Annotated in this window: 48 protein-coding genes and 1 pseudogene (1 of these 49 cut by a window edge); 18 read left to right on the forward strand and 31 right to left on the reverse strand. The window is 51.9% G+C overall.

The window, feature by feature from the left end; translation table 11 throughout:
• The 4 genes from TJ79_RS13650 to TJ79_RS13660 form a co-directional block, all read right to left on the reverse strand.
• Positions 1–634, reverse strand: the 5' portion of a protein-coding gene (locus tag TJ79_RS13650) for an ABC transporter ATP-binding protein (RefSeq protein WP_040950866.1). The gene continues 1166 nt to the left of window position 1, outside the view; the window shows 634 of its 1800 coding nt (coding positions 1–634); the start codon lies at positions 632–634; its stop codon lies beyond the left edge, outside the window.
• A gap of 4 nt (positions 635–638) precedes the next feature.
• Complete coding sequence (locus TJ79_RS13655; protein WP_040950867.1) at positions 639–1562, reverse strand: phosphoenolpyruvate carboxykinase (ATP); 924 nt, start codon at positions 1560–1562, stop codon at positions 639–641.
• 105 nt (positions 1563–1667) lie between these two features.
• Entirely contained in the window at positions 1668–1811 is a 144-nt protein-coding gene (locus tag TJ79_RS27235) for a paeninodin family lasso peptide (RefSeq protein WP_155987879.1), read from the reverse strand.
• 28 nt (positions 1812–1839) lie between these two features.
• The gene (locus TJ79_RS13660) at positions 1840–3771 is read right to left on the reverse strand and encodes an asparagine synthase-related protein (protein WP_040950868.1); all 1932 of its coding nucleotides are present in this window, start codon (positions 3769–3771) and stop codon (positions 1840–1842) included.
• 285 nt (positions 3772–4056) lie between these two features.
• On the opposite strand from TJ79_RS13660, the gene TJ79_RS13665 reads away from it, so the two are divergent.
• Both TJ79_RS13665 and cysI read left to right on the forward strand, forming a co-directional pair.
• Complete coding sequence (locus TJ79_RS13665) at positions 4057–5925, forward strand: assimilatory sulfite reductase (NADPH) flavoprotein subunit (RefSeq protein ID WP_040950869.1); 1869 nt, start codon at positions 4057–4059, stop codon at positions 5923–5925.
• Positions 5926–5973: 48 nt separating this feature from the next.
• Positions 5974–7700: pseudogene (cysI, locus tag TJ79_RS13670) on the forward strand (assimilatory sulfite reductase (NADPH) hemoprotein subunit).
• Between the two features lie 61 nt (positions 7701–7761).
• Here the strand turns inward: cysI and TJ79_RS13675 are convergent.
• Both TJ79_RS13675 and TJ79_RS26725 read right to left on the reverse strand, forming a co-directional pair.
• Positions 7762–9699, reverse strand: coding sequence for an ABC transporter ATP-binding protein (locus TJ79_RS13675; RefSeq protein ID WP_238323008.1), 1938 nt, complete (start codon positions 9697–9699; stop codon positions 7762–7764).
• Positions 9699–9899 carry a hypothetical protein gene (locus tag TJ79_RS26725; RefSeq protein ID WP_202903326.1) on the reverse strand — a complete coding sequence of 67 codons (201 nt, stop codon included), beginning with the start codon at positions 9897–9899 and terminating at the stop codon, positions 9699–9701. The genes TJ79_RS13675 and TJ79_RS26725 overlap by 1 nt, the downstream gene beginning before the upstream one ends.
• Before the next feature lie 418 nt (positions 9900–10317).
• Here TJ79_RS26725 and TJ79_RS13680 point away from each other — a divergent pair, with 418 nt between their 5' ends.
• Both TJ79_RS13680 and TJ79_RS13685 read left to right on the forward strand, forming a co-directional pair.
• Positions 10318–11772 carry an esterase-like activity of phytase family protein gene (locus TJ79_RS13680; protein ID WP_040950870.1) on the forward strand — a complete coding sequence of 485 codons (1455 nt, stop codon included), beginning with the start codon at positions 10318–10320 and terminating at the stop codon, positions 11770–11772.
• 197 nt (positions 11773–11969) lie between these two features.
• Positions 11970–12728, forward strand: coding sequence for a class I SAM-dependent methyltransferase (locus TJ79_RS13685; RefSeq protein ID WP_155987880.1), 759 nt, complete (start codon positions 11970–11972; stop codon positions 12726–12728).
• Between the two features lie 55 nt (positions 12729–12783).
• On the opposite strand, the gene TJ79_RS13690 is transcribed toward TJ79_RS13685, so the two are convergent.
• The 3 genes from TJ79_RS13690 to TJ79_RS13700 are packed head-to-tail and all read right to left on the reverse strand — an operon-like array spanning position 12784 to position 16231.
• Positions 12784–14802: a carbohydrate-binding domain-containing protein gene (locus tag TJ79_RS13690; protein ID WP_238323009.1), complete on the reverse strand. Its 2019-nt coding sequence runs from the start codon at positions 14800–14802 to the stop codon at positions 12784–12786.
• A gap of 14 nt (positions 14803–14816) precedes the next feature.
• Positions 14817–15497, reverse strand: a complete 681-nt coding sequence (locus tag TJ79_RS13695; protein WP_040950872.1) for a DUF4956 domain-containing protein — start codon at positions 15495–15497, stop codon at positions 14817–14819.
• Positions 15494–16231: a polyphosphate polymerase domain-containing protein gene (locus tag TJ79_RS13700; protein ID WP_040950873.1), complete on the reverse strand. Its 738-nt coding sequence runs from the start codon at positions 16229–16231 to the stop codon at positions 15494–15496. Before TJ79_RS13700 ends, TJ79_RS13695 begins: the two co-directional genes overlap by 4 nt.
• A 282-nt stretch (positions 16232–16513) precedes the next feature.
• Between TJ79_RS13700 and TJ79_RS13705 the strand changes: the two genes are divergently transcribed.
• The 5 genes from TJ79_RS13705 (at position 16514) to TJ79_RS13725 (ending at position 21137) form a co-directional block, all read left to right on the forward strand.
• Positions 16514–17191, forward strand: a complete 678-nt coding sequence (locus TJ79_RS13705) for a response regulator transcription factor (RefSeq protein WP_040950874.1) — start codon at positions 16514–16516, stop codon at positions 17189–17191.
• A complete protein-coding gene (locus tag TJ79_RS13710) occupies positions 17191–18450 on the forward strand; it encodes a sensor histidine kinase (RefSeq protein WP_040950875.1) in 1260 nt (419 codons plus the stop codon). The genes TJ79_RS13705 and TJ79_RS13710 overlap by 1 nt, the downstream gene beginning before the upstream one ends.
• Before the next feature lie 120 nt (positions 18451–18570).
• Positions 18571–18921: a FlxA-like family protein gene (locus TJ79_RS13715; protein WP_052339583.1), complete on the forward strand. Its 351-nt coding sequence runs from the start codon at positions 18571–18573 to the stop codon at positions 18919–18921.
• Between the two features lie 132 nt (positions 18922–19053).
• The gene (locus tag TJ79_RS13720) at positions 19054–20079 is read left to right on the forward strand and encodes a phosphodiester glycosidase family protein (protein ID WP_155987881.1); all 1026 of its coding nucleotides are present in this window, start codon (positions 19054–19056) and stop codon (positions 20077–20079) included.
• Positions 20080–20120: 41 nt separating this feature from the next.
• Complete coding sequence (locus TJ79_RS13725) at positions 20121–21137, forward strand: bifunctional glycosyltransferase family 2/GtrA family protein (protein ID WP_040950876.1); 1017 nt, start codon at positions 20121–20123, stop codon at positions 21135–21137.
• Between the two features lie 510 nt (positions 21138–21647).
• Here TJ79_RS13725 and TJ79_RS13730 read toward each other — a convergent pair.
• The 3 genes from TJ79_RS13730 to TJ79_RS13740 form a co-directional block, all read right to left on the reverse strand.
• Positions 21648–23981, reverse strand: coding sequence for a beta propeller repeat protein (locus tag TJ79_RS13730; RefSeq protein WP_155987900.1), 2334 nt, complete (start codon positions 23979–23981; stop codon positions 21648–21650).
• A gap of 295 nt (positions 23982–24276) precedes the next feature.
• Positions 24277–25179: a DMT family transporter gene (locus TJ79_RS13735; protein WP_040950877.1), complete on the reverse strand. Its 903-nt coding sequence runs from the start codon at positions 25177–25179 to the stop codon at positions 24277–24279.
• Positions 25180–25276: 97 nt separating this feature from the next.
• Positions 25277–25879 carry a TetR/AcrR family transcriptional regulator gene (locus tag TJ79_RS13740; protein ID WP_040950878.1) on the reverse strand — a complete coding sequence of 201 codons (603 nt, stop codon included), beginning with the start codon at positions 25877–25879 and terminating at the stop codon, positions 25277–25279.
• Positions 25880–26020: 141 nt separating this feature from the next.
• On the opposite strand from TJ79_RS13740, the gene TJ79_RS13745 reads away from it, so the two are divergent.
• The gene (locus tag TJ79_RS13745) at positions 26021–27244 is read left to right on the forward strand and encodes an MFS transporter (RefSeq protein WP_040950879.1); all 1224 of its coding nucleotides are present in this window, start codon (positions 26021–26023) and stop codon (positions 27242–27244) included.
• A 41-nt stretch (positions 27245–27285) separates the two neighbouring features.
• Complete coding sequence (locus TJ79_RS13750; protein ID WP_040950880.1) at positions 27286–27825, forward strand: TetR/AcrR family transcriptional regulator C-terminal domain-containing protein; 540 nt, start codon at positions 27286–27288, stop codon at positions 27823–27825.
• A gap of 20 nt (positions 27826–27845) precedes the next feature.
• On the opposite strand, the gene TJ79_RS13755 is transcribed toward TJ79_RS13750, so the two are convergent.
• Both TJ79_RS13755 and TJ79_RS13760 read right to left on the reverse strand, forming a co-directional pair.
• The gene (locus TJ79_RS13755; RefSeq protein ID WP_040950881.1) at positions 27846–28745 is read right to left on the reverse strand and encodes a 3-hydroxyacyl-CoA dehydrogenase; all 900 of its coding nucleotides are present in this window, start codon (positions 28743–28745) and stop codon (positions 27846–27848) included.
• 37 nt (positions 28746–28782) lie between these two features.
• Positions 28783–29304, reverse strand: coding sequence for a GNAT family N-acetyltransferase (locus tag TJ79_RS13760; RefSeq protein ID WP_040951060.1), 522 nt, complete (start codon positions 29302–29304; stop codon positions 28783–28785).
• Positions 29305–29445: 141 nt separating this feature from the next.
• On the opposite strand from TJ79_RS13760, the gene mprF reads away from it, so the two are divergent.
• Positions 29446–32112, forward strand: a complete 2667-nt coding sequence (mprF, locus tag TJ79_RS13765; protein WP_162162959.1) for a bifunctional lysylphosphatidylglycerol flippase/synthetase MprF — start codon at positions 29446–29448, stop codon at positions 32110–32112.
• 249 nt (positions 32113–32361) lie between these two features.
• On the opposite strand, the gene TJ79_RS13770 is transcribed toward mprF, so the two are convergent.
• The 5 genes from TJ79_RS13770 to TJ79_RS13795 all read right to left on the reverse strand — a co-directional run bounded on the left by TJ79_RS13770 (position 32362) and on the right by TJ79_RS13795 (position 38846).
• Positions 32362–32739, reverse strand: a complete 378-nt coding sequence (locus TJ79_RS13770) for a hypothetical protein (protein ID WP_040950883.1) — start codon at positions 32737–32739, stop codon at positions 32362–32364.
• Between the two features lie 779 nt (positions 32740–33518).
• Positions 33519–34619, reverse strand: a complete 1101-nt coding sequence (locus TJ79_RS13780) for a threonine aldolase family protein (RefSeq protein WP_040950885.1) — start codon at positions 34617–34619, stop codon at positions 33519–33521.
• A 51-nt stretch (positions 34620–34670) separates the two neighbouring features.
• Positions 34671–36557 (reverse strand): beta-N-acetylhexosaminidase, encoded by a 1887-nt coding sequence (locus tag TJ79_RS13785; RefSeq protein WP_040950886.1) that lies wholly within the window; start codon positions 36555–36557, stop codon positions 34671–34673.
• A 29-nt stretch (positions 36558–36586) separates the two neighbouring features.
• On the reverse strand, positions 36587–37687 hold the full coding sequence (locus TJ79_RS13790; protein ID WP_040950887.1) for an SGNH/GDSL hydrolase family protein: 1101 nt from the start codon (positions 37685–37687) through the stop codon (positions 36587–36589).
• 127 nt (positions 37688–37814) lie between these two features.
• Positions 37815–38846: an aminoglycoside phosphotransferase family protein gene (locus TJ79_RS13795; protein WP_238323010.1), complete on the reverse strand. Its 1032-nt coding sequence runs from the start codon at positions 38844–38846 to the stop codon at positions 37815–37817.
• A gap of 174 nt (positions 38847–39020) precedes the next feature.
• Here TJ79_RS13795 and TJ79_RS13800 point away from each other — a divergent pair, with 174 nt between their 5' ends.
• The gene (locus TJ79_RS13800; RefSeq protein ID WP_040950888.1) at positions 39021–40304 is read left to right on the forward strand and encodes a histidine--tRNA ligase; all 1284 of its coding nucleotides are present in this window, start codon (positions 39021–39023) and stop codon (positions 40302–40304) included.
• Between the two features lie 78 nt (positions 40305–40382).
• On the opposite strand, the gene TJ79_RS13805 is transcribed toward TJ79_RS13800, so the two are convergent.
• Positions 40383–41939: a hypothetical protein gene (locus tag TJ79_RS13805; protein ID WP_040950889.1), complete on the reverse strand. Its 1557-nt coding sequence runs from the start codon at positions 41937–41939 to the stop codon at positions 40383–40385.
• Positions 41940–42079: 140 nt separating this feature from the next.
• On the opposite strand from TJ79_RS13805, the gene TJ79_RS13810 reads away from it, so the two are divergent.
• Positions 42080–43054, forward strand: a complete 975-nt coding sequence (locus TJ79_RS13810; protein ID WP_238323011.1) for an EamA family transporter — start codon at positions 42080–42082, stop codon at positions 43052–43054.
• Between the two features lie 23 nt (positions 43055–43077).
• Here TJ79_RS13810 and TJ79_RS13815 read toward each other — a convergent pair whose 3' ends face one another.
• Positions 43078–43890 (reverse strand): GNAT family N-acetyltransferase, encoded by an 813-nt coding sequence (locus TJ79_RS13815; protein WP_040950891.1) that lies wholly within the window; start codon positions 43888–43890, stop codon positions 43078–43080.
• A 282-nt stretch (positions 43891–44172) separates the two neighbouring features.
• On the opposite strand from TJ79_RS13815, the gene TJ79_RS13820 reads away from it, so the two are divergent.
• Complete coding sequence (locus TJ79_RS13820) at positions 44173–45162, forward strand: hypothetical protein (RefSeq protein ID WP_040950892.1); 990 nt, start codon at positions 44173–44175, stop codon at positions 45160–45162.
• Positions 45163–45184: 22 nt separating this feature from the next.
• Here the strand turns inward: TJ79_RS13820 and TJ79_RS13825 are convergent, their stop codons facing one another.
• Together TJ79_RS13825 and TJ79_RS13830 are read right to left on the reverse strand one after the other, a co-directional pair.
• A complete protein-coding gene (locus TJ79_RS13825; protein WP_040950893.1) occupies positions 45185–47146 on the reverse strand; it encodes an elongation factor G in 1962 nt (653 codons plus the stop codon).
• Between the two features lie 113 nt (positions 47147–47259).
• The gene (locus TJ79_RS13830) at positions 47260–48759 is read right to left on the reverse strand and encodes an MDR family MFS transporter (protein ID WP_052339585.1); all 1500 of its coding nucleotides are present in this window, start codon (positions 48757–48759) and stop codon (positions 47260–47262) included.
• Between the two features lie 172 nt (positions 48760–48931).
• Here TJ79_RS13830 and TJ79_RS13835 point away from each other — a divergent pair, with 172 nt between their 5' ends.
• Together TJ79_RS13835 and TJ79_RS13840 are read left to right on the forward strand one after the other, a co-directional pair.
• Complete coding sequence (locus tag TJ79_RS13835; protein WP_040950895.1) at positions 48932–49381, forward strand: MarR family winged helix-turn-helix transcriptional regulator; 450 nt, start codon at positions 48932–48934, stop codon at positions 49379–49381.
• A complete protein-coding gene (locus TJ79_RS13840) occupies positions 49378–49641 on the forward strand; it encodes a DUF2316 family protein (RefSeq protein WP_040950896.1) in 264 nt (87 codons plus the stop codon). Before TJ79_RS13835 ends, TJ79_RS13840 begins: the two co-directional genes overlap by 4 nt.
• 7 nt (positions 49642–49648) lie before the next feature.
• Here the strand turns inward: TJ79_RS13840 and TJ79_RS13845 are convergent, their stop codons facing one another.
• The gene (locus TJ79_RS13845) at positions 49649–50221 is read right to left on the reverse strand and encodes a hypothetical protein (protein WP_337588945.1); all 573 of its coding nucleotides are present in this window, start codon (positions 50219–50221) and stop codon (positions 49649–49651) included.
• A gap of 159 nt (positions 50222–50380) precedes the next feature.
• Complete coding sequence (gene ytaF, locus TJ79_RS13850; protein ID WP_040950898.1) at positions 50381–51004, reverse strand: sporulation membrane protein YtaF; 624 nt, start codon at positions 51002–51004, stop codon at positions 50381–50383.
• A 177-nt stretch (positions 51005–51181) separates the two neighbouring features.
• Between ytaF and TJ79_RS13855 the strand changes: the two genes are divergently transcribed.
• Complete coding sequence (locus tag TJ79_RS13855) at positions 51182–51841, forward strand: DUF1232 domain-containing protein (protein WP_040950899.1); 660 nt, start codon at positions 51182–51184, stop codon at positions 51839–51841.
• Positions 51842–51904: 63 nt separating this feature from the next.
• On the opposite strand, the gene TJ79_RS13860 is transcribed toward TJ79_RS13855, so the two are convergent.
• The 6 genes from TJ79_RS13860 to TJ79_RS13885 form a co-directional block, all read right to left on the reverse strand.
• Positions 51905–52711: a hypothetical protein gene (locus TJ79_RS13860; RefSeq protein ID WP_052339586.1), complete on the reverse strand. Its 807-nt coding sequence runs from the start codon at positions 52709–52711 to the stop codon at positions 51905–51907.
• A 195-nt stretch (positions 52712–52906) separates the two neighbouring features.
• On the reverse strand, positions 52907–53293 hold the full coding sequence (locus TJ79_RS13865) for a MerR family transcriptional regulator (protein ID WP_040950900.1): 387 nt from the start codon (positions 53291–53293) through the stop codon (positions 52907–52909).
• A 33-nt stretch (positions 53294–53326) separates the two neighbouring features.
• On the reverse strand, positions 53327–54307 hold the full coding sequence (locus TJ79_RS13870; RefSeq protein ID WP_040950901.1) for an aldo/keto reductase: 981 nt from the start codon (positions 54305–54307) through the stop codon (positions 53327–53329).
• Positions 54308–54463: 156 nt separating this feature from the next.
• On the reverse strand, positions 54464–55804 hold the full coding sequence (locus tag TJ79_RS13875) for an ABC transporter substrate-binding protein (RefSeq protein WP_040950902.1): 1341 nt from the start codon (positions 55802–55804) through the stop codon (positions 54464–54466).
• Between the two features lie 139 nt (positions 55805–55943).
• Positions 55944–56783: a carbohydrate ABC transporter permease gene (locus TJ79_RS13880; RefSeq protein ID WP_040950903.1), complete on the reverse strand. Its 840-nt coding sequence runs from the start codon at positions 56781–56783 to the stop codon at positions 55944–55946.
• Complete coding sequence (locus TJ79_RS13885) at positions 56783–57661, reverse strand: carbohydrate ABC transporter permease (protein WP_040950904.1); 879 nt, start codon at positions 57659–57661, stop codon at positions 56783–56785. The genes TJ79_RS13880 and TJ79_RS13885 overlap by 1 nt, the downstream gene beginning before the upstream one ends.
• Between the last annotated feature and the right edge of the window lie 10 nt (positions 57662–57671).

Raw genomic sequence — 57671 nt, forward strand, 5'->3', positions numbered from 1 at the left:
GCTCGGACAACGCGGACGCCCGCTCTCCTAGGGCTTCCGATTTCCGTACGTTCCTGCGGGAATACAGAGCAAGCAGTGCCCCGCAAAGAAGAATCGCGACGGTCAGCTCCGCCGAAAGCCAAAAAGCAACGCCGATTTGCACCGCCGCAAACAAAATTGTCGTCGCGAGCCCTAAGAGCAGATAGATGCCGTAACTGACCCGGGGCAGCTCCGACGTCATCATATGGATGAAATCCGATTTCCGTTTGCGCAAAAAAAACGGCCAATCCGCCATGAGCAGCGATTCGTAAATCTCCACCCGCAGATGCCGGTTGAAGCTTTGCTCCAGCTTTTCGCTCCAGATGGCTTGCGCCCGCTGCAGGATGACTTGTGCCATCAATAGCAGCAAAAAAGCGACGAGCACCACCGCCAGCGCCCACTTGTCCGGCAATCCGTCCAGACGCCGGGCCAGCAGGGAGGCAAAGGGCACGCTCGTACCGGAGCCGGTCAGCCCGATCAGGCCGAGCATAGGAATGAGCAGAAACAGACCGATGCTTTGCAATAAGCTGATGACAATCATCCCGAATAAATAGACGTACAGCTTCATTCCCGCAAAGGCGCGCAGTTTCGTCAGGTACGGAAGGACGTTCTTCACCGCGTCATGCCCCCTCGTTTACGGTTCGCAGAATCCGCTCCACCAGTTCTTTTGTGGAAAAGCCGGCGGCCGGCCGCTTCAGCCGGTACATCCGCGTTCCGCTGCCAACCTTTACAATAGTGGAAAAATGCCACTGGCCATCCGCCAGCTCCGGAATCATAAAATTGCGAAAGGTGTGTTCGACCAGAAGGGGAAGCCGGTTCAGCCCTTGGCAGGGATCGATCTCCAATTGGTCGTCTTCCGTCTTGTTCAACTCGAATATGCCGGCAAGGGGCGCCGTTCTATTGCTGAACTCGGCGGCAACCGGAATGGCATATTTGGTCTCATAGATCGTCTTGTACTGGGCCGCGTCCATACCGAGAAGCTCCAGGCTTTGCTGCCACAGCTTCTGCTGCGGATATCCGGGAATCACCTCCGGTTTTCCATCCGAATCGTTCAACTTGACGGCAATCACGTCATCGGTGACGAGCGGGTAGCCGGATTGGAGAAATGCTGCAGCCAGCGTCGATTTGCCCGCCCCGGAGTCCCCTACGAAGGCATAGGCTTTGCCGTCGATCATGACTGCGCTGCCGTGCAAGGGCAGGATTCTTCGCTGCATGAGTATGGCCGCCATACAAGTACCCAGAAGATAGAGGCAAATGCTGTCTTCCGTTGCCTTTTCGAAAGGCATGACGGTAATGTCCCGGCCTTCCCGGACCCGATAGATCGCAAGATCAGGCACATAGAGCAACAATTGATTTTCATGATAGGCATAGTAATCGTCCGGATCGCCGTAAAGCTGCCAATCCTGATCCAGATCGCCGATCCGAATGTCCACATCCGCTTCTCCCTGTCGTTCCTCGATGCTCAACACGTCCGGCAATGCGATTTCAGAGCGTATAGTGAGTCCAAAGGCTTGATAATATCCGAATGGGTATTGCTGAACCATCTGTTTTCCCCTCCACTTTCCTCCTGCACAGGCATGATAAAACCCTCAGTCTCCACAGGGTAAGGGCTTTATCATGCCGGCCGGAAGCCGGCTTGATGATCAATCTTAGGACCTTACCGGCGGCGTGTCGATCTTGCGGTTGTTGCCGCCCTTCAAGTTTTTGTCGGGAACCGGCTTTTTCGGTCCTCCCAGCGTCATTGCGACGTCAAGAACCTCTACACTCGGCTGTTGCCATTGCAGCTTTTGCATTGCGATCACCTCCTTTTTGGAATATGAGTTACGAGATGCGCTTCAAAAAACGGTACACGATCAGACTCTTCATCACGATCCCGGCGTCGGGATCGAAGGCGCAATCGGGGCGGGGAGCATGTCCCAATTTTTTGAGGGATGCCCGGATCTGGTTCACATTGAGATATTCCTCAGCACGGGAATCCTTGCACAGTTCTTCGACTTCGCCAGCAATCGAAGGCCAAACGGAGTGAAGACGATGCATCCAATCCGCTCCTTGCACTCCTCTTTTACGTTGATTAAGACGAACCGCATCCGGCAGACGATCTCTTGTAATCCGACGAGCAAGAGCACGGTCCATTCCTGACTGGACAAACTGCTCATACGGCAGAGAGAGACAAAAGCGGATCACTCGCGGATCGCCTGTTGGGTCCCGCTCTAGGATTCCATAGCCAAGGGACAGCTTCGTTGTCGAAGTTCCCAAATGATTCGAAGCGGACAAGTTCTGCAAATAGTCTTTTCGTTCGTCAATATCATCGTTCGGGGAATCCGTCAGACTGATATCGTAAGGCAGCAGCTTTTCCATGATTCCGGATCGGGCGGCAAACTCGGGATGAATCAGCAGCGGAGTGTCGGAAATGGAAGCCGTTCCATGTCCTCTATGAGGCAGCGCCTCTTTTAAAAGATAGGGTACAATGCGGGAACGCCCGATGTTTTCGATTTTGCTGTACTGTTTGAGTTCGCGGTACAGGTGGATGAGCCGCAGCTTTTTCAAAATTCGGACGTAATAGTCCAGAGCCGGACCCCAAGAGAGAGTGTAATTGCCCCGACCGCCATTGAGCAGTACGCCTACTCCATCTCGCCTCGCTTGCTCCAGCATCCCCTTGATCCAGAAGGAGTTTTCAAAAAACTTATACGGCCCTTCCATCAGTTCCAAAATGTCGTCTACTTCGGTGAGGGCGTTGCGCTCCGGAAAATCAAGATAGGTATGGGTCAAGTTGCCGACTTGGTCGACGACCTCGCGGATGTAGGGACTTTCGTTGGCGACCATGCTACTGTCCGTCCAATCGATGAAATCGGCAGATGGCACATAGCTGTAGGTATAAAGGGATTTTCCCTGCTTCTTCAGAGGCTCAGCCGCGAAACTGACGACGGAACCCGAATCCAGTCCGCCGCTAAGACTGGCTCCTACTTGATGGCGAGTGCGCAGCTTATCGTTAACCGCTTCCTGAAACACGGCAGAAAAGGCTTCTTCGTATTCCTGATTGGATTTCAGCCGGAGCTTATGGACCGGTTCTTCAAATGCGTCGTATTGCTCCAGAATCACGATGCCATTGGATACTGTAATCGAATGCGCCGGTGGGACCTGCTCGATACCCATGTAAAAGGTGGAATGAACGTCGAAGGATTCCAAAATATAAGGAATGGCCAGAAACTCCGCAAGCTTCTCTTCATTCAATTCTTTGCGCACGCCAGATATATGGAAAAGCGGGTTCGCAACGGTGCTGAAGGCAAACCGTTTTCCGTCGTTTATGTAATACAGCGTCCGGTTGCCGGTCATATCCCGCGCTCCGAAAAGCTGCTGCCGTTCCTCGTCCCAGATGACAAAGGTGTAGTCGCCGATCAAGTAGCGCGGCGCATTTCTTCCCCACTTGCGGTATGCGCAGAGAATCAACTCACAATCCGTAATCCGGCTCTGCCTGCCTGTTTCGATTTGAAGTTTCTCGAAGAGGTCCTTGCGGTTGTCGAGAATCACATCCGCCGTTACCGTCAGCTTTCGCAGCCTGTCGTGAAAAGGAATCGGTTGATTAACGGACTCCGCCGTCACCCAGTTGGCCTGGCAGCCGAGAAAGACCGAACCGTTTGTCCACGTTTCCGCCGCATCACATGGATATTTTTGCAAAGCCTGCATCATCCCTCCGGCGTCCCCAGCGAAAACCGGCTCTCCCCGGTAATTCAAAATGCCTGTTATCGCGCTCATTCAAAACACCTGACTTCTGTACTAAAATGATTACTGATACAAAATGTATACTTTAGTTAGATAGTATCATAGATGATACATTTTGTAACTATGAATTTGCTGCTTTTTTGTGACCTAAGTCATAACTACGGGAAATTCCGCTTTTATTCGGTTTGCTGATAAATCCTATAAGTTCATTTGTTTTGACCGTCGTACTTTGCTGTGTTAAATTCATAGGAAGTAGATCGGATTTACGGATTAATGATTTGGAATAGCGATTAAGCCATGCAGCGAGGTGGAAGGATTTTGGTTATCCATGTTACAAACAGTCCTTTTAATGAAGAACAAGCGGAATTGCTCAATCGGCTTCTGCCAGGGTTAACGGACACCCAACGGATATGGCTGACCGGTTATTTGGCTGCCTTATCTGTGGGCGGCGCCTCCTTATCAGCAGCGTCAGTCGGAACGGTTCAGACGTTGAATGCGGCGGTAGAAGCGGGTGCAGCACCTGATCCTGCGGCAACGGCAGCCGCCCCCAAGGAAGCCACGATCCTCTTCGGCTCCCAAACCGGCAACAGTCAAGGTTTGGCCAAAAAGCTGGCCAAGAAGCTGGAGGAGCAAGGCGTTCAGGTCACTTTATCCGCCATGAGCGATTTTAAAACCGGCAACTTGAAAAAAGTGAACAACCTGTTCCTGATCGTCAGCACCCATGGGGAGGGCGATCCGCCCGACAATGCTCTGGCGTTCCATGAGTTTTTACACGGCAAACGGGCGCCACAGCTTCCGGAACTGCACTATTCCGTGCTGGCTTTGGGTGACTTGTCCTACGAGTTTTTCTGCCAAACGGGTAAAGACTTCGACCTCCGTCTGGAAGAGCTGGGCGCGAAACGCCTCGTTCCCCGCACCGATTGCGACGTCGATTTTGGCGAACCGGCGGCAGCTTGGATTACGGAAGTCGTTGGCGCCTTGAACGGCAGCGCAGCGAATGCTGCGGCAGGCGGCGCCATTAACGTATCGGCTGTTGCGGACGCAGGAAGCGCCGGGGAATCCGAGTATTCCCGCAGCCATCCTTTCCGCGCCGAGGTGTTGGAGAACTCCAACCTAAACGGCCGCGGCTCGGACCGGGAAACCCGCCACATCGAACTTAATCTGGCAGGTTCCAATCTCGTATATGAACCGGGGGACAGCCTGGGTATTTTTCCGGAAAACCATCCCCGCCTCGTGGACGAGCTAATCGTCGCCATGGGTTGGGCCGGGGACGAGCTGGTGCCCGCAGGAAAAAACGGCGAAACGCGCAAGCTGCGGGAAGCTCTTGCTTCCTATTATGAAGTTACCGTCCTGACCAAACCCCTTGTGGAGCAAGCGGCAAAGCTGGCTCCGGGATCGAAGTTGGGCGAATTGTTAAGCTTGGGGCAGGAGAAGCTTCGGGAATATCTCGGGAGCCGCGACCTGTTGGACCTGGTAGAAGATTACGGCTTAAAGGGCATTGCCGCTGTCGAGTTCGTCTCCATCCTGCGGAAAATCCCGCCGCGCTTGTACTCCATCGCCAGCAGTCCGCAGGCCTATCCTGACGAGGCGCACATTACGGTACGCGCTGTCCGTTACGAAGAAAGCGGCCGCGACCGGTACGGTGTCTGCTCCGTGCAATTGGCCGAACGAGCGCAAATCGGCGATACGATGCCGATGTTCATTCAGCAAAACCCCAACTTCAAGCTTCCGGCTAACCCGGATGCCCCGATCATCATGATCGGCCCCGGCACCGGCGTCGCACCTTTCCGGGCGTTTCTGGGCGAACGGCAAGAGACGGGAGCGGCAGGCAAAACGTGGCTGTTTTACGGGGATCAGCATTTCCACACCGATTTCCTGTATCAAGTGGAGTGGCAGCGCTGGCTTAAGGAAGGCCTCCTCACCCGCATGGACGTAGCTTTTTCCCGGGATACGGAGGAAAAGGTGTATGTGCAACACCGGATGCTTTCCAACGGCGGCGAGCTTTATAAATGGCTGCAAGAAGGCGCCTATGTCTATGTCTGCGGCGACGAAAAACGCATGGCTCACGACGTCCACAACGCACTCCTCACCATCCTTGTGCAAGAAGGCGACTTAAGCTTCGAGGAAGCCGCGGACTATATCCTTAAGCTGCAGCAGGAGAAACGTTATCAGCGGGACGTGTACTGATCGGGTTGTCCCGTCCGAATGTCCGAGTGTCCGAAAGGAGATATAAGCATGGCAAAAGAAAACCCATATCCGCCCCATGACCGCCCCCATAGCGACGTGGAGGATATCAAACGAGTGAGTAATTATTTGCGGGGCAATCTTACTGAAACCCTCGCTGATCCGATAACCGGGTCTATCCCTGAGGATGACAACCGACTGATGAAGCATCACGGCAGCTACATGCAGGACGACCGCGACCTGCGCAACGAGCGGGCCAAGCAAAAGCTGGAGCCGGCTTACCAGTTCATGCTGCGGGTACGCGCTGCCGGCGGCATTGTGACTCCGGATCAATGGCTGATGATGGATCGAATCTCTCATAAATACGGAAACAGCACGATTCGCTTGACGACCCGTCAATCGTTCCAGCTTCATGGCGTCATCAAATGGAACTTGAAAAAGACGATTAAGGAAGTCAATGATGCGCTGCTCAGTACTCTGGCTGCCTGCGGTGACGTCAACCGCAACGTCATGTGCAACCCCAATCCCAACCAGTCGGAGATTCATGCAGAAGTATATGAATGGCCAGCAAGGTCAGCAACCATTTGGACCCCCGCACCCGTGCCTACGCAGAAATTTGGCTGGACGGGGAGAAGGTCTCCGACAGCCTGGACCCTGGAGAAGAAGTGGAGCCGATCTACGGGCCGGTCTACCTGCCCCGGAAGTTCAAAATCGGCATCGCCGTACCGCCTTCCAACGACGTCGACGTCTTTTCCCAAGACCTCGGCCTCATCGCTATCGTGGAAGACGGCAAACTCAAAGGCTTCAACGTTTCCGTCGGCGGCGGCATGGGCATGACTCATGGCGACACCAAAACCTATCCTCAAGTAGGAAAAGTCATCGGTTTCTGCACCCCGGAACAGCTCATCGACGTAGCAGAGAAAACCGTGACCATCCAGCGGGATTACGGCGACCGCGCCGTGCGCAAGCACGCCCGGTTCAAATACACCATCGATGACCGGGGTCTCGACTGGTTCACAGCGGAATTGACGGAACGGCTGGGATGGGCGCTCTCCGAAGCGAAACCCTTCCAGTTCGACCATCATGGCGACCGGTACGGCTGGGTCAAGGGCAGCGACGGCAAATGGCACTTCACGCTGTTCATCGAAAACGGACGGATCAAGGACACCGACGATTACCCGCTGATGACCGGCCTTCGAGAAATCGCCAAGGTTCATGACGGGGATTTCCGCCTGACGGCTAACCAAAACTTGATCATCGGCGGCATCAGTCCCCGCAAGAAGAAGAAAATCGAAGGGTTGATCGAGCAGTACCTCCTCTCCGACGGCAAGCTGAATTCCGCCCTGCGGCGCAATTCCATGGCTTGCGTAGCACTGCCTACCTGCGGCTTGGCCATGGCCGAGTCCGAACGCTACTTGCCCTCGCTCATCGGCAAACTGGAGCCGGTTCTGGAAGAAGCGGGCCTGCGGGATGAAGAGATCGTCATCCGCATGACCGGCTGCCCCAACGGTTGCGCCCGCCCGGCCTTGGCCGAGCTAGCCTTCATCGGCAAGGCGCCGGGCAAGTACAACCTGTACCTGGGCGGCGGCTTCGCCGGACAACGCCTGAACAAGCTGTACAAGGAAAACATCGGCGAAGACGAGATTCTGGACACGATTCGGCCGATCATCAACCGGTACGCCAAGGAACGGCTTCCAGAGGAGCATTTCGGGGACTTCACCATCCGTGCTGGATACGTCAAGGAAGTGCGAGACGGTCAGGAGTTCCACGCGGTATAAAGATTTAGTTTTGGTATAGCAAAGAGCCGCCCCTGATCAGGGGCGGCTCTTTCGCTGTCTATCATGAATTTACCACCGCTTGATAGCGGAGCAGCGTGCCGAAGGCGCCTTCCTGCTCGCTGGAAAGCTGCTGATAGCCGCCCTGCTGAATGATGGACCCGTTCTCCAGCACGATGACCTGGTCGGCGCCGCGGATCGTGGACAAGCGGTGGGCGATGACGATGATCGTCAGCGTCCCCTTCAGCCGATCCAACGCCATCTGGATGTTCCGCTCGTTTTCGCTGTCCAGCGCGCTGGTGGCTTCGTCCAACACGAGAATCGCAGGCTTGCGCAAAATCGCCCTGGCTAGCACGACTCGCTGCCGCTCACCGCCGGACAGCCGGACTCCCCGGTCTCCGAGGACCGTGTCCAGCCCTTGAGGCAGCTTTTTCACGAACTCGTCGGCAGAGGCAAAGGTCAGCGCCTCCCACATTTGCGCCTCGCTGGCGCCGGGAGCGGCGACGGCCAAATTTTCCCGCAAGGTAGAATGAAACAGGAAAGGATCTTGAGAAACGTAACTGACCGTCCCGCGAAAATCAATCCTCTCCTCCGGCGTAAGGGCTCTCCCGTCAACAAGAACCTCACCTTTCTCTGGCTTCAGAAGGCCGATGAGAATGTCGATAAGCGTGCTTTTACCGGCGCCGGATTTGCCGACGAAAGCGGTCATGCTGTTTACAGGAATGCGCAGGTTAATGTCGCGCAGGGCATAAGCCGGCAACGTCTGGTCATAGCGGAAGCTGATTTTCCGGCACTCGATGCCGTGGATAACGCGCAGGCGGGCGCTTTGGTTGTTCATTTTCCCTGCATCCATTTCCCGGGCGGCCTGATACTCCTTCTGCAGCGCCGTGAGACTGGTAAAGGCGGGAATAGCTTGGGCCATCGACTCCCAGCCGGATTGCAGCCAGCTCATTTTCGGCCACAGTCGAGAAAACAACAGTACGATCAAGATCAAACGATCCGGCGAAACGTGAAACAACGTGTAGGACGCGTACAAAAACCCGACCATTAAAAACCCCGAAACCGCCTTGTACACGGACTGAGTCCGGGACTGCAGCTTCAGGAACTGCATGCTGTTATCCTGAAAATCTTGGTTGAAGGAACGGAACCATGCCGTATGCTGGCCTTCCATCCGGTTGCTTTTGATATCCTTGATGCCACTAAACTGATCCGTAATCCCGGCAAAATACCGCGCCGACAAATCCGTGATGCGCTCCCCCAATTCCTTCGATTTCCGGACATTCCGGCGGGAAAGCAGCGCGAGAACTACGCCGCAGATCAGAATGGAGAAGGTGAGCTCCACCGAAAGCCAGAGAGCAAGTCCGATTTGCACTGCCGTAAACAGAAGGGTAGTAACAAAGCCCAAAGCCATATAAATGCCGTCGATGACCCGAGGCAGCTCCGACTCCATGATATGAATGAAATCGGACTTCCGTCTACGCAAGAAAAACGGCCAATCTGCGGCCAACAAAGATTCGTAAAACTCTTCCCGCATGTGGCGGTCAAAGCCCATCTCCAGTTTTTGGTTCCAAATTTGTTGGCTGCGCTGGAGGACAATCTGAATGCCTAACAGCAGCAGGAAGGCAATGAGGACGATCGCCAAAGCCTTATCCTGCGGCAACCCTTTCAGAGGCGCAGCCAGCGTCTGGGAAAACGGGATGGAACTTGCGCTCGAGTCGGTTAAACCGATCACGCCGAGCATGGGCACAAGCAGGACGAGCCCGAAGCTTTGCAGCAGGCTGACGAACATCATCCCGAGAAGATAAACGTAAAGCTTTGTTCCGGCAAACAAGCGAAGCTTATTCATATAACGAAAAACAATACCCATTCCATTGAACTCCTTCATAATCGGCATGGAGCGCTTTTCTCCATCCTTTCTTTTGGCGCGAGACATGCTAAGGATTTGATCGGGCCCGGATAAAATCTTTAGCATGCCGGCCAATCGGCAGGCATGCTCTCGCATCAGGAGAAAACAGGCGGCTTGGTAGGAGTCGGTGTCGGTGTCGTCCGTGGGGTTGGCGTTGGCGACGGCGTCTTGCAGGGCGTGGAACTGTGTCTCGGTGTCGGCGTTGGCGTACGGCGGGGAGTTGGGGTCGGCGTATGATGCAGGGTCAGCGCGATATCCAGAATTTCCACTTCAGGTTGCTTCCATTGCATTTTCATTCACTTTTTCCTCCTTTTCATAACGAACTGGCGGCTTCATGTGATTTTCCACTTGCCAACTATGTAAGGGGTTTCAAGTGCCGGTTTGGATGAACGACCATCCGCGGCATGGACTCTTTTTAAAAGTCCGGTACGGTTGGAAGCATTTGTTGTACAAGTGGAAAATGGTTGTTACCGCATTTTTATCATAACACAATTATTCTAAATCCGATACAAATTGTATCTAGGAAAGATTAACATTTATGTGACAAAAGTCATGGATAATGTCATGACAACTGAATCCCCTGCATCAGGTTAGCGATTTCATCATTTTACATATCCCCTCTTCTCTTTTTACATGTCCAAAATATGGCGCTGCTATAACAGAAATGAAACGTTTTCCAGATTGCCATATTCGTGAAAAGGGAGAGTGTCAGGAATGAACAAAAAATGGACGCTGGCCGCAACCGCGGTTCTTGCGCTCACGGTTGGAACCGGTGTTGTAACGGCTGCAGTAAAATCCGGAAACACGGCGGATCAAATCAAATACTCGAACAACGGTCAAACCGTAACCCCAGCGGCATCCGCCGTGGACATTGACGGCCGCCTGTACTTGCCGGTCCGCGCTATTGGCGAATCCATGGGCAAATACGTCGATTGGGACGCGTTTCGCCAATCCGTCTCGTTAACGGACAAGCCTCAGCTCACGGGCAAATATTTTCTCCAGGAAGCGGATTTGGCCGAAGGGATTAAAATGGGTATCGGCTCCTCGCTGACCCACATCCCCGGCGACCCGGACAACGTCTTTTATTCGACGGCAGACCGCGGTCCCAACGGCCAAGTGGACGTAAACGGCGTCACAGTCCGAACGTTCCCGTTGCCGGATTACACTCCGACCGTATATAAAATCCAAATCGCCGATGGTAAAATCAACATTCTCGACCGCATCCCGTTGAAGGTGCAAGGTACCGATCCCGTTACAGGCAAAGCGGCCATTACCGGCTTGCCGAACATCAAGGGCCGCGACGAAGCTCCCTTTGACACGAAAGGCGAGAAGGAATTGGCCTACGACCCCTACGGTCTCGATATCGAAGGACTCGCTTACAATTCGACGGATGATACCTTCTGGATATCCGACGAATACGGCCCCTCCATCGTACACGTAAAACGCGACGGAACCATCCTCGAACGGATCGTCCCTAAGGGTTGGGCGTCCCAGGCTTCCGCCGATCTGGTGCCGAGCCGTGAGACCCTGCCTGCAGTCTACAACAAGCTGCGCCAAAACCGCGGCGCCGAATCCGTCGGCATCACCCCGGACGGCAAATACATGTTCATGGCTATGCAAAACGCGTTGCGCAACCCGGACAAAAAGATGGACAATTCCCGTCAAGTCCGCATCATCAAGTTTGATCTGACCACCCTGAAGCCCGTTGCCGAATACGCCTACTTGCTGGAAGACACAACGGAATACACCAATCTGGTTCAAGGCGATATCGTCGTTTCCGATATGGTTGCCGTAAACGACCACACCCTGCTTATCGACGAGCGGGACAAATTTCCCGGGGACAAAGCCCAACTGAAGCGGATTTATGCCGTGGACCTGACAGGCGCCACTAATATCCTTGGCAAATACGACGACGCCACCGCAGCGGGCAAAACGTTGGAGCAAATGACGCTTACCGACTTGCGGACAAACGGAATCTCCCCGGTGTCCAAACGGACCATTTTGGATGCGGTGGAGTTCAAATTCCCTTACGAAAAAATCGAAGGTCTCTCCCTCGTAAACGGGGACACGCTGGCGATCGTCAACGACAATGACTTCGGCATCGGCAGCACGTCAGCGGAGAACGGGACCGAGCTATGGACCTTCAAGCTGCCCTATACGATTAAATAATGAACTTGCGGTTAGTTGGAGGCCGGATTTCCTCTCCGGTCTCTTTTTTCGTCTCCAGTGAAGAGTTCGAATCCCCTGCAGCTAATGATAGAAAACAGTTGCCTCATTTGGGATTGTTTGGTAGATTGAAGTCGACACCCTTTTTACCCAAAGAGAAGCAAGCCTCTGCACGGCCATACTCACTTGGGGTGATTACCATGTCTATCCGATTTCGCCTCGGAAGGCCCGGGAAACGGAGTTCCACCGCCATGTTCCAAGCGTTGAAAAAGTCCATCCGAGCAGTCAAACTTCTTTTTCGCGACGGAAACTACCGCTCCATTGTCTTCATGAAGATCTTCCACTCGAAAGACGTGCACCAAACGGCGTCATATACCTCGATGAACCGCTACCCCGACATTTTTTCCGCATGCCGCGGCTATTTTGCCGAAAAAAACGGCACCGATCTCAACATCCTCTCTTATGGCTGCTCGACCGGAGAAGAAGTGCTGTCCCTTCGCCATTATTTCCCCCAAGCACGTCTCGTCGGAGCGGAAATCAACAAGCGCAATCTGGAGATCTGCAGAAGCCTCCCGGTGGACGAAAACATTTCTTTCATCTACTCCAGCGACCCCGAAATCCGCAAGCATGGGCCATATGACGCCATCTTCTGCATGGCCGTTCTCCAGAGAAAGCCCCACTACATAGCCGAAAAGGGCATTCGCGATTTGAGCGATATTTACCCGTTCGATAAATTCGAACAACAAGTGATCAAACTGAATCAATCCGTCAAACCCGGCGGGCTGCTGATTATTCACATTGCGCAATATTCTCTCGATGACACGGTCGTGGGGACGAAGTACGAACCCGTCGGAACTTTCAACTACGAAAAATACGGCCTGCCCATGTTCGATCAAAAAAGCCAACTAATCGTTAGAGCGTATCCGCCAAAGTCCATTTACCGGAAAAAGGGCGGTTAACCGCAACAAAAGCCCCGCCTGCGCGAGATGCAGGAGGGGCTTTTGTTTGCAGCGATTATCCCTTCGTTTGGGTCGAAGATTGGCTGTCTTGAGTCGGCATATCGCCGCCGGAGCTGCCATTGCCGCCATCGGAGCTGGGGGCGCTTCCTCCTTGACCGCCGTTGCCATTCATGCCGCGTCCGCCGCCGTCCATGCCTCGGCCACCTCCACCGCCGAAGCCGCCCATGCCGCTTTGGGCTTCGGTTACGCCGGATTCGTTTACCCAGGTAATGGCGTTCGCCATGGTGAATTCGACCACCTTCGTACCTTCTTTATATGCTCCTCCGTCATAAAGTCCATCGGTTTCGTTGCCTGTGGACGTACCGCCCGAACTCAAGATATACGAACCGTCTTTCTTTAGCTCCGGCGAGCTGACGAACACAGATTGATAAGATTTAGAAGGAGCAAAGGTGAGAATACTCTTCCCGTCTTTATCCTCTAAATGAACAAGGGTGCCTGCTTGCTGAGTGCCGGAGAATGTCATCATGATCCCAGCCTGGGTGGAGCTGTCCGAAGTCGCCTGCGCCATACCGGAGCTGCCGGCAGCAATCAGGAAACCGCCTGTCATAACAAAAGTTCCGTTATAATCAAGGGGGCCGTTACCGTTGTCCGTAGGTCCGTTCACAATGACCGTACCGCCGCTCATTTCAACGGAGCCGTTAGAATCAATTCCGTCACCGCCGGCATCAACGGTCAAGTCCCCGCCGCTAATGCTCAACATGACACCTTCCTCCGCTTGATCCATACCGCCGCCGGGACCGCCGCCAAAGCCGCCGCGTCCGCCGAAACCGCCACCGCCGTTATCAAAACCAGACTGGCTGTCCGCCGTCCCTTGTCCGCCCACGCTTGGTGCAGCCGGAGCGCTGGCTTGGGCATCCTTTCCGCCGTTATTCCCTTTCGCTGTGTTCGCGTTTCCGTCGGCCGGAGCCGCGCCTGCCGCGTTCTCATCCGTTGTATTCGACGAGCCTAATGCTGCATTCACGCCGTCGTCGGAGGAGACAACACTGATCTTGCCGTCAGATATGTCAATAATCGGCGCTTCAATGCCTTCGTAGCTCTTCTTAATGTCGATGGTGCCTCCGGCAATGGCGATGGAAAGATCCGCATGAATGCCATCGTCTTCGGCGTTGATCTCTACGTCGCCGCCGGCGATATGGAGGCCTCCGCTGCTGTGCAGGGCATCTTTTTTTGCAGTGAGATGGAAAGTGCCTCCAGCCAGAGACAGATAGCCTTCCTCGCCCTCTTTATCGTTGGATGACTTGATGCTGTGCTTGCCTGCATCCACAGTAATCGTGCCGTCTTGGACCGCTACCATATCCTTGCCAACAATACCGTCGGCGGCAGCCTTCACTTCCAGAATGCCTCCGGTGATTTTCAGATCGTCCTTACTCTTGATTCCATCATTGTAGTTAGCCGTAACCGTCAGCTTCCCAGTTCCGTTAATGGTCAGATCGTCTTTGCTGAAAATCGCGCCGTCCGGCTCATCTGTTTCCGCGTCCGGGAACACGTAGTTGGCACCGTCCGATACCGTATTTTCCGTTCCTTCCGGCAGGCTGATGATGGTCTTGCCCGCTACTTCCACGTAAATGGCGGAGGAGTCGCTGTTATGAATCTCCGCCCCGTTCAGCACCAGGCGAACGATCCCTTTATCCGGCACATTGACCACAAGCTGGCCGTCATCCAATTTGCCGCTGACGACGTACGTTCCCGCCTTTGTGATCGTAACCGAGCCATCCTTTGCCTCGGCTCCCGAGCCATCTATGGTAGCACCGGACCCGTTCAGCGCAATACTCGCCGGATTGCCCGTGCTCCAATCGGTATATAAATCGTCGTCATCGTAGTTCACAACCTTGATCACGGGATCTAGATTTGCATCGCTGCTGGTGGTGCCAGCAGTTGCCGTTGTTGCCGTCCCGTTCGCTTTCGTCCCAGAGCCGCTCTGCGCCGAAGTTCCCGAACTGCATGCCGATACCAGAAGCGCGCATAATAATAGCAAGCTTGCCGACTTGATTTTCCACTTTTTTATGATCATCATTCATCATCCTCTCTTTAATATTCTGCAGCCGTTGGAGTCATGGTTAACGAGATATCGAGATTGCCATTCCGGCACCGGATGGCGTCGAGGAACTCTTTTTGATTCGTCAGATGGTCAAGGCTCACCAGGTACACCAGTTCATACAGGCTTCCCAGCTCCGTCGTTTTCACTTTTTTCAAGTCATACTGCACGTTAAACGTCTTGAAAATCTCGTCGAAGGCTTCCTCATACCCCAGATTTTCCGGGATGGTCACCTTCAGTGTTTTTTGCGCTGCCTTTTGGGCGCCGAATTTGATGGTTTTCAAAAAGAACATAAGCAGGCACAAAATAACCGTAAACAAAACCGCATAACCGAAAGCGCCTACGCCGCAAGCCAAACCCGCCGCCATGGTGAATAAAACAAACGCGATATCCTTCGGGTCGCCAGGGGCGCTGCGGAATCGGATAATCGAGAAGGCGCCGGCCAGACTGAACGCTCTGGCGATATTGCTGCCGATCATCAGGATGATGATAGCGATAATCGCCGGCAGCACAATCATCGTCAAGGTAAAACCTTGAGTGAATGCAGGTTGGGTTTTCATATAGGTAAAGCTGATCACCGCACCCAAGGCGATCGCCACCAAAATCGTCACAACGGCGCTGCCAAATGTGAGATCCGTACTTGCCGCTACCGTTGAAAATAAAGAATCCATCATACGAACATTCTCTCCTCCGCGAACCGTTCGTTTCGCATTTTTTTATATTCATTGCCGTACTTGGAAAAGCTCGTGCGGTACATGTGATGCTCCGACAGCATTTTGGACAACCAGACGGGAATGGTATTCTCCGCCTTCACTTCCATCAGCCATTGCCCCCGTTCCATCAGCGGTTCCCCGTAATCCCCGTCCTCCAGCCGGACATCGTACCGCCGGGACCGGATATTCGTATCGAAGGTGATGCGCAAATCCCGGTTGTCCTTGGCAAACATCGCAATCCTCTCATAGGCCAGATAAACTTTCGGCAACAGATTATAGCGCGTAAGAAAATAATTGATCTCCCGAACCACCTGAGCGTTCATATAAGGTTGCAGCTCCGGCTCCATTCCGGTGCGCACGAATTCATAAGCCTCGTCTAGCCGAAGCGCCGTTCGCCGCTTGTTTACCAGACCGCACACCTTCTTTTTCAGCTCCAGATAGACCTTATCTTCCCGGCCGGGTATGCCGTACGCCCTGACTCTCAGCTTTTCTTTGTATTTGGGCTTGGCCAGACTGCTGCGAATTAAGGAATCGTGTTCCGTATCAAAATACACGTTGCTGATGGTATAGAACTTGTCGTTCTTGTTGTACTCATCCAGCACCATATAGTCGAGAAGCCGGTTGTAGATGGCGTAAAACGTTTTGCTGTCCATCACATATTTGTTCTCATATCGGTTAAACACTTCAATCGCCACGGGAGCTCCTCTCCTTTACAAAACGTTAATATTTCGTCCCATGGCTGCATCTTACCGGGCCAACCTTTAATGAATCTTAAACGCCAAAACGGCCAAGTTTAAGGTTGATTAAAGGTTTTTCCTCTATAATGAAGACATGCAGGGATAAACGGCTAACGCCGTCCTCGAAGGACGCGCGACGTTTACCGTAGCGAAATAAGCCTATCTATAATGTCAAACTTATAAAGTCTTATATAGCGAAGAGACCCGGATCTATCCGGGCAGCAAAAAGGGGACAGCGACATGCGCATTCTGATCGTGGAAGACGAGATTCATCTGGCGGAAGCCCTCACGCAAATTCTGAAAAAACAAAACTATTCCGTCGATGCCGTCCATGACGGCCAAACCGGGCTGGACAACGCTCGGAGCGGCATTTACGATCTGCTGCTCCTCGATATCATGCTGCCGGAAATGGACGGCATCACCGTACTCAAAACCATCCGCACCGAAGGAATTCACACACCGGTCATCCTACTGACGGCTCGAGGCGAAATATCCGATAAAATCACCGGCCTTGACTACGGTGCCGACGATTATGTGGCGAAACCTTTTTCCACGGAGGAGCTCTTGGCCCGCATCCGCGCCGCCTTACGGCGCAAGGGAGAGGTGGTGCCGGAGGATACGCTGAAATTCGGGGATATCGAACTGAATACGGCGGGCCTCAAGCTCATCTGCAAGGAAAAGGAACTGAAGCTGATCTTGAAAGAAAGCGAGCTTTTGGAGCTCTTGATCACGAGAAAAAGCGCAGTCACGCCGAAGGAACTCATCATCGAGAAACTGTGGGGGTTCGATTCGGAGGCGGAATATAACAACGTGGAAGTGTACGTCTCGTTTTTGCGGAAGAAGCTGGCGTTTCTGAAATCTACCGTGCGCATCACAACGATTCGCAGCGTTGGATATGTGCTGGAGGTGACGGAGTAATGTTTCAGAAGCTCCGCCATAGGTTCCTGCTCGTCAACCTGGTTTCCATTTCTCTCATCATGCTGCTGTCCTTCGCCACCATTTATATGATCACCTATCAAAATGTTCACTCGGATATCAACGCGGAACTGCAGCAGGTAGCCGACTTTTACCTCAAGCCGGATATGGGCCTGAACGGTCCGCATGCTGTCGGCAGCCGACATAATCAACCGTTAAAAGGTAACGCCGGACCTCCTCCGGAACGGTCGGTTTCTTTTCTCCTGCAGGCGGATACCCATTGGAACCTGATCGCCCATAACTCCCGTTTCGATATGGACGACGACTTCTATGCCCAAGCCCTCAAGAAGTCCGAATCCTCCACGGTGCCGGCTCGCGGCCAGTTCGTTTTGGAAGGCACCCGCTGGGCCTATACCGTGGAGCAAAATAGCGCCGGTTATTCCGTCGTTTACCTGGATGTCACGGCCCGTCAGCAAATTCTCACCAATCTCATCTATACCTTTTCCATTGTCGGATTGGTGATGCTTGTCGTGATCTATTTAATGAGCCGATTTTTCGCGAACCGCTCCATCGCACCCGTTAAAGTGGCCTTTGAACGGCAGAAACAATTTATCGCCGACGCATCCCATGAACTGAAAACGCCGCTGGCCGTCATCAATACCAACGCCGACGTACTTCTGGCCAACCAAGACGACACCATCGTCAATCAGGTCAAGTGGCTGCACCATATCAAATCCGAAACGGAACGGATGAAGACGCTGACCGGCGATTTGCTGTACCTGACAGAGCTGGACGAGGCCCGCACCGGCGTGCTGTTCACAACCTTCAACCTGAGCGAAGCGGTAGAAAGTGTGCTCTTGACCATGGAAGCCGTGATATTCGAAAAAGAGATTGCCCTTAAGGATGACATCGAGTCGGACTTAACCCTCCACGGAAACAGCGAGCAGATCAAGCAGGTAGTCATGATCTTGCTGGATAACGCCGCAAAATACACCAACCCGGGGGGCTCCATCTCCCTTTCCTTAAAAAAACACCACAACGAGATTCATTTGACGGTAGCCAACACCGGAGAAGGCATCCCGCCGGAAAATTTGGAGCGCATCTTCGACCGTTTCTACCGGGTGGATGCATCCCGCTCCCGCAAACTTGGCGGTTACGGCTTGGGGCTCGCCATCGCCAAGTCCATTATCGAGCAGCACAAAGGCAAGATTTCCGCAAAAAGCATTCCCGGAGAAACGACATCGTTTACCGTTCAATTCTGAATGGAAAATACAGCCATTTTTCAGCTTTCTCTCAGCCCTTATTCAACTTTGGATTCGATAACGGTATAGGACCATCTTTACGATGCTCTCCGCAACTTTTCCCAACGAGGGGGTGAACACATGAATATTTCATCGGTATCGCAATCCGGAAGCTATTCCAGCTATTCTTCCCAGTCCGCTTCGGACACCACCAGTCTGGAGAAACAACTGACGAGTCTGGTAAAACAGTTGAAAGAAGAAAGCACAAGCAAGGACGACGCCAAGACGAAGCAACTGAAAATGCAGCAAATACAAATGCAGATTCAGCAAATCGAACAGCAGATCGCCCAGGCAAAGGCGAAGGCGACCAACCAGGCACAGTCCAGTTCCGGAAAATCGGCCGACCCGAACACGGACAAAAACGCAGACAAGAGCACCAAAGTCAAGCCAATAACAACCGACTCTACCAGCACCATCGACATGCTCGCCTAACTCTCGAACACGGACCATCCCGGTCCGTGTTTTTCTTTTCTGAAGCGGTTATTCAGCGCATCCTCAGATCATCCTCATGTCCGCTTCAGGTGCCTTTGCGACAATGAGCCTGTCAAGCTTCTTCATCTTTCCGTGCTTCAAAAGGAGTGGATTGCTATTTCCCGTCACCGTAAAAAAACAAAGATCGCCATCATCCTTATTCTCATACTCGCGGTTATCGGCGCTATCGTTTATAAGCTCGCCGACCGTTACTTAATCGAGCATATTGAGATCGTCGTCACCGACCCCCCTAGGGCATCAACTTCGCCTAGTGGTGTCTCATCGGGCAACGATTCATCCAGTGATACTTCGTCCAGCCAGATCTCATCTGATCAGACTTCATCCGATCCATCATCGGGCCAAGCCCAATCTGATGATTGGAACTATACAAGCGATAAGGAAACGGTCCACATCAAAAAGGTACAGACTGGCTCAGGCAGCGACACCGTAACCTATTACGTCGCCGATGTCACCTTTGATAGCAGTACCAACCTGCTCACCGCCTTTGCAAAAGACTCTTTCGGGACCAACATCATCCAAAACACGTCGACCATCGCTGAAAACCACAACGCCATTTTTGCCATTAACGGCGATTATTACGGCTTCCGCAATGACGGCGTCGTGATCCGCAATGGCACCTTATACCGGGACGAGCCGACCCGGGAAGGCCTCGCCCTGTTCAACGACGGCAGCATGAAATCTTACGATGAAGAACAAACTTCTTCCTCCGATCTGCTGGCAGAGGGTGTAACCAACACCTTCTCCTTCGGTCCCGGCCTGGTGAAGGACGGCGAGATCGCCGACGACCTGGAGCACGTCAAAATCGACACCAACTTCGGCAATCGTTCGATTCAAGGTTCCAATCCAAGAACCGGCATCGGCATGATTGCCCCGAACCACTATCTGTTTATCGTCGTGGACGGCCGAATGTCCGGTTACAGCAAAGGGCTGACCATGACGGAATTCGCCCAATTGTTCAAAGACCTCGGCGCCACCGAGGCTTACAACCTGGACGGAGGCGGCTCCTCCACCATGTATTTCATGGGCCGGGTCGTCAATAATCCGCTGGGCAAAGGCAACGAACGGGGCGTCAGCGACATCATCTATATTCCCGATTGAGCATGAATCCATGAGCGAACAATACGAGGAGGCAGATAAAGATGACCATTTTAATCCCCTCCTACGAACCTGATACAAGGTTGTTAGGACTGATCGGACAGCTAAAAGCCGCATGCGATGCCATGATCCTGATCGTCGACGACGGCAGCGGCCCGGCCTATCAAGGGATTTTCGATTCTGCGAGGGAAGCGGGCTGTACCGTCCTCACCCACCAAACCAATCTAGGTAAAGGCCGAGCGCTGAAAACCGGGTTTTCCTACTTGCAGCAAAACGGAAACACCGATGCCGTTGTGTGCGCGGACAGCGACGGCCAGCACCTACCCAAAGACATTCTGAGAATTGCAGCCGCCACCCGCGAGCATCCACAGCATGTCGTTCTCGGCAGCCGGCACTTTACTGGAAATGTCCCAGCCCGCAGCCGGTTCGGCAACAACGCCACCCGCATGGTGTACGCCTGCACTACCGGCACCTCCATTCTGGATACCCAGACCGGGCTAAGGGGCTACTCCGCCGACATGCTGCTCTGGTTGTGCCGCATCCCTGGAGAACGCTTCGAATACGAGATGAACATGCTGCTTGAAGCTAAGTCATCTGGTTATCCCTTGTTCGAGGTTCCCATCGACACCGTTTATCTGGATGAGAACAAATCGTCCCACTTTCGCCCTCTTGCCGATTCCGCCCGCGTCTACTTCCCTTTCCTGAAATTCAGCGCTTCTTCCGGATTTTCTGCTCTTCTCGATTTCGTCCTACTCTTCTTGTTCCAGTGGATCGGCGGAGCCCTGTTCCTTTCGGTCACCGGAGCGCGCCTGTGCAGCTCCGTATTCAATTACACCATGAACCGCACCTTCGTCTTCTCCCGTGAAAAAGAAAACGGGACGGCGACCCGGAAATCGCTGCCCCGCTACTATGCTCTGGTCATTTTGATCGCCCTATTGAATTACGTGCTCATGCACATTTTCTACGAGAATCTCAGTATCCCACTTCTCACAGCCAAACTGGTTACCGAAGCCGCGTTGTTTCTGTTCAGCTACTGGTCTCAGCGGAAGTTCGTCTATTGAGTAACGTCATTTTTCCAAAACCCATTTGCCATTTTGTTTTTCGAGAAAATTAGTTACGGTTGATCTCGTTTCGAATTGGATATACAAATGGTTTTTTTTTGGGTTAGGCGGAGGGGCCTCCCTCCCGGGGGTGATTGGCAGACTCCACAAGCTAAATTTCTGGTATAATATGGGTTGTACAGAACCAACTTGGGTGCGGCATCCTCCGGAAAGGGGGTATGCCTATGGATACTTTCCAAACGTTCATGGTCGTGTTTGCTGCGTTGGGCTTTCTCTTAGCGCTTCTAACATACCTGGATAAACGAAAGTAACCCACCTTCAGCTGGACGGCTAGGTGGGTTACTTCCTTACGCTTCAATTGGAGGGTGTGTCCACCCAAGTCTGTACAGGAGACGGTTGGCCGACCGTCTCTTTTTAGCATACACTTCTGATAGTTTTATCATACCACTTTTCTGGTAATCGCATCAATCGTTGTCGTTGGAGTGAGTTGAATAGAACCAGCCTAGAAACTCAGTGCTTTCCTCCCGCCGGGTTGCCGACGACGATGCCGAGACCGTTGGTACCGATGTAGACGCGGCCGAAGACCCGCGGGTCGCCAGTAATCGTCCGAGAGGCGGCGCCGAACTGGTGCTGGTCGTCATTGATGCGAATCCAGCTTGCTCCGGCGTCGTCGGAGCGGTAGATGCCGTATTGATTATTGATCTTGGCGTCGGTGTAGAGCGCCATGTACGATTTACCCGGCGCGGCTTTGCCGAAGCCGATGGTAGCAGCTTCCTGCATGTTTTTCAGCTTCGTGAAGGAGTTACCGGAATCGGTGGAATGGAACAAGCCGTAAGAGATGGTCTTATCCTTTTTGTCCGCTACCCCAGCTAGCCAAATATCGCCATCTTTACCCGGGATCGCTTTGAATTTGCTGGTCAGATTCTTCGGCAAGCCAGAGGCTTTGGATACGGTAAAATTCTTGCCGCCATCGGTGCTGACATAGAACTTGCCATTTAAGAAGCCGTAGATTTTATTAGCATTTTTGCGGTCCGATGAAACCATCGCTCCCGCTGGGATACCCTTAGAAGCCGTCCAGGTTGCGCCATTGTCCTTCGTGAAGCTTACTGGTCTGGACACGCTGGCCGAGGAGGCCTCCGGACTCCACACGATGGTTTTACCATCGGCGCTAACCGCCACCCAACCGCCGTTCGTCTGATCTGCCGGATCGGGTTGATCTTTCTTTTCGCCGGTCAAAGGCAGCGGCGTCCACGGATTTTTCGCCGGAGTCCACGTCTTCCCGTTATCCGTCGATACACCCATACTCGGGTTGATGCCGTTTTCGTTCCCAACGCGGACGACAAGATTGGGGTTCGTCTCAGCATAATCAAGGTCCGTTGTCGTACCCATGTACGGATTGGTGATCATGTTCGGGGCTTTATCCAGGCTTTCATGGCGGAAACCGCCGATGTCGGCCATGGCGCTAAGTAAAGGCGCGCCGGAAGGCGGGCTAATCAAGCCTTGGATCGCCGTTTCCTCGATGCCGTCGGCATAGACGGATATTTTCACTTTACCGCCGCTATCGATAGCGGTCACGTTGTCCGAGCCGTACAGCGTCGCGCCCGTTCCGTAGAGAATGCGGTTGGAGTTGAACGGATCGATCTCCAGATCGCCGATCATCCAGCCCAGCTTCGGCGAGATTTCCGGCGTTTGCTTCGGATCTTTTACAGAGCCCCAATCAAGCCAAGGGGACAGGGCGTAATCGATGGTAAATTCGTCGGTGCGGGCAGGGGGCCAGCCGACGCTGTAATCGTAGGTGGTAAACGGCTTCCACGTTGCTCCGCCGTCGGTGCTGCGGTAAATAAACTCATCCGGCCACCATTTGTTCATCGTAGCGACCATCACCGTATCCGGATGTTGGGCGTCGACGGCAAGTCCTCCGTATGGATTGGCCTTGTCTCCTACGCCGGTAGGGCTGATATCCGTCCATACGCCCGTCTTCGTGTCCAACTTCCAAACAGAGCCTTCTCCGCCATTGTATGGACCGACGTCATGGGCGTAGGTGACATATAAAACGCCATTTGCATTTAGCACGCCGTGTTGAGGCAAGAACCCTTGCGTCGGCTGACCGGTGACAGGCGCCCACGTTTTGCCGCCGTCCGTGCTTTTATAGATACTGTTCTCCCGCTCGGCGACACCGACATAGATCGTTTGCGTCGCTTTGCCTTTGGAACCTGTTGTCGGATCGAAGGTTACCCATACGGTGCCGAGAGGATCTTTAAAATAATCGTCCGACACGCTGCCCTTTGCCGTGAAGCTGTCGACCTTTTTCCAGGTTGCACCGTAGTCGACGCTCTTCCACAGGCCATTCCCGCTGCGCGCCCCAAAATAAAGAATCTTATTGTCATTGGGATCGATGACCAGCCGTTCGCCCATGGAACGACCCGGCATGTTTCCGCCGAGTTTAAAAGGCAGCTGCGTCTTCTTCCACGTCTTGCCCCGATCGGTAGAACGGAAAATATACCCGTTATCGTCCGTCCACTCATTGGTGTACGTGCCGACGGCGAGATAGAGACGGTTCGGATCGACGGGGTCGGTAGCCAAGCTTTCTACCCCGAGGTTGTTCCAATCACTCATCCCTATCGAATCCAAAAGCTGAATCCACTTCTTGCTGGCCGGATCCCAGCGGTAAGCGCCGCCGATGTCCGTCCGGGCGTAAATGAGATTTTTTTCTTTTGCGTTGAAAATAATACCTGGAATAAACCCGCCGCCGACAATCTTGGCTCTTCCCCACGAGTAATCTTCCGTCTTGCTGCTGGGCTTAACCTCCGTCTTGCCTGGAGATGCGGCGATGGCGCTCCCCATCAATCCTAACGAGAGCACGATACTTAATGCGAGACTCAAAACCTTTTTCACCCTTCATCCTCCTTGTCCTATGTTTCCACATCTGAACAACCGGGTTTGAAAGCGATTTCCTTTTTAGCGTAAAAAAGAGAAAGCGCTTCCCTTTTTGCGCATGAGCCTCATCGATGTCGTCTCTATTCTACAAGGCGCCCCTTGCGGAAAATACCCTGTGAATTATTGGTTATTTCATGGAAAAAGCAGGTTTTTTCAACCCGCTTTTTCACAACTTGCCTATTCGATTTTCTCGCAATCTCCGCTAAACCGACTCGGTCTCGCCTCGTACACTATGCTGCGGCCGCTTCCGGCTTGTCAGGAACACGCCGCCCAAAATGAAAACTAACCCCGCCAACAAGCTCCAGTGAATGGGCTCGTTCAACAGCGTGCTGCCCCAAAGAATCGCCGTCGCCGGGACCAGGTAGGTGACCATCGTGGCCAGCTCCGGGCTGCCTTTTTGCACCAAATAGTAAAAGAGAATGTATGCCACCCCTGATCCAAAAATCCCCAAGCCCATCACCATGCCCAAATTATGGAGCGATCCGAGGCGGGTCAAGTTTACCGGCTCCACGATGAAAGCGGCAGCCCCGCTTCCCAACATGGAAACCAGCAGCGTACCGAAGGTCGTCTGGTACATGTTGACGCCTTTCAGTCGTTTGGACAGCTGCGAGCCCACCGCATAACAGAGCGTCGCCGCGATCATGCACAGAAAGCCTATCCCGTCCACCGAGATGAAGGAATGGGGATTGATGTCCAGCAAAATAATCAAACCGATGAAAGCGACCCCCATGCCGATCCATTGCCTCTGGTGCGTAGCCGTCTTGAACGCCACCGCTCCCACGATGATCGTCCACAGAGGCGTCGTCGCATTGAGGATGGAGGCCATACTGCTGGTCAATCTCGTTTCGCTAAAGCCGATAATCGCCCAAGGAATGGCAGTGTTCACCAAAGCCATAACCGCCATCGGGACCCACTGGATGCTTCGAAACCCAAAAGGAATCTTCATGATCAGCATGATCACCGAGATCGTCACCAATCCAAAACTGGACCGCAGAAAAGCGATGGTCCAGGGGCCGAAATCCGGCAGCAGCTCCTTGATGAAGAAAAACGAACAACCCCAAATCAAACTCAACACTATCAATGTAAAAAACAGCAGCCGCGACACTTCGTTTCCCTTCTCCCCACCGATTCGTTTGATATGTTTCTACCATACTAACCGCCGGGTGCCGCGGAATCAAATCTTTTTTTGTAAAAAAGTTACATTACCGGCCCGCCCTCAAGACAATCCTTTTCATATATGAAGCGAGACTCTCCTCGTTCATCCGAACGTGCCGGTTATCGGCGTCCAGCTTGCTGATCATGATACCGCCTTCCATAATCGACAGAGTGAAGGTAGCTAGCGCCTCGACATCCAGATCGGCTCTGAATTCTCCGGATTGAATGCCATTCTCGATGATGGTTTTCATGAGGTTTAGCGTATTGTTCAATCCTTGGCGGGCATGGGCACGAAGACCCGGGTTTCCGTCATCGGTTTCCGTCGCGAGGTTCAACAGGGGACATCCGCCGACAAAAGGAGGAGAGTCCACCACATTCCGGTATACCTGCAAAAAAACGAGCAACTTCCCCATTGCCGTTTCTTCGCCTGCCAGGGCTTCCTGAATTTTTTTGTTCACCACGCTGCCCGCATAGCGGTATGCCTCGGCGGCGATTTCATCCTTGTTGACAAAATGCCGATAGATGCCACCCTTCTTGATTCCCGTGCGTTCCGTAATATCCGATAAGGAAGAGTTGGCATAGCCATTCTGGTTAAACAATTCGGCGGACTTGGCGATAATCATCTTGCGGGTGTTTTCTCCCTTTGGCATATGAATGTCTCCCCTATGCGCTGAAATCATCCCTTTCATTATAACAAATAAAAATGTGCTTTAAAGAACCGGAAGGCCTGTGGTATAGTAAAGATACCGATCGGTATCTTTTTTTATTTACAGTGACTAAGGAGGAGTAAAATGGAGAAAACCTGGTTTAAGGAACCGCGTTTTGCCTGGATAGGACTGGGCTCCCTCTGGGTCATCGGATTTATCGGAGCCTTGATCCGCTTTATCATGGCTTTTTTTCAAGTCCAGATTTCGCAGGATCTGGAGATCGGCCGAGGGGTCATTTCCATGGCTTGGTCGACCAATCTGCTGATTGCCGCCCTATGCGCCCCCTTGGGAGGCTGGCTCGTGGACCGCTACGGGCCGAGGAAAATCCTGCTGCTCAGCACCCTCATCGGTATGGTGGGAACGGGGACCGTCGCATTCGGACATGGAGCCATTCTCTTTTTCCTCGGATACGGGATCATCTCCGGCTTCACCGGGCTCGGTTCGACCACGACCTACATGCTGATCTTCCAATGGTTCCGCCATCACCGGGCGAAAGCAACTGGCTTGCTAGCGAGCGCCTCCTCCCTGGGGCTGGCGATTAGCACGCCGCTCTTCGTTGCGGAAAGCTGGCTCACCTGGAAGGATGCGTTCCTCTTTTCCTTCTTGCTCAGCATCATCGTTTCGCTGCCAGTCACCTTTTTTGGCGTGAAAGGAGCCGCCGCTGCGAGAACGGAACGTCACCAAAAGGCGCCGAAAGCAAGGCGCTCCCCTCTCCCACCAATCGCCGGATTCCTACCGATCCTCATCACCGTTGCCGGCGCGTTATTCGTCTGCGGCTTTAACATGGGGACGGTGGAGATGAATCTGGTCGCCATCCATCAGTTGGCCAACGTGCCGAAAGCGATGATCGCCATCTCCATGAGCACCCTCGGTGTGATGGAAATCTGCGGTTCCCTTTTATTCGGCTTTCTTCTCGACCGGACGAACAAACTGGCGATGCTGATGCTTTTGTACGGTATACGGATCATGGGGTTTGTTCTGCTGTTCCTGCACCTGGGATGGTCCCCGTTGATCTTTGCCATTGCCTTTGGTATCACCTATTTAAGTGCTATTCCGGGAGGACTCCTGATCGTAAACGAATACGGCAAGGGAAACGGCAAACAGGCCGGCTGGCTGCTGCTTTTCCATCAAGGGGGCGGCATTATCGGTTCGTTGATCGGAGGCATGAGCTACGACTATTTTCAAAACTATCAAGCGCTCATTGGGCTAGATGTCCTCTTCTGCGCCCTCATCGCTCTCGGCTATTTCTACCTCTACGTTACCCGAAGCCGTCAGCAAGTGTTGCAAGACCGATCCGCTGCTTCTTGATCGGCAATCCGCCTTAAACGGAATGATGATTCCTTTTTGTCTTGCTAAGAAAAAGGCTCATCACGACTCCGCAGATCTTTTTTCAGAGCCTTGCCAATGAAGTATCGAAAGAAGCCTTGCAGGCGGTCGTCCTTAAAGGGGATTGGAAAAGCCAGCTTACGGATTTTGCGGTAACCATTAAACACACTATGACCAAGTATCCTTGTTCGGCTCAGCTATTCATGCGAGCGTTTCCTTCCGAGGCGAATTATTTGGCCTTGAACAATGCCTTGCTGCAAATCGTGGACCCGTTGCCATTAAGCGACAGCGATAAATTTTCATCGATCGCTTGTTTATTGAATTACATCATCTCCTTCGAGCTGGACCGGTATGAGCAAAGAAAGGTAAACAAAGAACTGAAAGCGGACGCCAGCAAACTGTTTCAGGCGTCGCTTGCGCGTTTGCCGGAAGATGGCACATTCGTGATCAAACGGATGCACGAAAACGGAATTTTTAAAGAAATCGGCTCCGATAAAATGTTCGAGACGGGACTGAACATCATCGTACTCGGCATGGAGCAACTGGCTGTCCGATCCGGCTAATGGACGAAAAAAGTCTGTTTTCAGCTTTCCAAAAAGCCCGGTTTCGCGAAGGTGGGGTTGGGGTATTTGTAGAAGCCCTCGCCTGTTGCTCGCCCTAGCTTTCCTTTGTCGATGTAGTCATTCTTCAACAACTCGGCTACTTTTTCAAAGTCGGCGTCACCGGTAACCTGAGCCTTGGCCTGACCGATGTTATAGGCAGTGTTGATGCCCACCACATCCAATATGCCAAAAGGCCCCAAAGGCGCTTTTGTTCCCACCATCCACGTTTTATCGATGGTCTCCACGTCGGCAATCTCTTTGACGAGGAGCAATTGGGCCACCTCCAGCAGCGGAACCAGCAGCGAATTCAAAATATAGCCCGGTTGTTCCTTGTGCAGCGGCAAGGCAACCATCCCAATGGCTTTTGCGAATGCGATTACGTCGTTAAAAACCTGCTCATCCGTTCCGGTGTGCTTCATGATCTCAGCGGTGTTGTTTTTCCATACTTCGTTGGCAAAATGCAGCGCCAAAAACTTCGCCGGCCGGCCCGTCGCTTCCGCGAACTGGCTGGGCAGCATCGTGGATGAGTTAGTGGCGAAAATCGTTTTATCCGGAGCGGCTTTCCCTAGCTTCTTATAAAAACCCTCCTTGATGTGAACCACTTCCGGAACCGCTTCGATCACCAAATCCGCTTCCGCCACCGCCTGAGTCAAGTCGCTATGATACGTTATCCGCCCGTAGCCTGCTTCGACCTCATCCATCGAGGCTCCCAGATCTTCCTGATAACGCGGCATTAATTTGGCGATTCTATCCTTTGCCCGATCCAATGCTTCATCGTTTATATCGTAGACCGTGACCGGAAATCCTTTGAATGCCGTTTGATAAGCGATCTGGCTGCCTAAGACGCCGCTGCCCGCAACGGTTATATTTTTGTAGTTCATGAATGCCGCCCCCTTTCCGGATTTTCTGCAATCCCACCTAATCTGCGGAAATCTTGCTGATGTTATACACCTCACGATAAAGTGTAATCTTATAGGGATGGAAAGCCGCTTCCGTAAGCGGGGCCGGATAACTCATGATATGCAAAGGCAGTGGGGCTTGTCCCCTCCGCAGGGGCGGCTGCTGATAGGCGAAGGGATTCAAGTGAAAACCGATGCGTTCGTAAAAGGCGATGCGGCGCTGGGCAATAGGCGTATCCGGCAGCTCTACCTCCAGCACCACCGGAGTTTCGGCTTCATTAAGGTACTCCTCCAACATCCGCCTGCCGATTCCCTGACCTCTGATCTCCGTATGTATGGCGATGTGCTCCACAAAGCGGAATGCGGAAAACTGCCACCCGGCTAATATTCCCAGCAGTTCTCCACCCTCACTCCGGTTCACCCGTAGCCCATAACGGGCATGCTTGAGAAGAGCAAATTGATCGTCAAAAGCGCGGAGTTCCGTTTCGGGAAACGCCGCCTCCATCAAGGTGTAAATCTCGCGGAATTGCATCTCGTCCATCTTGCTGTCTCCTTCGTTATACAAGGACGCTTTTGTCCCATCATTTGGTTTTTTCAGTTTATCGATATTATTTTGCACCGGCAAATAACCCGCTATGTTATGATCAAGGCAGATTTGGTGTCTATAGGAGGTCTTTTTGGGGTGGAACAAAATGAAATGCAAGAGCAGCATCCCGAGCAGCCGTTCCTCTTAAGAGGTCTGGATTTCGGCAAAAAAATGCTAAAATTTCTGATTCCCTTATTAGTTCTGGCTTTTCTTTATACTCAGATCCATTCTTTCATTCGGGATATAAAGCCTGCAGTTGCTCTGCATCACTTAAAAAGCTTGCCTCCCCTGGAGCATCTCAAACTGCTTGCGGTCTGCCTGCTTGCCGTTACGCTTATGACGTCCTACGATCTTCTGCTCCTAAAACGCAGAGCGGTAAAACCGCCGTTGATCTCCATATGGAAAATCAGTTGGATCGCCAATTCGTTTAATAATGCCTTGGGCTTCGCAGGGTTCACCGGAGCCGGCATGCGCTTGACCCTCTATCGCAGCCGAGGATTCCAGGGCCAGGAATGGCTAAAATCGGTCATTTACTTATCTCTATCCGGGATGACCGGTCTTTCCGTATTAGCCCTGCTCCAGTTGTTTGGAGCCTGGAATACTGGCGGCATGACGCACAGCCATCCATGGCTCTTGATCGCCGAATTGGCCATCGCTTCCTATGCCATCCTGTTCGCTTTACTTGGAAAGCTTCCGGTCTTGCGGAACCTGCTGGGTCTGACCGGTGAAAATAAAATCACCTCCACCATGCCGCTTTTGTCTATTGGCGCCTCATTCCTGGAATGGCTTGCCGCCGCTTTTGCTTTTTGGACCGTTCTCCACTCACTTCATCTGCCGCTTACCTTCAGAGAATCAACGGGCATTTATGCCATGGCTGCGGTAGCAGGCGTCATCAGCTTTGTGCCCGGCGGCCTTGGCTCCTTCGACGCTGTCGCTCTTCTCGGTCTGTATACCTTTGGCGTTTCGCCCGACCATGCGTTGGCCGCTCTTTTGCTATTTCGCGTCTTTTATTATTTTATCCCATGGTGCATCGGCTTGGCGCTCGCGACAACCGAGTGGCTTCCCGGCAAGGAAATCCGGACTAATGCCCAAAATCAAGTGCTTAACCCTCTCCTCAGAGGCTGGCTTAAGCTTTGGAATTGGCCGAATCAATCGAAGGTCCTGCGGGATATCAGTAACTGGGCCCTCTCCGCACTCGTCTTTGTAGGCGGTGTTGTGCTGCTGCTTTCCGCTGCGATGCCCGGCTATTGGCACCGAATGCATGCTCTCGAGCACTTCATCACTCCTTTGACCATGAAAACCTCCCATCAGATCACCGTCCTGATTGGTCTCATCATGCTGACCGTCTCGGAAGGAATTCGTCTGCGCGCCAGAAGAACGTATTATTTTACGCTTCTTTTGCTTGCTGCCGGTTCTATTGCCCTGCTGCTCAAAGGGTTTGCCTATGAGGAAGCGATATTCCTCGGCTGTATCTTCCTGCTGTTGTGGATGTCCAAAGATCGTTTCAACCGAGAAGAAACGCCCCTTAGCTTCTCGAAAACGGCGGCATGGGCCGGGTTTACCCTATTCGTTTCCCTGCTGTATTTTTCCGTGGGGCATCTAACCAAGCAGCCGCTCCCCGTCACCCACTCCCATGCTAAATGGCTGTCCCGTTTCGCCTTGAAGGATTACGAGCTTCGGCGCGAGTCCACGCTGGCCTTAGCGGCAAGCTGGATCTTTCTGACCCTGAGATGGCTGCAGCGTCCCAACCGTCCGCCGGCACCTGCTCCCACTCACCAGGAGTGGGTTAAACTTCAGCAATTCCTGGCCAACCATAAAGGGAACTACTTGACCCATCTGCTATTCCTCGGGGACAAAAGCTTGATGTGGTCGTCTGATGAACAGGCAGTTTTGGCTTATGGCCAAATCGGAAAAATCGTCGCCTCCCTTGGCGATCCCATCGGCGAGCCGGATTCCATCCGGGAGCTTATTGGCAAGTTCCGGGATTTCGCCGACAAATACGCGGCTACGCCAGTCTTTTATCAGGTCAAAGCCGAACATATACCGCTCTACCACGAATATGGCTTCCATTTCTTTAAGTTAGGGGAAGAGGCGGTTCTTCAGCTGGATCAATTTCAAATGTCCGGACGCCGCCGAGCGGATCTTCGTGCCGCACTCAACCGCTTTGAACGGAACGGGTACACCTTTGAGGTTGCCAATCCGCCATTCTCGCCTCCTTTTCTCAAGGAAATGAAGGAGGTTTCCGACGAATGGCTGAGCGGCCGGCAGGAATCCGGCTTCTCCTTGGGCACGTTCAACCAGACGTATCTTGAACTCGCGCCGATAGCCACCCTTCGGGACAGTGAAAATCGGCTTGTAGCATTTGCCAGCATCATGCCTGTTTACGACAACGGAAAGACCATATCCATCGACCTGATGCGCTATCAAAAAGGGTTGAGCGGAGTCATGGACGCTCTTATGGTCCACCTACTCCAGTGGGCAAAAGCCCAAGGATACGAGGAATTCAACCTTGGCATGGCCCCCCTTGGTAAAGTGGGAGAAGTCGCATATTCCTTCCGCGGCGAACGGATCGCCCGCTTGCTGTTCTTGAAAGGCAATTATCTTTACGGGTTTCAAGGTATCCGCCGCTTCAAGGACAAGTTCGATCCCCGGTGGGAGCCCCGTTATCTGGCTTACCCCAAGACCATCTCGTTTCCCAAAGTGGTGCTGCAGCTCAGAAAGCTGGTTGCTCAAAGCCCGAAAAAGACGGGCGAAAAGATTTGATTTCCCCCAAGGATAAACGGCTTCGCTGACACCGTACCCTACAAAGTGAAGCCAACCCTGACGAAGCTTAATCAGGTACTTTGCGGGGACCCCGATGCTAGGACGAGTGACGTTTACCGTAGCGGAATCAGGCTATTTATTGTGGCAAAGGTGCAAAATCGATTGGCACCCCATTTGACAACACTTTTGGTTAAGAAACGAATAAAAATAGGGTAGCGAATTACTCGCTACCCTTTTCTATTTCTACATTTATTTAAGATCGAACAATTTAAAAGCCCCTTCCTTCGTACAGGGGTTAAAATCCAATTGTTCTATAGGAACTCCGTGTTTCGTTCCATATTGAATGACTTCATTCCAATCACTTTGATTAGTGGTAGTCTTAAACACAGCATCTTGATAAACCACAATCATTGCATCATTCATAAAGAAGTGACTATACCAACAGTCTTCATTAATCGGTATCATGTTGTCTTGCAGTTTTTCTATTTGGTTCTCTAATGTATTTTCCGAAGCCGATACCAACAAGAATTTCCAATTCCCATTTTGCTTTTGTGCAACTATCTCAAATTCCTTTAAAATAGAGGGATTTTTTAGCGATTGCTCTATTACTATACCGTAATAAATCATTACTATTTTGCCACCTCCAATAACACAGAACATATGTTCTATGTTATTATACACCAAGCCAATAGTTTGGCAAGAAATATCTGTAAGTAGTTGTATTTGATTTTACATAAGGTAGATAATGTCTTTTGTCGTGCATTTTTTATCTGTTAAGCCCAGACGTTGAGCAGGACCTTAATTAATATAGAAATTTGGGAACCCGTTAATCTACAGGATCGCGGCCTCTTCTCTTGTTCGAACAATCGCAGCCTTCAGCTTCTCGTTCAGCACTTGAAAGGCTTCCCGTCAGATGTGGATGCGATCCTGCGTGGGGGTTTGGGACAGCGTTGTGGCGAATACCTGCGAAAGTGCAGGTAATATCAACAAAATTGGCTCAGTTGAAGAAATAACTGTGATTGTACAGGTATTTTTGTCCCATGGTTATGAATGAAGAGTTTGAGCTCGAAATACCTGTAAGTTTGCAGGTATTGCAAAAACTCCCCCTCGCGGGAAGAAAAATAACAGTAGGTTTGCAGGTATTCATCCACTCGCTCTTCGCTACCTGCTCGGTATAATGGTACTTATTGAGACTGCTCTTTTTCATCCTTTATTCTCCATAGATTTCATATCCGCTGTTGGTAGACCGGCATTCACTTCGTGATCAATTTTAAAAGATTTTCTACTCATCGCTATAAGTTTTCCTGAACCCCAGTCGAACTGGGGGTTTTGTTATACAACAAAAAAGGAATCCGGTAAGGGTCCCCGGATCCCTTTCTTAGAGTCATCTTCCATTCCACCCAAAATTATAGAAGCCGCGGCTGCATTTTATCCTGCAATGCTTGAAAGGCTTCCCGCAGCTTTTCTTTCGAAACTCTCCCATAAGCATCGCCAATGCTGACCTCATAGTAGCAGGATGTCTCACCCGTCGGCCTCACGTTGCCCGTCAACCCGATACCTGTCTCTTCGTAGAACGAAAGAAGGACGTCCTCCAGCTTTTCCTTCGGCAGTGCAGCATGAACATGAAACATATTCGTTACTGGCACTTCCGGCTTCGTCGTGATGTCCGGACAAGCATTATAGAGCGCGGCCAGTTCCACCGCATCGCGGTAATACTGCTCCATTCTCGGCAGTCGTTCTTCAAACCCTTGATCCGCGCTGATGATGTACGGATACAAGCTGATCAAGTCGCCGCCGTGGCGTCTTTTCCACACCTTCGAGTGTTTCGTAAAATCCTCGTCGCCAGCCAAGATTGCTCCCGCTACGCCGCCGATCCCCTTGTAAAAGGAGACGTACACGCTATCGAACAGAGCGCAGACTTCGGCAGCCGTCTTTTGATAATAGGGCAGACATTCATACAGCCGGGCACCGTCCAAATGGAGCTTGATCCCCTTTTCCCGGCAGTAGGTGGAGATCGCCTCCAACTCGGCAAAATCCGGCAACTGGCCGCCGATCTCCCGCTGCGGCAGCTCCAACAGGAGGCAGGCGACCTCCTCTTTTAACTCCCGAACGTCCTCCAACCTGATGATTCGCTCCTTATCCGCCAAGAGAACCGGTTCGATATGATGCAGTTCCTTTAGCCCGTCCTCCTCATGAATCTCCAAATGGCAAAGGGGATGGTAAGCCACCTTGAGAAGCTGCCGTTCGTCGCACCAGATGCGGAGAGCGATTTGTTGAGCCATCGTGCCGCTGGGAAAAAAGACGGCGGACGGCTTGCCCAAGTAATCCGCCAATTTAGTTTGAAAATTCTCGATGATCGCGCCTGTTCCATATACATCGCTTGCCGCCGCTCCATCATAGCCGTCCAAGGCATCCTTCAGAACTTGAACATTGCGTTTTCCGTGTCCGGTAAGCGGGTACTCCGTATGTTGAAAAGCTTCTTGAAGCGATTTTCTTCCTTCGCTCATCTCGTTTTCGTTGCCCCTTTCGACTAATCGTATCTATAATGAACTCTTCGTTTAGCCTGATAAATTACCGGCCGTCGCGATGCGGTGATACATGCGCTCCGTTCCTAGCGACCCGGTCTGCCGTTCCATATAATCCAATCGTTCCGCTTCCAGCTCTTCCAACCGGTCTACTTTGCCGTTCACATATTCACCTATGCGAAAGGCCGCCGTCTGAAGCCGCGACAGTACACCTCCGTAACGGATATCGAGAACCTCCCAGCCGAAGGCTTTGCAATTGGCAAACCACAAAGAGCGGTGAGCGTCCTTCAGCTTTTCGACCCTGGCGGCCAGCTCCGGAATCTTCCCCTCCGCCAAGCGGCGCAATTCTTCCGTGTCCTTACTATCGTAAGCCCGCTTCAATTCAAGGCCTAGCTCGCTTTTCAGGGCAAGGACTTCGGAAAGCCTTTGATAAAAGAGAAAAAGTGTCCCCCACTTCCCGCTTCCGCCGGCGTATCCAGCCAGCTCCTCGGACAGTTTTTCATAGTGGGTATTCATGGGCAGCCCTTCTACATGATGATCGAACAACCCGATCAGCGTGTCCTGCCAAAGCAAAAACTTGCTAGGGTTAGACGCATTCAGATTGCCCTCTTCCACCCCTGGCGTCTCATCAAGCTTCGAAAGGGCGCGGAATTGAACCGCATCCCCGCCGGTACAGAGCTTAAAGCGCCGGCTCAACCAATCCCCATCGACTTCCGCATGAAAGCCGTGCTCGGCAAACAACTGCATCCCGAGCAGCCCGGCAAACACGCTAGTCTCCGCCCCATTATCTCCCCACAAGGTGGCGAACACTTCCTCTACGCCTTCCTTTTTGCAAGCCTGCAACGCCGCATTCGTCGTCGCGAAGGTCTTGCCGTAATTCGGCGCAAGCCCAGCCCATGTCCATACCCCTCCGGCGAACACAGGTAACGTCCCCAGTTTTTTATGGGTTTGAATGCACCGTTCGTAAACGCCCTCATCCTCGTGGAAGTAGTCCCAGTATACGTACTTCACCTGCTTGGGAAGATGCGCTAGATGATCTTCCTGTAAAATCGCGCCCGGACCGTCATGCTCCTCCAGAAACGAAGAGCCGAAAAACATATCGCTCCAAATCATCGGTTCAAGCCGCTGCCGGTCCGTGATGTCGAGCACCCTTTTCAAATGCCGGTTCATCAAGTCAAACCGGTTCTCAAAGCCGTGTTTATCCAGATGGACTCCCCGTCCCACTTGGTAGGCTTCGTCCATCCCGATATGGATGCGTTTGGTGCGCAGCGGCTTCGATGCCGCCTGAATCATGTCCTCGATAAAAGCATAGGTTGCCTCATCATCCGCCAACAGCACGTCATCCGCATCTTTCATGGCGGAAGCGTAGTCCCATTGCAGCGCCAGCTTCAAATGGCCCAGGGTTTGGATGCAAGGAATCAGCTCGATACCTAAAGCCGCGGCGTAATCGTCACATTCCCGCAGCTCGTCCTCGGTATACCGCCCTCTCATGTATCCGAAATAAGGCCGGCCCGAGATGGTGTAGGTATCCTCCGTATAAAGCATAACCGCATTCATGCCCATGAGGGCCAGCATGCGGAGCAGCTTTTTGACCGCATCCACCCGCAAAACCGCATTCCGCGAGACATCCAGCATCACCCCGTTGGTCCGGAACTGCGGTTGCTCCTCCCACTCGAAGGGGGCTGCGTTCTCCCGCAGGAATTGAATAAATAAGCCGAAAGCCCGCGCCAGATGAACCTTCTCCCGGTACGTAATGACTCCTTTTTGTCCATCATAGGTGATAAAAATCCGCGATTCTTCCGAAGTCCCCATGACTTCCAGCGGAATACCCGGTTCGCCAAGCTCTACCTCAAGATCGGATGCCATCAGCGCCAACAGGTCCCGAACCTCTTGATCATCAGACTGGATCGCCACTTTCATATCGGTCAGCTCCTTTTCCCGATGGATATCTAAGCCAAAACGCCTTTGAGATACTCGGCCAGCGCCTCTGCTGCCCAGGCATGGGCCGCTTTTCCCGGATGATACCGAGCCCCGACGGTTTCCTCCGTCATCGCGGGTAGCTGGAACACCGAAACCTTCGCGTCCCCTGTTTCCCGTTTGTACGCATCGACGGCACGGTAGATCGCCGGCATCATCGGGAAGCCCAACAGGCCGTATGCCCAAACGATATGAGCGCGCCCGTTATGCTTCCGCAGCTTCGCCAGAAAATGCTGAACCGCCTGCTCGAAAGCCGCCAAGTCCTCGTTTAACCGTAGTTTGTGGGTCTGTCCCGTCTTTTCATCTCTCCAAGCCGGCATTTGAAAAGCATTCCAGTCGTTGGTGCCTAAGTTGACGACCACCGCATCCGGCTGCCAGGAGGCGAAATCATGCTCACGAAAAGCACCGAGGGCGGCGTTTTTGTCGCCGCTCAGCAATCCGCAAACTTTTTCATAATAGTCGGGGAGGTTGCAATAGGGATTGTTATCCCAGCCGGCCATCACGCCCCAACCGCTCTGGGATAGGATGCTATAGTCCGCGTTCAACGCATCCGCCGTCATCGCCGCGTAATTATCCAGTGCACTGAACCACATGGGAATCCAATCTTCCTCCGCTTTCGCCCCGATAGCTCCTTCTCCCGAGGTGATGCTGTCCCCGATAAACTCGATCTTGTACGGCTTCTCATCCACCGGCAAAAAGTCCCCGTCGAACTTTACCCCACGGATCTGCAGCGAGCAACTCGGATCGGAGCTCATGGCCTGCGTATCTTTGACGATTCGCACATTTTTGATAACCTGGGAATTCATTCCTCGGAAAACACAAAACCAACGCCTGCCCGCCGTTACCATCTGCCGGCTGATCGGGACTCCGTTGATCACGATGCTGATCCATGGTTCTAACTGATCGTAGCTTGCCTCGATCTCCACCCATAGCTCCGAGCCTTTGGCGTTGAATTCAACAGCGCTTCCCGTCCAAAACAACGTTAAGGGCGACCGTTCCCCTGTAGTGCGGCCATGGATTTTAAAATGGTTAACGTCGGATAAAAGCTGTTCCTTTAAACCTTCATTCGTCATCGCGGTTCCCCCGATCGGGCAACGAGCCCGTAAAGTTATGATGGGATTTCACTCCCATTCTACAAGTCTCTCAACTGGTGAACAAGCAATTAACCAGAGTGAAACAGAAATGCATAGGCGCTACTTGTCAGTGATTCAATACGGCTTCCGCGAAGACCACCGTTTGCATAAGCTTCGCCATTTCCTCCGGACCTGCGCCGCTCTCCACGCACCAGCACATACCCATGGCCGTCTCCACATACAGGCATTTCCTGAGAATCCCTTGGGGAATCCGCAAGGATTCCTCCAGCGCCATCACGATGCTGTTGATTTTATCGAATAAGCCGTCCGTTATTTCATTATCGAATTCATTCAAAATAAACCGCGGAACATCAAAAACCGGGTCCCCAACAACGCCCTTCGGATCAATGATCCGGTACTCACCCCCGGCACCCAACAGGATGTTGTCATGGTGAAAATCCCCATGCAGCAGCATCTTTTGCGTGTAACGCCTCGCCACCTCCAGGCAAATCTCCCTGGCCTTTTTCATATGTTCATAGAGTTCGACGCAATCCTGCCGCTGGCTCATGTACTCCGTGATCCGGTTAACCCAGCCCGTGTATGAGGGAAATCGCTCCGGTTCCGCCGGTTCGGCATGCAAGCCCCGATAAAGCGAGCAAAAGACGGACAACCTCTTGTCGAGAGATAGCTCCTTCCTGAGCGGGATCCCCGGCTTCACATGTTCGATCAACAGCGCTCCTTTGTCCGCATCCACCGCAAAGACCCGGCAAAAACGTCCGCCGTCAAAGTGGCGCAAGGCCAAATATTCCGATCGTGTTTCCGGGAAAGCGGGATCCCCGATTTTCAATACGGCATCCCCGTAGTCCTCCGAGTGGCATAGAAACACCAAGTTTGCCGAATAGGAGGGAATCAAGCTTAACGCATCCAGTCTCCATTTCTCCGTGTAGACGTCCAAATCTCCCACAAGCTTCCCGTAAAAATCACCGCCGAAACGGCTCGTAATTCGTTCTTGCTCATCTGATCTGAACACATACCCGCCCATCATCATCATCCGCCTCTGTTTCCCTGATCTTTTTTCCAGTATAGCAAAAATGTTCTTGCGCCGCCGGAAGCCATCCACTATAATCGTTATAATCTCAAGCGAAGGGGAAATCTCCATGATCGCGCTTCTGACCGCTTCTCAATATCATCATTACAAACAGCGTTAGTTCACCTGATCTTATCCAGGGTGGGCTAACGCTTCTCGCGTTGGCCTCCCTGCGGCATACCAAACGCGCAGGACCAAGAGGTCCGGCGCGTTTTTTATTTTCCAATAAGAGAAAGGGTGACGGGTATGCAAAACGTAAAGGGCACGTACGATTTCTTCGGCAAAGATCAGGCGCTGAGGAAAAAGGTGCAGAACACGCTGGCGGAGGTATTTGAGCTGTATGATTTCGACGGGATGGACAGTGCCATTTTGAATGAACGCGAGCTGCTTACCGCGAAATACGCCGGAGGGGATGAGATCGTCAAAGAAATGTACCAGTTGACCGATCAGGGCGAACGAAAGCTTGGGCTTCGCTATGACTTGACCATTCCTTTTGCCAAGGTAGTCGCCCAAAATCCAGGTCTGATCTTCCCTTACAAGCGCTATGAGATCGGCAAGGTTTTCCGCGACGGACCCGTCAAGCGCGGACGCCTGCGGGAATTCCTGCAATGCGATGTCGATGTCGTCGGCATTCCGGGACCTGAGGCGGAAGCGGAACTCATGCAGGTAGCCGTCGAAGGATTTGCCCGACTGGAGATTCCCATTATCCTGCGGTGGAACAACCGGCGGTTTTTGGGCGATGTGCTGGAAGCTGTCGGGGTGCAGCCCGAAGATAAGCTTTCCGTCATGCTGACCTTGGATAAGCTGGAGAAAATCGGACGGGGCGGAGTCCTGCAGGAGTTAGCAGACAAAAAACTTGATGCCCAAGCCGTTTCCGCTCTGGCGGAAATGATGGAAATGGAAAACCCGACCTTCGAACGCCTATCCTCTATCTATGCCATCCGGGAAACGAAAGGCGCGCAGGAGGTGCTACGCCTTCAAGCCTTGCTTCACAAGCTTGGTCTCGAAGAAACGTGCCGGTTTGACCCGTTCCTCTCCCGGGGCTTATCTTTCTATACAGGTACGATATATGAAATCTTCGACGCTTCCGGCTCCTTGTCCTCAAGCTTGGGCGGAGGCGGCCGGTATGACGCTATAATCGGAACCCTTGTCGGCCGGGAGGATCTCCCCTACCCTGCCGTCGGAATTTCCTTCGGCATGGAAGCCATCATGGCGCTCCTGGCGGATCGCAACGTGGAAACTCCAAAAGCAGACGTAACCGTCATTCCCATCGGAGACACCGCTGCCGCAGCCTTGCAAACGGCGGCCCTGCTCCGATCAGGCGGAATCCGCACAAGCGTCGAAGTAACGGGGCGCAAGCTCAAGAACGCATTGGCCACCGCCTCAACCCGCGGGACGCAGTATGTCATCCTGATCGGCGAAGACGAAGTAGCCGCAGGGATGCTGCGGCTCAAGGACATGAACGCCGGGACGGAGCGGGTTCTTCCTCTTGAAGAAGCCGTCCACATTCTTACGAAAGCGATTATGTAAGGGAGTTTCGGAAGGCAAAAAGCAGGCTGTTCTGAACTACTGAACGCCTGCTTTTTTTAGCATGACTTAACTTCCTCGTTACTCAAATTGCTTCAGCAGTGCCAAAGCCTCTTCATGATCCGGCTCCAGCTCTAATAATCTTCGCGTGTAGGTCAAGGCGTCCTCCACCAACTCTAATTCGAAACAGCAGATGGCCAGACAATAAAACACCGTTGAAACGACCTCATCCTGCTCCTGCTGCACCGATAGTTCCAAGAACCGTTTGGAATCCTCATACCGGTCCATCTCATACAGCAGCAATCCCGTATCCAGCGCCAAATCGTAACGCTGCGGCATCACAAAGTACGACGACCACATCAACTGAATGCCTTGCCATATATCCTGCTTTTCTTCATCGTCCGCTTCTCCCAGCAGACTGGAGATCCGCGTCGCACTCTGAATAAAGAACTCCGCATCATAGCCGCCCAGCCGCCAAAAGCTCAAGATTTGCTGCAGACCCATATGCTCGATGTTCGGATCAACCCATTGCTTCAGGCTAAAAAATTCATCCGGACCGAAGCGATCCATCCATCGGCGGTAAGCCAATCTTGTGTTGAGATAGTCCATCGGTTCATTCGTATTGAGGATAAAGCCGACGTTGATGTTTTTATAGTGATGCGGAGGGAATAACGCTAGGGCTCCTTTTTGCTCAAAAACATACTGAAACGCGTGATAGTTTGCGGTAAACGAAAAGCTTCCGTGCAAGATCAACTCCGGCGGTTCTGCAAACTTCCAGTTATCCAGCAAATGATCCCCTTTATCAGCGGTGATTAAGAGGAATCCCTCTTGGGACAGCCGATTCAAACGCTCCAAACAAGTCAATCCCGCGACAGGAAACAAGAAATGCGAATCCTCTAGCTGCTCTTGATAAACCGCAATGACATCACGGTAGGGATAGTTCGTTTGTTCATACTCAGGCGCCTTCCGATGCTCGTAACGCAAGGAGATTTGACTCAATAGTTCGGAGGGATTCAGCGAATCCTTCTGGTCCGGATACTCGACGAACACATCAGTCTCATAGACCCGGCCATCGCCTACATAAAGCAACTCTTGCGGGATACTGTCAAAAAAATAGTTGGCGACCACGATCACAGGCTGCTTTAAATCGCCCTCGCGAATGGTTTTGCCTGAGACGACCAGGTCCAGAGCCGTATCATGAACAGCGTCAAACCGTGCGACATCCAGATCTCCTTCGGCAATAAACGATTGAAGGGCGGGGTGCTCCTTCCAGGAGAGCACATTGCTCATTACCAGATCCGTTATAATATAGCGGAACGGAGGCAGCGATACCCCCGTACCCGCATAGTCTCTCAGTCGGTACAGTTCATGCATAATATGGTAAGCAAGGCGCCCCGTACCCGCCCCAAGCTCCACGATATAGACAGGCTCTGAGCAAGCTCCCTTGCTCCCTCGATCCTGAAGAAACGCAAAAATCATTTCGGCATAAGACATCGCGATCATCGGATTACTCGTGATGTATTGCGGGACTTGGTCATTGGTCCAAGCCTGCAGCCCTTTTTCTTCATAATAACTCCGCTGGATATTCCAAATAGGTGCCTCACTAAAGCGATAACGTTCGGTTTGATTCGTTTTCATTTAAACTAATCCTGCTCTCTTCTCATTGTCTTTGCCGATTCTTGCTATAATAGAGCCTGTAAAGGCCACTACCATTGTTGCCAATCCATTCTTCCGCCATACAAACGCTGAGCGGATGCATGTGCGTTTACCAACCATTTGTGGGGTATAGAACCGGTATCGTCAATCTAACTGTTTCTATCCTACTGTACCATATTCCGTATCATAAGAAAGATCAGATCGAAACCGATGAGAAAGGAAATCTCGCTATGTGGATGATTTACGCCTTTTTATCCGCTTTATTTGCCGGCATTACGGCGATTCTGGCAAAGCTAGGAATCAAAGACATCGACTCGAATTTAGCCACGGCGGTTCGCACTCTGGTCGTCGTTGTTTTTGCCTGGGGCATCGTATTCCTTGTGGGCTCCCAAACAACCGTTGCCGATATCAGCGGAAAAAGCTTGTTGTTCTTATTCCTCTCCGGCTTGTCCACTGGACTTTCGTGGATTTGCTATTTCAAAGCTTTGCAGATTGGCGATATTAATAAAGTCGTGCCGATAGATAAATCTAGTACGGTTCTCTCCATGGTGCTGGCCATCGCCTTTTTGCAGGAACCGCTCACGGCTAACAAAGTCCTCGGCATGTGCGCCATCGCGGCAGGGACTTATCTGATGATCCAGAAAAAAGACTCCGCGCAAAAGGAGGCGCCGAATCGCCTTTGGCTGATATACGCCTTGCTTTCGGCTCTGTTTGCCGCGTTAACGTCCATCCTCGGCAAAGTCGGAATCGAAAACGTCGAATCCAATTTGGGCACCGCCATCCGCACCCTCGTCGTACTGTTCATGGCATGGATCATTGTGCTGGCGACCAGAAAAGGAAAAGAAATCAAGAATATCGAACAAAAAAGCTGGCTGTTCCTCGTTCTTTCCGGACTGGCTACAGGGCTGTCGTGGCTGTGTTATTACCGCGCACTGCAGGATGGACAAGCCAGCCTCGTGGTCCCCATCGATAAGCTGAGCATTTTGGTTACGGTCCTGTTTGCATACGTATTTTTTAAAGAGAAACTCTCCAAAAAATCAATGGTCGGCCTTACTCTGATCGTTTGCGGAACCCTGCTCCTGCTGATCGTTTTCTGACTGGCCCGAATTCCTTTTCACGGCTATCGAAAGGCAATATCCACTACTTTCCCCTTTTTCATAAACCCGATGGTTTGATACACCTTGTTTGCATCCGGATTTTTTACATCTGCATAAAGCATCGGGATAAGATCTTCCACAGCAAGCCGAGAACAGAGACCAGCTACTACGGCACTGGCATATCCTTTTTTCCGGAATTCGGGAGGAGTGTGAACGGCGTTGATTCTGCCATGCCTAGGGGAACGATGCGCGATATTCGCCATGGAAACCGGGATACCATCCACCATCCAAAGATATAGGCCTCCTGTTCCCACCATGTCCTCCGCCACCGGGAGCTGACTGGCCCGATCAACCGCCATGCCGTATCTATCTTGCGAAAAGCCGGCTAAAAACCCCGCAACCGTATCCACATGACCCGCATCCGCCGCTTGAAGCATCCCTCCTTTAATAGGAAGGCGTTTCTTCACATCCGCACAAACATACGCTTCCATCTCCATTTGGGTATACCAATGAAGACGATTAGCCTCGGTATATATCTGGGCAAAACGTTCGACTGTCTCGGGAGCCCCGGATATCCCGGGCACTGACGCTCCTTGGAGATCACCTGTAAGCTCCGATAGAAGCTCGTCCTTTCTGTCCTCCGCAAGGTCATCCGCTATCCAAAGCCAGCCTTTCCGCCCCACTGACTGAGCATAAATCATGCTGTCATCCGGCGTTTTCAAACACACCGCATCATGGGATTCACAAATCCGGTGGACCAAATTGTACCTTACTTCATCGGCAAGAAACCTCTCGCTCTTTAATACCGGGTCATCTCCATCAAACCGTTGCAACATGTACACCCCTCCTGGATTTTGAATATAAAAAAACCGTCCCCATCGGGACGGAGTCTTCTCCGCGGTAGGCTTGATACGATAGGATTTTTAAGACATAGAAAAAGGAGTTTATCACCAAAATATGGAATTCATATAGAACCAAACAAACTAATGAGACGAGGTGAAGTCCCTAGGCCGTATATTCGACACGAGAGTCTATTTACCCTGCAAGAGCTTTATGTAATGGAACAAAAATGAAGTAGAGATCAAAAATCATCGTTCTATGAGGTGGAGTTGAAAACCATGAATGCAAATCAAAATCAGCGAATTCCCCATGCGGTTTTCGAGAATGACATTCAATTACCCATCCTGGATATTACACATCCCCTTTTCAACGCAAGTATTGATGAACAGGCCTATCATTTGAACTGCCTCAAGTCGGCCCGGAGCATTGAATCATTAAAAAAGATGCCTGGCTTTATCCAGAACATCTTTGTGAAAATGTCGAATGTTGACAATTCCTATCTCAGCGGCATGCGTACTTTGCTGTACAAACTTGGCCCCAATTTAAGCCGGGGGATAAAAATGGGTTTCCGGGACAAGTGGGCGGTGAAGCAAACCTCTTTCATGGGACTTCGGATCAGGCTGAGAGACCTTTGCCGGTGCCAATCGAGCATTTTGCTGCCCCAGCTTAAGCAATTCCCTGAACGGAACCTTTGTTTCTTCAATATCGCTGGTGGGTCCGCTACCGACAGTATCAACACCCTGATTCTCATTCAGGAGTCGGACTCGGAATTACTCAAGGGACGGAAAATTGAGATTAACATTTTAGATATCGATACCTTCGGCCCCAATTTCGCAAAACGGTGCATCGATGTTTTGAAGCAGCCAGGGGAACGCTTCCATGGCTTGGACATTACCCTCAATACGATTCATTATGACTGGAGCCAACCGGAGGCATTACAAAAGATGAGTTTGGAACGTTCCGGTTGGATTCAGCTCTGTTCATCAGAGGGCGGTCTTTTTGAGTACGGTTCGGATTCCGATATCATTGAAAATTTAAACCATTTCTTTATCAATTCCCCGGAGGACGCCCGGGTCACGGGGTCATTAATTTTCGACCGGGAGCATGTAAATGCGGGATACCTGGGATTTACAGAGTTTATTGGCGTGCAAATCCAATATCTTGGACTGGAAGGGTTACAGCGAATTTTAAGCCAAACCTCGTGGGTTTTGGAAGAATCCCATGAAATTGATACGATCTATACTCTGTTTTTATTGAAGAAAGCGTGACATAAGTCAATAACAAGACGTGCTACAGCAAATGCATTTTCGCCTCCGCCTCGTCCCAAGGCACCGAGTAGCCGCTTCCCTTCGCGCAAAAAATCGAGGTGGACGTGTACAGCGGGTCTGCATCCTTCCGGTATCCTTTGCTTTCGATGACCTCATGTTCGTTATGACAGCGCTCATAGCCGGCAAAAGCCAAATGAAGAATGCCTTTCCCATGGGTAAAAGCGGCAAGCTCCGTGCTGTAATCCATAAAAGTGGCAACAGGAACCTTGCCCATGACGACGGCGTGAGTGCCTGTTGTTTGCGGCGGATCGAAAGCTCCCGATGCCCGTTGAATGTCCGACAGCACGCGGCCCAGCTCATCCAGCTCCACCTTGATTTTGTACGCGTAGTAAGGCTCCAGTAGAAGGTTTTCCGCCTTTTCCAGACCTTGCCTGAGCGCCCGGAACGCCGCTTCGCGAAAATCTCCGCCGTGAGTATGCTCATTATGCGCCGCTCCTTTTAGGAGGGTAATGCGGATATCCGTCAGCGGCATGCCGGTAAGCAGCCCGTGGTGGTCCCGCTCGAACAGATGGGTTTTAATCAGATTTTGATTGCCGACACTTAGCTCGTTTACATGGCACACGCTTTCGAAGGCGATGCCGCTGCCCCGTTCCCCCGGCTCCAGAAGCAGATGCACTTCGGCGTAATGCCGCAGCGGCTCAAAATGGCCGTAGCCTTTTACCGGATTCCCGATCGTCTCTTTGTATAGAATATCCGGCTTGCCGAAGACGACGTCCAGCTGAAACCGGTCCTTCACCACCTGCTGCAGCACTTCCAGTTGGATGAGCCCCATGACGTGGATGTGAATCTCCTGTAAGCTCTCTTCCCAGATGACATTCAGCGACGGATCTTCCGCAGTCAACAGTTGAAAAGCCTTCAGTACATCCTTCACGTTCAGCGTATCGGCAAACTCGACCTTTGAGGTCAGCGTCGGCACCATCTCATAGTCAAGCTTGTCTGAAGAGGAACCAACTCCCTGACCGGTCTCCGCTCCCGTAAGCCCGACAACCGCGAACAAGTCTCCTGCCGCCACCTGATCCACCGCCTGGGACTTGCTCCCACTCACTCGGAGGAGCCGCGTCGCCTTTTCGCATATCCGTTCCTCGCCCATGAGGTAGACCAATTCGTCGCGAACCCTCAAAACACCGCTTAAGGCTTTGACATACGTCAACCGTACGCCGTTAGCGTCATGGCGGATTTTATAGACCCTGCCTCCGAAGGGAGCCTGCTCGTGTTCGTGATAATCCGTCGTTGTCAGATGATGCAGTTGCTCCAACAACTCCACCACGCCGACATCCTGCAGCGCGGAACCATAGGCACACGGAAACAACCGGTAGCCGCGAATCATCTCCTGAAGCGCCTCCAGCCAAAAGCTCCGATCCTCCGTTCCCGCAAGAAATGCCTCCAGCAGCCCCTCGTCCCGCTCCGCCATGCTTTCCCGCAGTTCTTCTCCCACTTCGCCATTGGCGAAGTTGCCGGTAATCAGGCATGCGTCCGGGGTCAGCTGCAGACGTATGTCCTCCAGGACCCGTTCCGCGTCTGCTCCTACCCGATCGGTTTTATTGATAAAAAAGAACGTGGGAATCCGGTGCTTGTGAAGCAGCTGCCACACCGTCTCGGTGTGACCCTGCACCCCTTCCACTGCGCTGACCACGACAACCGCGTAATCCATGGCTTGGACAGCCCGCTCCATTTCCGGTGAAAAATCGACGTGCCCGGGGGTATCGATCAAATAATAAGCGGCGTCCTTATAGGACATGAAGGCTTGGTCCGCGAACACCGTGATGCCTCTGGCCCGCTCGATCTCATGGCTGTCGAGGTAAGCGTCCTTATGGTCGACCCTACCCCGCTCGCGAATACTGTTGGTATGATAAAGCAGTTGCTCCGCCAGGGTGGTTTTTCCCGCATCCACGTGAGCAATCATGCCGATGGTTATCCGTTTCATGGTTTTTCTGGTTAACCGCCTTTCTTTCCCTACCTGCCGCTCTCATCATATCATTCTCCAACGCCTATGAAAAAGGCATAAACGCGGCGGTTCGCCGTGCTTATGCCTGTTCGCTACATAGCTTTATTCCGCGGTACCAGCCGCTCACTACCCATCCATAGGATGAAAAGAAACCCGATACCGATAGGGACCAGCGCCCAAATAAACGTAGAAGATACCGAAGATGCCATAGCTTTAGCCAATTGATGGAGAACGTCCGGGGAGAGCGCATCTTTCGAGCTGGACGAGAAGACCGATTGGGCGTCAAGCCCGCCGGCAGCCCCCTGCCCCGCACCCAAGGAGCCGGATAGCTTGGACTGGTACAGATGATTTTGGATCGTGCCCAAAATGGTCACTCCAAGGGACGTCCCGAGAGTCCGGAAAAAGGTGTTCGTGGACGTGGCAATACCCCGATGCCGCGGTTCCATGTTGTGCTGCGTCGCCAAGCTGGTCAAGGAGAACGAGCACCCCATACCGAAGCCCGCGATCACCATGAAGACCGTTAACATCAGCCGGGTGGTATGCACATCAATGGTTCCGAGCAGAGCCATCCCCGTGAAAAAGATCAGAACGGAAACAAGCATAATGCCGCGATAGCTGAAGAATCGAACCGTTTGGCCCGCTGCTTGGGCGCCGATGGTCGAGCCCACCATTAGCGGAATCAGAATGATACCGGAATTCGTCGCCGTCCCTCCGTATACCGATTGCACGAACAGCGGGATGAGTACCGCGATGATAATGAACGCAAAATTGTAGAAGAACGCGACCCCTTGGGTGGCCGTGAATAGCTGCGTTTTGAACAAGCGGAAGCTGAGGATCGGCTCAGAAACCTTGCGTTCAATCCAAATGAATGCGATGAAAAGAACGGCGAACATGGCAAGCAAGGTTATGATAGGCGCGGAGTCCCATGCATATTGATGGCCGCCCAACTCAAGGGCGAACATCAGGCAAACCACGGAGCCAACCAGGGTTAACGCGCCGAACCAGTCGATCTTGAGCTTTTTCAGCTGCAGCGTCTCCCGGTAAAAAGCGGCGATCAGCCACAGAGATAAGAAGCCAAAGGGCAGATTAATGTAGAAGATCCACCGCCAATGGATCTGGTCCGTGATAAAAGCTCCGAGCAATGGCCCCACAACACCGGCCACCCCGAATACGGCTCCGAATAAGCCCGTCATTTTACCCCGTTTCTCTGGCGGAAAAATATCAAAAATAATGGCAAAAGCGATGGGCGTCAAAGAGCCGCCGCCGATCCCTTGGATCGCGCGATAGATGATGAGCTGATCCATATTTTGCGCAGTGCCGCACAGGGCGGAGCCGGCGAGAAAAATCAGCAGCCCCAGCAAGTAAAACCTTTTCCGTCCGTACATATCCGACAGCTTGCCGAATATCGGCATGCTGGCCATGGTTGCCACCATATAAGCCGAAGTAACCCATATAAACTGGGCCAAGCCGCCAAGATCGCCGACAATCGTCGGCATAGAGGCGGAAACAATGGTGTTGTCCATGGCCGACATTAACAAGCCCAATAACAAACCGGTGACAACCAGCCCGGTCTTGCTTTCTTTTGAAATCATCCACATCCTCCTTCTGTTTCTTGAGCCAGCGCCACAACATAGTTGCGGACGCAACAAAATCCGTGCACCCAGTGTACGTTATTTTAGTTGCGAACGCAACTATGTTGATGTAAAATTTTTTTATACTAGCCCATTGACCGCTAACCCGTTAACGAAAGAGGTGTGAGTGCGCATGGTGAACCCGGAACAAGTGCCCATCGGTAAACTGATTTCCCAATTCTATCGGTTGCATCAAAAAATCATCGCCAAAGAGCTGGTACCTTATGATGTCGGCCTCGGTGGACAGCATTTTTTTCTGAAGATGATCGTAAGCAAGCCTGGCATCACCCAGGATCAAATGACAAGCGAGATAAAGTTTGACAAAGCGACCACTGCACGATCGGTGAAACTTCTGGAGGAGTCCGGCTATATCGAACGAAAGGCGGACCCGAAGGACCGCCGCTCTTCATTGCTCTATCCGACTGCCAAGGCATTGGAATTCGCCCCGGTACTCCAAGAGATTCTGAGTGAAATCAACCGCAAGTTTACCGCCGACTTAACGGAAGAGGAAACCGATCAGCTTGTGCGGCTGCTGCAAAAAATCAGCAAAAATGCCTCGGATATTTTGGAGGGAGAATCATGAGCTTAACCGCCGAGCAACGAAAACAAACCAGTATCGAACTAAAAGAAAATTACCGCATTTCCGGACTAACCCCGGAAGAGATCAAAGCCGACCTAGGCCTCGACCTGAGGGAATTGGAAGAAACCCTAAACCTTGGTCCTACATCCCATGGGGAGACCGTTTGGCGGCTGCGCGATTATATGGAGAACAAAATAAAAGGGCAAGGCAAAGTGCCTTACCCCTATTCCGTGCTGATCCATAATATCTGGTACAGATATTAAGCAGGATTCATGCGGATTGTTCACTGCTAAGCAATTTCCCTCTTTCAAAAACCCAAACAAGGCCTCCTATTGCCAGCGTTCCGCAAGTCGCGATGATAGCGGATCCCCCGGCATGAAGTATCAGGACTGGAACCCATATAACCCCAAGAAATCGATGTACCGTCCGCATCCACTTGTTTCGAACCTTGGGGATAAACATACCATACCCTATGATCATGAACATCAGGACAAAACTGGCCAATCCCGAGTAGATTTTATGATCACCAAACCTATTTATCAATTGAAAAGTGCCATGAATAGCGCCAAGCGCCAAAGTTGCCCAGCCCAACCCTTTATGTGCGGCATAGAGGAGTTTCCCGATTTTACGAACGGTCAAAGAAGGAGATTTACGCTTTTTCTTGAACCAGAACCATGAAAAACCAATGGCCGCCGTATAAACCGCGATCGTTCCTGCTGTTGTGAAAAGGCCTTGCAGGTCTCTATTCTCATTATCAGCGCGAGGAGGAATATGGCGGATTCCATTGTCGGGAAATGGAACCCTGGGATGATCCATCTGAGCGATAAAATAATAGGCAATCAAACATACACTAATGAAAATAGCTACAACTGCTGGAACCCAAACGGTTTTCGTCCTCCGCATATTAGTTTCCTTTCTTTTTTACAAAAACAATAACAATCAATTCTTAAAAAAGAATGAATATCACATTAAAGATAGGCCCACCATTTCTTAAATTGGTTGTCAGAAAAAATTATGCGCTGCTATCAGAAGCAGGAGAATCCCGCTAATAAGCGTTCCGAATTGCCCTAACGTAAAAGAACCAATACGGATGTGCGCCGCTTTTCCCCCTATCCATACTCCGAGCCATATCGTTAAGAAGCTCCCGATTGCCGAAGTAAGGGAAAGAACCAACGGAGAAAAGCCGAGCATTCCTGCACTTAATCCATTGATCAGGGCATTTGCCGACAACGCGACTCCCAAAATTATAGATTCGAACCATCCGATATCGTTTGATTTATCCAGATCGGCAGTTTCAGGATTTTTCAAGGTTGACGTAATTCCGTTAGGGTTTGAATTACTCTTAGTCCCATTTTGCTGTCTGCGAGGTACCGCAAGTAAGAGGATGCGGAAGCCAATAACCAGTAACATAAATGCTCCCAGCATATCGGGAAGTGTTCCGGGAAGAACGGCCGATATCCATTTTCCGAACAAAATCCCCGAAAAGCTGAATAAGAAACAAACGATTGAGATCAGCAGGTTTGATGCGAAACCGACCCGGATTTTCCGGATTCCGTAAGTAATGCCTACACCGAGGTTATCCAAACTGGATGAGAGCGTAAATCCTGCAATAAGCAACCAAGCCATAAGTCACCTCTTGTTGTTCGATTTGCTTCTAATGTATAGGCTGATGAGAAAAATAGTGCATGTACTTGAAAAAAATGCAACACTCCCGTTTCATTAAGAAACAAATAAAGATAGAGGAAAGACATTCCATCTTGCCCCATATACTAATGTAAACCGTAATGTGGGAAGGTGAAGAGGATGGCCAAGTCCGATCAAATAAACACCCCCCCTATAGGAGATTTGATCCGTTCCTTGCTTAAGAAAAACTCGCTATCCATGCGCAATCTCGCTACACTATGCGGCATTGACTCTGCTACCATATCGCGGATTTTAAATGGCAAACAGCAGCCAAAGCTCACTCATTTGAAGCTGTTTTCCGAACACTTGGATATTTCGATGGATCAATTGATCAAGGCCGCCGGATTCGAGGGATATGGCGGGAAAAGGGAAAGAAACGCCGGCATTCACGATTCCCTTGATGAGATTATGGAAATCCTGCGGGAATCCCGTTTGTTTGACCCGGAAGCAACAACGGCGCGAATCAAACAGGAACTGGTTAAATATGAACAATATGCTCAAACTGATGAGGGCCATAATCTGATTTGTAACGAATTTCATCTCAAAGTCGGTCAAGTTGGGGTCGGGCCGTTTATTGAACATTTGAAGACCATGCACATTCGTTACTGTGGTGAAGATACACCGGACCGCGAAAAGTTATTGTTGGGCAGCGCCTTGTTGTACTTTATTTTGTCTGCGGATATCATTCCGGATTACCTCTTTCCTATCGGGTATCTAGATGACGCTATCGCCGTTCAGCTGGTCCTGAATCGTTTGAACGAAGAGGAGTTTACAGCATAATGTTCCGAGAAAATAAGAAGAGCACCTGCAGATGACGCAGGTGCTCTCGCTATTTTGCGATAATTAGGATGCAGTCGAAGTTGGAGTCGGCGTTGCGCTGGCACTGTCGGAGGAAATCTTCGACTTGGCTGGTTTCTCATGCTTCGACTCGACGAACTGCTTGATTTTATCGGTCATGCCGTCCTTGATCTTCGCGATCAAATCATCCTCGCTAATGCCCTTGGCTTGAGCGATCTCGGCGAGGGTCTTGCCGGCGTCCAGTTCAGTGCGGAGCTCGTCCTGCGTCATGCCCAAGATGCTGGCCGCTGCGTCGGAGTCCATGTAGCCTCCGAAGCCGCCTTCTCTGCCGCCGCCGAAGCCGCCTTTTCCATGTCCGCCACCTTTGCCGTCTCGCCCGAAGTCGTCACCTTTATTCTCCACCTGCTGCTTCAATCGGTCCGCTAAACCGGACTTCAGTTTGGTCGCTTGATCCTCCGTCAACGTACCGGCTTTCACTTGAGCGTCAATTGCGCTAGTCACCGCTGCATTCAGTTTGGACAAGAAGTCGGTCTCGCTTATGCCTTTTTCGGAAGCTAGATCCGCCAGCGACTTGTCGCCGCTTTTAAGGGAATCCGTCAGTGTCGATTGATCCACTCCCAGGATGGTGGCCGCTTCCTTCAAGACGTCCATTCCGCGAAAACCGAAATCACCGCGATCATGCTTGCCGTCCTGCGACGTTTTTGTTTGGGTGGAATCCGTTGCACTCGGAGTGGGGCTGCTTGTGGAAGCTGCGAAAGCGGATGTATGGCTCAAGCCTACATAGCCTATACCTAAAACCAACGATGCGGCGAGGGTGCCAGATAGTACCTTTTTGCTGATGCTCGATTTCAATGAGATTCATCCTTTCCTTTTACGGATTTTTTGAACGGTGATATCGACATGGGCTGCTGGTTACACTACCAAGTTTAGGCACCCAACCTTAAATCCAACTTAAATCGATCTTAGGCTTAACTGAAACAAAACTGATTGTTTCCTAAAAATACGCTGAAATTGAAAGAGGCCATCCTTTAGAGGATGGCCCAGTTATTATGGGGACGTTCGATTGAGCGTTTTTTCTTTTTCGCCTATGGTTTGTTCATAGGCTGAGATTTTATATTGCAGGCGTTCCATCACCGTCTTCATCTCTTCCATCCGGCTCAAAAGCTGCTTATGCTGCTCCACCAGGAGTTGTTTCCGTACCTCCAAGGTTTCGTCGCCTTGTTGAAACAACTCGACATACTCGATCAGCACTTCAATGGGAAGGCCAACCCCACGCATGCATTTAACAAATTCAACCCACCTGCAATCCTCTTCGGTATAATCCCGGATTCCGCTTTTATTGCGATTCACTCGCGGAATAAGCCCGATCCGTTCATAATACCTCAGGGTATCCTGCGACAAATCGAATTTGTCGCTTACTTCCGCGATCAGCATGCTTGCCCCGCTCCCCCTCTCCTGTTTCTTCGTTTAAACCGCGCCGACGACCGGATGGGGCACATACGGTTCTTCCAGTGACGCGATCTCATCGGATGTCAGCTTAACCGATAGAGCGCCGACGGCATCTTCCAAATGGGACAGTTTTGTAGCCCCGATAATGGGTGCAGTCACAGGCTCCTTTTGCAGCAGCCAGGCCAGGGCGATGTGAATGCGCGGAACGCCGCGTTTTTCCGCAATGGCGGCAACTCGTTCGACGATCAACCGGTCCGCGTCGGCGGTTGCGTCGTACTTCGATTTCTGCACTTGGTCAGTTTCGGATCGATGGGTGGTCTCCGACCAATCGCGGGTCAATCTCCCCGAGGCAAGGGGGCTATAGGGAATGACGCCGATTTTTTCTTCCTTGCAAAGAGGCAGCATCTCCCTCTCTTCTTCCCTGTAGATGAGGTTCAAATGATTCTGCATGGATACGAACCGGGTCCAACCGTTTTTCTCCGCTACATGCAGTGCCTTCAAGAACTGCCATGCATACATGGCGGAAGCGCCGATATATCGGGCCTTTCCTGCCTTCACCACATCATGCAGAGCTTCCATCGTCTCTTCGATGGGGGTGCCGTAATCCCAGCGATGGATTTGATAAAGGTCGACGTAATCCGTACCGAGCCGCTTCAAGCTCTTGTCGATTTCGCTCATGATCGCTTTTCGGGAAAGTCCAGCGCCGTTCGGACCTTCATGCATGCGAAAATGAACCTTGGTGGCGAGGACGATCTCATCGCGGTTGGCATAATCTTTTAGCGCCCGTCCGACGATTTCCTCGCTCGTCCCGTCCGAGTACACATTGGCCGTATCGAAGAAATTGATGCCCAGCTCCAATGCTTTTTTTATAATAGGACGGCTATTCTCCTCGTTAAGCACCCAAGGATGAACCCAGCGCTCCGCGACGCCAAAGCTCATACAGCCCAGGCAAAAGCGTGAGACATCCAAGCCCGTGTTCCCAAGTTTCCGATATTCCATCTGATTGTTCCTCGCTTTCTATCGGTTGTGCGTTCCTTTACATAAGTAGTCTACTCCTTTGAGTTAACTCCAAGTCAAGCCGCTCCAACTTGCCGAAAAAAAAGAAGCCCTTCACCGCCGGATACCCGCGGCCGAAGGACCTCTTTATACCAAATCTTACTTTTGCTTCGCCATAATGTCCGCAACCGCTTTGTCGAACTTCTCCAGCAGTTGGTCGGAGGTGATGCGCTTGCCCATAAACTCCTGCATCGCAGCGCCGAGGCCTTGAGTCGTGCCATCCGGGAAGCGGTCCCAGTGCCAGCCTTTGACGCGGTCCGGGTGATCAGCTTGCAGCTTGTTCAGCTCTGTTGCGATCGGCCCGATGGCTGCAGAGTCTGCCGGAATGCTCGTAAGAGCCGGGATGAACTTGAACTCGGTGGCGATGTAGTGCTTACCGGTGTCGGAAGTAACCATCCACTCCAGGAATTTCTTTGCTTCGTCCGGGTGGGCGGACTTGCTGTTGACGATCCAGTTGTTCGGAACGCCCGTATAAACATAACCGCTGGTAGTATCGTTAATCGGAAGCGGGATGGTGCCGATGTTCATGTTCGGCGTAACGCCGTCGATCATGCTTTGTACCCAATTGCCCTGCTGCATCATAGCCGCTTGGCCCGATGCAAAGCCGGTCACTTGCGAGTTGTAGTCCGTCGTCAGGGCATTGGTTTGGCCGTATTTGAACATCAACTCGACCAGTTTCACCCATTCCTTCATCGTGGCATTGTCTTTAAACGTCGCTTTGCCCGCTTTCACATCTTCTACGAATTGGGCCGGATTTTCTTGGTTGGAGATCCCCACGTTCGCCAGGTGAATACCCAACGACCACCACTCATTCGTAAGCATGAAAGGAGTGATGCCGGCGTCCTTCAGCTTTTTCGCCGTTGCTTCCAGCTCCGTCAAGGTTGTCGGCAGCTTGTCAATGCCCGCTTTGGCGAACAGGTCCTTATTGTAGATGAGGCCGTAGCCTTCCACGTTCATCGGCATGCCGTACAGCTTGCCATCCACCGTCGTCGGGGCTTTCGCCACTTCGATAACGTCCTTGACCCAGGACTCATTGGAAAGATCGGTAGCCCGGTCCATGTAAGGGACGAGGGAAGCGAAACCGCCGTTGTTGAAAATTTCCGGCTCCTCGCCGGCTGCCAGAGTGGCTCTCAGCAGTGCGCCGTAGTCTTCGCCGCCGCCGTGAGTTTCAATATCGACTTTGACGCCGGTTTCCTTTTCGTATTCCTTCGCCATTGCTTTCAATTTCTCGTCGATTTCAACTTTAAACTGAAACACCTTGATCGTAATGTCTTTCTTAGGCGTTTTCGTTGCGGCCGCAGTTTCGCTTGCCTTCGTGCTTGCTGGCGATGGTGAAGCGGATGCCGCTTCTTTGTTGCCGCTATCTTTCGCACCCGAACCGCAGGCGGTAAGTGACAGGGCAAAGACAGAGGATAGCGCGAGTAGGGCGATTTTCTTCATGGGTTGTTGACCTCCCGAATTATTGTAGAATCCACTACGCTTTTCATTGGGTTCGACACGCTCATTATAGAGGGAGGCTCCCCATTCGCGATATGGATTAAATTAAACAAAATGGTGTAATTTGTTGATATTGTTAAAATCAACCTTTGAGTGCTCCTTGTGAGACGCCTTCTACGACGTGCTTCTGCAGCGACAGGAAAAACACGATAATCGGCACAATGCTGAGGGTCAACGCGGCCATGGCCAAGTCCCATTTTTTCGTATATTGCCCAAAGAAGGATTGTATGGCTAGCGGAATCGTCCGCAGTGCATCATTCCGGCCAATGATGAGCACCGGTAGCAAGTAATCGTTCCAAATCCACAGTACATTCAAAATAATGACCGTCACGGCAATAGGACGAACGAGCGGCAACACGATCCGGAAAAATACCCCGTAAGGAGAACAGCCGTCGATGACCGCCGACTCCTCGATTTCGTGAGGAACCGATTTGATAAACCCGTGGAAGAGGAACATCGCCAGAGGCAGCCCGAACCCGATGTAGCAAACAATTATGCCGTATAAAGTGCCGTGCAAATGCAGCAAAGCCGCAACCTTGACCATCTGCAGCATGATCGATTGGAACGGAATGATCATAGCCGCAATGAGGACAACGAATATCAACCGGTTAAAAGTCGTTGGCCGCCGCACGAGGCGATAAGCGAGCATCGCGCTGAACAGCACAATGCATAGAACGCTAAGCACTGTTATCATCAACGAATTGACTGCGACTTTGGGGAAATCGATGATTTCCCACGCCTTTTTGAAATTATCCAGTGTAAAATCCTTCGGCCATGAAGCGGCATCGACCAAGATTTCGCGGAATGACTTAAACGAGTTGCTAATCAAAAAGTAGAAGGGCGACAGAAACAACAAGCCGACCAAGCACGCGAGTATTTCAAAGCCAAAGAGAGAAAAGGAATAGTTCGATTTGGTTTTCACTACGCTTCCACCTCCCGCTTCTTCGTCACGAGCACTTGGGTGACCGTCACAATCGCGACGGCGAAGAAGAACACCATCGCCTTCATCGTGCCGAGTCCGAAATTACTGTTGGTGAAAGCTTCTCTGTAAATGTTCAAGGCGAGAGATTCCGTCGCGGTTCCCGGACCGCCATTGGTCAAGGAAAGGTTCAGGTCGAACATTTTGAAGGCACTGGAGGTCGTCAAGAACAAACAAATCGTGATCGCGGGCATGACCATTGGCAGTGTAATCCTACATAGCGTCTGCCAGCGGCCTGCTCCATCTATTCGCGCAGCCTCCTGTAAATCCTTCGGCACGCCGACGAGCGCCGCAATATACACGATCATCATATAGCCTGCCGTTTGCCACACGAAGACGATGACTGTACCCCAAAAACCGGTTGCCGGCGTGCCCAGCCACGGTTCCTTGAAGAGGCCGATGCTGGAATGTTGGCCGATGGTGTAGAAGCCTTTGACGAAAATGAACTGCCAGATGTAGCCGAGCAGCAAGCCGCCGATGACATTGGGCAGAAACAACACGGTACGAAGGGCGTTTTTCAGCTTCAAGCCTTTCGTCAGAAGAAGGGCGAAACCAAACCCAAGGACGTTCGATAGAACAACTGTCACAGCCGTAAATTTGAGCGTATACAGAAAGGATCGCCAAAACCGCTCTTCTCCGAGCAAAATATGCAAATTGTTCAACCCTGTCCAAGTCGGAGCGGCACGGATGCCATCCCATTTTGTGAATGAATAATAGAATCCCATTAAGAACGGCACTATGACGATAATGAGGAACAAAAGCAAACCCGGCCCGACAAAAACCGTCTGCTGCAGCCATTCTCCCCTTCTTTTTCTGCCCATCTCCATTCCC

This window comes from Gorillibacterium massiliense (genome assembly GCF_000455485.1).
Classification (GTDB): Bacteria; Bacillota; Bacilli; order Paenibacillales; family NBRC-103111; genus Gorillibacterium; species Gorillibacterium massiliense.

Bases quoted from the DNA above. Each gene is read 5' to 3' on its own strand.
- TJ79_RS13805 (WP_040950889.1), bottom strand. From the start codon at position 41,939: ATGAAAACGAATCAAACCGAACGTTATCGCTTTAGTGAGGCACCTATT.
- TJ79_RS13740 (WP_040950878.1), bottom strand. From the start codon at position 25,879: ATGCCAAAGGGAGAAAACACCCGCAAGATGATTATCGCCAAGTCCGCC.
- TJ79_RS13760 (WP_040951060.1), bottom strand. From the start codon at position 29,304: ATGGACGAGATGCAATTCCGCGAGATTTACACCTTGATGGAGGCGGCG.
- TJ79_RS13690 (WP_238323009.1), bottom strand. From the start codon at position 14,802: ATGATGATCATAAAAAAGTGGAAAATCAAGTCGGCAAGCTTGCTATTA.
- TJ79_RS13795 (WP_238323010.1), bottom strand. From the start codon at position 38,846: ATGGAGATTTCCCCTTCGCTTGAGATTATAACGATTATAGTGGATGGC.
- TJ79_RS13800 (WP_040950888.1), top strand. From the start codon at position 39,021: ATGCAAAACGTAAAGGGCACGTACGATTTCTTCGGCAAAGATCAGGCG.
- TJ79_RS13790 (WP_040950887.1), bottom strand. From the start codon at position 37,687: ATGACGAATGAAGGTTTAAAGGAACAGCTTTTATCCGACGTTAACCAT.
- TJ79_RS13815 (WP_040950891.1), bottom strand. From the start codon at position 43,890: ATGTTGCAACGGTTTGATGGAGATGACCCGGTATTAAAGAGCGAGAGG.
- TJ79_RS13785 (WP_040950886.1), bottom strand. From the start codon at position 36,557: ATGAAAGTGGCGATCCAGTCTGATGATCAAGAGGTTCGGGACCTGTTG.
- ytaF (WP_040950898.1), bottom strand. From the start codon at position 51,004: ATGGCTTGGTTGCTTATTGCAGGATTTACGCTCTCATCCAGTTTGGAT.
- TJ79_RS13705 (WP_040950874.1), top strand. From the start codon at position 16,514: ATGCGCATTCTGATCGTGGAAGACGAGATTCATCTGGCGGAAGCCCTC.
- TJ79_RS13745 (WP_040950879.1), top strand. From the start codon at position 26,021: ATGGAGAAAACCTGGTTTAAGGAACCGCGTTTTGCCTGGATAGGACTG.
- TJ79_RS26725 (WP_202903326.1), bottom strand. From the start codon at position 9,899: ATGAAAATGCAATGGAAGCAACCTGAAGTGGAAATTCTGGATATCGCG.
- TJ79_RS13730 (WP_155987900.1), bottom strand. From the start codon at position 23,981: ATGGGGAGCGCCATCGCCGCATCTCCAGGCAAGACGGAGGTTAAGCCC.
- TJ79_RS13695 (WP_040950872.1), bottom strand. From the start codon at position 15,497: ATGATGGATTCTTTATTTTCAACGGTAGCGGCAAGTACGGATCTCACA.
- TJ79_RS13755 (WP_040950881.1), bottom strand. From the start codon at position 28,745: ATGAACTACAAAAATATAACCGTTGCGGGCAGCGGCGTCTTAGGCAGC.
- TJ79_RS13870 (WP_040950901.1), bottom strand. From the start codon at position 54,307: ATGGAATATCGGAAACTTGGGAACACGGGCTTGGATGTCTCACGCTTT.
- TJ79_RS13885 (WP_040950904.1), bottom strand. From the start codon at position 57,661: ATGGGCAGAAAAAGAAGGGGAGAATGGCTGCAGCAGACGGTTTTTGTC.
- TJ79_RS13770 (WP_040950883.1), bottom strand. From the start codon at position 32,739: ATGATTTATTACGGTATAGTAATAGAGCAATCGCTAAAAAATCCCTCT.
- TJ79_RS13715 (WP_052339583.1), top strand. From the start codon at position 18,571: ATGAATATTTCATCGGTATCGCAATCCGGAAGCTATTCCAGCTATTCT.
- TJ79_RS13655 (WP_040950867.1), bottom strand. From the start codon at position 1,562: ATGGTTCAGCAATACCCATTCGGATATTATCAAGCCTTTGGACTCACT.
- TJ79_RS13660 (WP_040950868.1), bottom strand. From the start codon at position 3,771: ATGAGCGCGATAACAGGCATTTTGAATTACCGGGGAGAGCCGGTTTTC.
- TJ79_RS13835 (WP_040950895.1), top strand. From the start codon at position 48,932: ATGGTGAACCCGGAACAAGTGCCCATCGGTAAACTGATTTCCCAATTC.
- TJ79_RS13675 (WP_238323008.1), bottom strand. From the start codon at position 9,699: ATGCGAGAGCATGCCTGCCGATTGGCCGGCATGCTAAAGATTTTATCC.
- TJ79_RS13680 (WP_040950870.1), top strand. From the start codon at position 10,318: ATGAACAAAAAATGGACGCTGGCCGCAACCGCGGTTCTTGCGCTCACG.
- TJ79_RS13855 (WP_040950899.1), top strand. From the start codon at position 51,182: ATGGCCAAGTCCGATCAAATAAACACCCCCCCTATAGGAGATTTGATC.
- TJ79_RS13780 (WP_040950885.1), bottom strand. From the start codon at position 34,619: ATGAGCGAAGGAAGAAAATCGCTTCAAGAAGCTTTTCAACATACGGAG.
- TJ79_RS13865 (WP_040950900.1), bottom strand. From the start codon at position 53,293: ATGCTGATCGCGGAAGTAAGCGACAAATTCGATTTGTCGCAGGATACC.
- TJ79_RS13725 (WP_040950876.1), top strand. From the start codon at position 20,121: ATGACCATTTTAATCCCCTCCTACGAACCTGATACAAGGTTGTTAGGA.
- TJ79_RS13830 (WP_052339585.1), bottom strand. From the start codon at position 48,759: ATGATTTCAAAAGAAAGCAAGACCGGGCTGGTTGTCACCGGTTTGTTA.
- TJ79_RS13825 (WP_040950893.1), bottom strand. From the start codon at position 47,146: ATGAAACGGATAACCATCGGCATGATTGCTCACGTGGATGCGGGAAAA.
- TJ79_RS13710 (WP_040950875.1), top strand. From the start codon at position 17,191: ATGTTTCAGAAGCTCCGCCATAGGTTCCTGCTCGTCAACCTGGTTTCC.
- TJ79_RS13685 (WP_155987880.1), top strand. From the start codon at position 11,970: ATGTCTATCCGATTTCGCCTCGGAAGGCCCGGGAAACGGAGTTCCACC.
- TJ79_RS13875 (WP_040950902.1), bottom strand. From the start codon at position 55,804: ATGAAGAAAATCGCCCTACTCGCGCTATCCTCTGTCTTTGCCCTGTCA.
- TJ79_RS13820 (WP_040950892.1), top strand. From the start codon at position 44,173: ATGAATGCAAATCAAAATCAGCGAATTCCCCATGCGGTTTTCGAGAAT.
- TJ79_RS13840 (WP_040950896.1), top strand. From the start codon at position 49,378: ATGAGCTTAACCGCCGAGCAACGAAAACAAACCAGTATCGAACTAAAA.
- TJ79_RS27235 (WP_155987879.1), bottom strand. From the start codon at position 1,811: ATGCAAAAGCTGCAATGGCAACAGCCGAGTGTAGAGGTTCTTGACGTC.